Raw genomic sequence first — 56,666 nt, 5'->3', positions numbered from 1 at the left:
GGCGCTCGGCGACTCGGCCGGGCTGAAGACCGCCAACGCCGACGGCAACGTCATCGGCCTCGCCCGGCTGCTGTTCAAGGACTACGTGTTCGCGTTCGAGGCGACCAGCGCCCTGCTGATCACCGCGGCGCTCGGCGCGATGGTGCTCGCGCACCGCGAGCGGACCGAGCCGAAGAAGACGCAGCGCGACCTGTCCAAGGGACGGTTCCTGTCCGGCGACCACCCCGGCCCGCTGCCCGGCCCCGGCACCTACGCCCGGCACAACGCCGTCGACATGCCGGCGCTGCTGCCGGACGGGACGCCCTCGGAGCTGTCGGTCAACCCGGTCATCGCGGCCCGTACCGACACCGTCGAGCGGCACACCGACCTGTACGGCAGATCCGAGGAGGAGGCCGCCGGCCAGGACGTGGCCGCGGTGCGGGCCGTGACCGAGGAGTCGCAGGACGCGGGCGCCGAGTCGCGCGTCGTCAAGGCCGGGTCGCCGGTCGCGGGCGGGGACGCCGGCGGCGGGACGTCCGGCAACGAACGTGAAGGCGAGGCTGGTCAATGAGTCCGGGGCACTACCTGGCGCTCTCGGCGATCCTGTTCACCATCGGTGCCCTCGGCGTGCTCGTGCGCCGCAACGCCATCGTGGTGTTCATGTGCGTCGAGCTGATGCTGAACGCCACGAACCTGGCGTTCGTGTCGTTCTCCCGCATGCACGGCGAGCTCGACGGGCAGATCATCGCGTTCTTCGTGATGGTGGTGGCCGCGGCGGAGGTCGTGGTGGGCCTGGCGATCATCATGACCATCTTCCGGACCCGCAGGTCCTCGTCGGTGGACGACGCGAACCTGCTGAAGTACTGAGAGGCCGAGGATGAAAGCGGAAGGCATCCAGGCCGCGTCCTGGCTTCTCATCGCGCTCCCGCTCGCGGGCGCCGCGATCCTCCTGCTCGGGGGGAGGCGCACCGACAGGTGGGGCCACCTGCTCGGCGTCACGATGTCGGTCGCGTCGTTCGCGGTCGGCTGCGCGATGTTCGTCCAGATGCTCGGGTACGACGCCGAGGAGCGGCGCCGCACCCTGCACCTGTGGGACTTCATCGACGTCGGCACGTTCAAGGTCGGGATGGACCTGCTGGTGGACCCGCTGTCCATCAGCTTCGTCCTGCTGATCACCGGGGTGGGCTCGCTCATCCACGTCTACTCGATCGGCTACATGGCCGACGACCCGGACCGGCGCCGGTTCTTCGCGTACCTGAACCTGTTCGTCGCGGCGATGCTGCTGCTGGTGCTCGGCAACAACTTCCTGGTCCTGTTCCTCGGCTGGGAGGGCGTGGGTCTCGCGTCCTACCTGCTGATCGGGTTCTGGCAGTACAAGCCGACCGCCGCGACCGCCGCGAAGAAGGCGTTCGTCGTCAACCGCGTCGGTGACCTCGGCCTGATCCTCGCGATCGCGCTGATGTTCTCCACCTTCGGGACAATCGGCTTCGACCAGATCCTCGGCACCGGCGCCGAGCACGTGGGCCTCGCGTCGAAGCTCAGCACCGGCACCGCCACCGCGATCGGGCTCCTGCTCCTGCTCGGCGCCTGCGGCAAGTCCGCGCAGCTCCCGCTCCAGTCCTGGCTCCTCGACGCGATGGAGGGCCCGACCCCGGTGTCGGCGCTCATCCACGCGGCGACGATGGTGACCGCGGGCGTCTACCTGATCGTCCGGGCCGCGCCGATCTTCGAGATGTCCGACAACGCGCAGCTCGCGGTGACGATCGTCGGTGCGGCGACGCTGCTCGCCGGTGCGATCATCGGGTGCGGGAAGGACGACATCAAGAAGGCCCTCGCGGGCTCGACGATGTCGCAGATCGGCTACATGCACCTCGCCGCGGGGCTCGGCAAGCCCGGCTACGTCTTCGCCATCGCGCACCTCATCGCGCACGGCTTCTTCAAGGCGGGCCTGTTCCTCGGCGCCGGGTCGGTCATGCACGGCATGAAGGACGACGTGAACATGCGCCACTACGGCGCGCTCCGCACGATGATGATCGTCACCTACGCGACGTTCGGGCTCGGATACCTCGCCATCATCGGCTTCCCGGGCCTGTCCGGCTGGTTCACCAAGGACGGCATCATCGAGGCCGCGTTCGACAAGGGCGGCACGTCCGGGGCGATCCTCGGCTCGTGCGCGCTGATCGGCGCGGGCATCACCGCCTACTACATGTCGCGGGTGATGTTCATGACGTTCTTCGGTGAGAAGCGCTGGGAGGAGGACGTCCACCCGCACGAGTCGCCGAAGGTGATGACCCTCCCGCTGATCGTGCTGGCGTTCGGCTCCGTCTTCGCCGGTGGGTTCCTGATCCTCGGCGGGTTCGCCGACTTCCTGGAGCCGGTCGTCGGGGCGCCCGAGCACGAGCACGAGTTCCAGCCGCTCACCGGGCCGAGCATCGCCACGTTCGTGCTGATGGTGATCGGCGCCGGTATCGCCTGGCGGCAGTACGGCAGCCGGAAGGTGCCGCGCGAGGCGCCCGCCGGCTCGTTCGTCACCGTCGCCGCCCGCAAGGACCTCTACGGGGACGCGCTGAACGAGTCGCTGCTGATGCGGCCCGGCCAGTGGCTGACCCGGCTCGCGGTGTGGTTCGACGGACGGGGCGTCGACGGCGCCGTCAACGGCCTCGCCGCGGGAGTCGGTGGCAGCTCCGGCCGGGTCCGGCGGCTGCAGACCGGCTTCGCACGCTCCTACGCCCTTTCGATGTTCTTCGGTGCGGCGCTCGTCGTGGCGGCGCTCCTGGTGGTGAACGTGACATGAGTGACTTTCCCTGGCTGAGCGTCCTCATCGCGCTGCCGCTGGTCGGCGCGTTCCTCGTGGCGGTGCTGCCGCGCGAGCGGGAGACGCTGGTCAAGCAGGTCGCGCTCGGCGCGTCCGTGGTCGTCGCGGTGCTGACGCTGGTGATGGCCGCGCGGTTCGACGCGGACGGCGCCCGGTTCCAGTTCACCGAGAAGTACTGGTGGATCAAGGCGTTCGGGGTCCACTGGGCGCTCGGCGTCGACGGCGTCGCGCTGGTGCTGATCGTGCTGTCGGTGATCCTCGTCCCGCTGGTCATCCTGGCGTCGTGGAACGAGGCCGACCGTTCGGGCGGCGTGGACGTGCCGGCCAAACGGTCGGTGAAGACGTACATGGCGCTGCTGCTGTCGCTGGAAGCGGCGATGATCGGCGTGTTCGCGGCGACCGACGTGTTCGTGTTCTACGTCTTCTTCGAGGCGATGCTGATCCCGGTGTACTTCATCATCGGGTACTACGGCGGCGCGCAGCGCTCCTACGCCGCGGTGAAGTTCCTGCTGTACTCGCTGTTCGGCGGGTTGCTGATGCTCGTCGCGGTGATCTGGCTGTACCCGCTGTCGAGCAAGTCCGTCGCCGACGGCGGGCTCGGGCACGGCACGTTCATGTTCGACGAGCTGTCGAGGATGAACATCGACCCGACCACCGCCAAGTGGCTGTTCCTCGGCTTCTTCATCGCCTTCGCGATCAAGGCGCCGATGGTGCCCGTCCACACCTGGCTGCCGGACGCGGCGCAGCAGTCGCCGCCGGGCGCGCTCGTCCTGATCGTCGGCGTCCTGGACAAGGTCGGCACGTACGGGATGCTGCGGTTCTGCCTGGAGCTGTTCCCCGGCGCCGCCAAGTGGGCGACCCCGGTCGTGCTCGGGTTCGCGGTGCTGAGCATCATCTACGGCGCCGTCCTCGCGATCGGGCAGGTGGACCTCAAGCGCCTGATCGCCTACACCTCGGTGTCGCACTTCGGGTTCATCGTGCTCGGTATCTTCGCGATGACCTCGCAGGGCCAGTCCGGCGCGACGCTCTACATGGTCAACCACGGGTTCTCCACCGGTGCGCTGTTCCTCGTCGTCGGATTCATGATCGTCCGGCGGCGGTCGGCGCGGATCGGCGACTACGGCGGCGTCCAGAAGGTCGCGCCCGTCCTCGCCGGGACGTTCCTCGTCGCGGGCCTGTCCGGGCTGTCGCTGCCCGGCCTGTCCACGTTCGTGTCGGAGTTCCTCGTCATCGTCGGGACGTTCAGCCGCTACCGGTGGGCCGCCGTGCTCGCCGTCAGCGGCGTCGTCCTCGCTGCCATCTACATCCTGTGGATGTACCAGCGGACCATGGGCGGGCCGAAGGCCCCGGCCGTCGAGGGCATGCGGGACCTCACCGCACGCGAGAAGTGGGCGGTCGCCCCCATCATCGCGATCATCGTGGCGATGGGCCTGTTCCCGCAGCCGGTGCTGCACGTCATCAACCCATCGGTGAAGCACACGCTGGCCCGGATCGACCGGCACGATCCCGCGCCGAAGATCACCGGCAATGTGGCCGAGAACGGAGCCCGCCCATGAGCCGCAGCAGTCAGGTGAGCGCCGTCCTCGCGCAGGGGGGTGACATCCAGGCGCCGCACATCGAGTACGACCAGATCGGCCCGCTGCTGCTGGTCCTCGGCGTCGCCGTCCTCGCCGTGCTGGTCGAGGCGTTCGTCGGCCGCACCTGGCGGTACTACGTGCAGGTGCCGCTGGCGTTCCTCGGCCTGGCGGGCGCGTTCGCGTGGACGATCGTCCTCGGCTGGCGGGACGAGCCGCACCACGTCGCCGCCGAAGGCGCGCTGGGCGTCGACGGACCCACCCTGTTCCTCCAGGGGACCATCCTGATCCTCGCGCTGGTCAGCCTCCTGCTGATCGCCGAGCGGGGGAACGGCCGCGGCGGCATCGTCGGCGGCCACTTCGCCGCCCAGGCGTCCGCGCTGCCGGGCAGCGAGGCCGAGCAGCGCAGCAGCGCCGCGGGGCTCACCCAGACCGAGGTCTTCCCGCTGATGCTGTTCGCGGTCGGCGGGATGCTGATGTTCCCGGCCTCCAACGACCTGCTCACCATGTTCGTGGCGCTGGAGGTCATGTCGCTGCCGCTGTACCTGCTGTGCGGCATGGCCCGCCGCCGGCGCCTGCTGTCGCAGGAGGCCGCGGTCAAGTACTTCCTGCTCGGCGCGTTCTCCTCCGCGTTCTTCCTGTACGGGGCGGCGCTGCTGTACGGGTACGCCGGGTCGGTGAAGCTCGCCGACATCTCCGTCCAGATCGGCAAGGACGCCGGCAGCGAGACGCTCCTGCTCGCCGGCGTCGCGCTGCTGTCGGTCGGCCTGCTGTTCAAGCTCGGCGCGGTGCCGTTCCACATGTGGAAGCCGGACGTCTACCAGGGCGCCCCGACCCCGATCACGGCGCTGATGGCGTCCTGCACCCTCGTCGCCGCGTTCGGCGCGATCCTGCGTGTCTACTACGTCGCGTTCGAGACGCTGAAGTGGGACTGGGAACCGATCATGTGGGGTGTGGCGATCATCACCATGGTGATCGGCGCGGTCATCGCGATCACGCAGACCGACCTCAAGCGGATGCTGGCCTACTCCTCGATCGCGCACGCGGGCTTCCTGCTCACCGGCGTCGTCGCCACGTCCAAGGACGGCCTGTCCGGGACGCTGTTCTACCTCGCGGCCTACGGCTTCACCACGATCGGCGCGTTCGCGGTGATCACGATGGTGCGGGACGCGGGCGGCGAGGCGGCGCACCTGTCCCGCTGGGCCGGGCTCGGCAAGCGCTCCCCGGTGGTCGCCGGCACCTTCGCCTTCTTCCTGCTGGCCTTCGCCGGAATCCCGCTGACCAGCGGCTTCACCGGCAAGTTCGCGGTGTTCAAGGCGGCGGTCGAGGCGGACGCCACCCCACTGGTGATCGTCGGCGTGATCTCCTCCGCGATCGCCGCGTTCTTCTACGTCCGGGTGATCGTCGTGATGTTCTTCAGCGAGCCGGAGGCGGACGGGCCCACCGTCGTCGCGGGGCCGGCGACCGCGGCAGCCGTCGCGCTCGGGTTGACGGCTACTGTGGTACTCGGTGTGCTCCCCCAGCCGATCCTGGACCTCGCGGGGCACGCAACGACACAGATGTTCGTCCGGTAGGGAGTCATGGGTGAGCAACGCCTTCGCTGAGGAGCCCGGTCCGTTCCGGGGAGCGTGGGGGGTCGCCCCCCCACAGGAGAGCGGCCTGTTCGGTCTTCACCTCGACGCGACCCTCGCAGCCGACGCCAAGGAGCGCCTCGCCGCCGTCGAGGCGCTTCTCCTGGAGTCCGTCCACGGCGAGGACCCGCTGCTCACCGAGGCGTCGAAGCACCTGGTCGTCGCGGGCGGCAAGCGATTCCGCCCGATGCTGGTGCTGCTCGCCTCCCACTTCGGCGACCCCGCCGCGGCCGGCGTCGTCCCGGCCGCGGTGGTGGTCGAGCTGACCCACCTCGGGACGCTCTACCACGACGATGTGATGGACGAGGCGACCGTCCGCCGCGGCCAGGAGTCGGCCAACTCCCGCTGGACCAACACCGTCGCCATCCTCACCGGCGACTACCTGTTCGCCCGCGCCTCGGACCTGCTCGCCGACCTCGGTCCCGACGCCGTCCGCATCCAGGCCCGCGCGTTCGCCCGCCTCGTCCGCGGCCAGATCCAGGAGACGGTCGGCCCCGCCGAGGGCAGCGACGACCTCAAGCACTACCTGCGGGTCCTCGCCGACAAGACCGGCTCACTGATCGCCGTCTCCGGCCAGTTCGGCGCCCTGCTGTCCGGCGCGCCCGCGCAGGTCGTCGACACGATCACCTCCGCCTGCGAGAAGATCGGCATCGCGTTCCAGCTGTCGGACGACATCCTCGACATCGACTCCGAGGCCGAGCAGTCCGGCAAGACCCCCGGGACCGACCTGCGCGAGGGCATCCGCACGCTCCCCATGCACCACGTCCTCGCCGGCGCCGGTTCCGGCCCCGACGACGCGCGCCTTCGCGAGCTGCTCGTCCAGGACCTCTCCGACGACGCCCTGCACGCCGAGGCCCTCGCCCTCCTGCGCGCCCACCCCGCCATGGCCCGGGCCCGCGCCGACCTGCGCCAGTGGGCCGAAGGCGCCCGAGCCGAACTGCTCACCCTCCCCGACATCCCCGCGCGCTCGGCCTTCACCGGCCTCTGCGACTACGTGGTGTCAAGGACGGGTTGAGAAAGCGAACGTTCGTCAGGGGGGTGTGTGCGTCCAAGCGCACACACCCCCCTGACGCGTTTACGCCTTGAGGGGTTCCTGGGTCAGGCCGCGGGCTTTCATGGCGTGCAGGACGAGGTCGATGAGGACCTGCTTGCACGAGTCCATGCTGCGCGCGTCGCAGAGCATGACCGGAACCTTGGGACCGAGGTTGAGGGCGAGCTGGATCTCGTCCAGGTCGTATTGGCGGGCACCCTCGAAACAGTTGACGGCCACGATGAACGGGGTGTCGCGGCGCTCGAAGTAGTCGACCGACGGGAAGCAGTCGGACAGCCGGCGGGTGTCGGCGAGGACGACCGCGCCGAGGGAGCCGAGGGCCACCTCGTCCCACATGAACCAGAAGCGCTCCTGCCCGGGGGTACCGAACAGGTACAGGACGTACTCGTCGCGCATCGTGATGCGGCCGAAGTCCATCGCGACGGTCGTCGTCTTCTTGCGCTCGACCCCCGAGACGTCGTCGACGCCGATGCTCTCGTCGGTGAGGAGTTCCTCGGTGCGCAGGGGTTGCGTCTCGGAGACCGTGCCGACCATGGTGGTCTTGCCGACACCGAAACCGCCCGCGATCACGATCTTGACCGCGGTGGGGAGCCGGCGGGCGCGCACGTCATGCCTAGAGGGCCCGGAGACCATCGATCACCGCCTTGTAGAGCCTGATGTCGTGCATGTCCGCCTCTGGTTCGGGTTCCTGCATCGAGACGAACCCCTTGTCGAGCAGGTCGCCCAGCAACACCCGTACGGTCGCGACGGGAAGGTCGAGATGGCCGGTGAGCTCGGCCACCGACAGGACGGACTGGCACAGCCGGAGGATCGCCAGATGCTCGGGGCCGAGCCCGATCGCGCCCTCGGGTTCGGGCCCGTCCGCCACCACGAGCGTGATGAGGTCGAACTTGCCGCGGGTCGGCTCGATCCGTCCGCTCGTCATCACGTAGGGCCGCACCATCGGCCCGGCCTGCTCGTCGAGCCACCGGTGGTCCGGGGCGGGCGGGCGCGGTACCGGTTCCTCCGGCCAGTGCTCCTGCGGGGGGTCCTCGGGGGGGATCATCAGGTCCGTCCCTCCGCGGCGGCCTCCGTGCGGGACGGGGATGTCAGGTGGTGCCCCATCGCGGTGACGAGCATGGCCATCTCGTAGGCGATCAGGCCCACATCGGCGTCCTCCCCGGCCAGCACCGCCAGGCAGGCGCCCTTCCCGGCGACCGTCACCAGCATGAACGCCGACTGCATCTCGACGATCGTCTGCCGGACCGGACCGCCGCCAAAACGCGTCCCGGCGCCCTTGGCCAGGCTCTGGATGCCGGCCGCCACCGCCGCCAGGTGCTCGCCGTCGTCCTGCGTCACACCCTTCGAGGACGCCATCAAGAGCCCGTCCGCCGATAGCACGACCGCGCTGCGGGCGTGCGGCAGCCGATGGACCAGATCGTCCAGCAACCAGCCCAGATCGGATGAAGGACCCGCCTTCTGCATCACTGGTCTTCCTCGCCTTCCGCTGCTTGATCGCCGATGACCTCAGCCGCGTCGGTGCGGCCACGCCGAGAGCCGCGCTGGTACGAGCCCATGATCCGCTTGATCTCCTCGGGCGGACGGCCGGGGTCGTCGTCCTCGTCCGGTTGCTCGGCGACGACGGGCTCGTCGGTGCGCAGGGGCTCGGCGAGATTCGCCTGCGGCACCCGGACGGGCAGGCCGGACGGGGTGGTGGAGATCTCGGGCACGGGTGACTGGTCCTCCGGCTCGGTGATTTCGGGATGCCCCCCGTCCAACGCCCCGACCGCCGGTATTTCGCCGGTGTCAGCCGGTTCGACCAGCCGGTGCTTGCCGGTCGTCCTCGATTGGTCGCGCGGGGCGGAGTCGTCGTGGGAGCGCCTCCCGCGTTCGGGGTCATCGTCCTGCCGGTCGGGCAGGAAGGTCTCATCGCCATCGTCATCTCCCCGGCCGGACGGCTCGGGCGCGGGCGGCGGCACGGCCACCAGCGCCGGCCCCGACGGCTGGGCGGTCATCGTGAGCGTCCCGGTCGCGTGGCCCGCGCCGCCGCCGACCGCCGCCGGCTGCCGCACCTCTAGCCCGTTCCGCGTGGTGGCACCCGCGCCGACGGGCACCGGCCCCTCCTCGACCACGAACTCCTTGGGGATGACCACGACCGCGGTGGTGCCGCCGTAGGCGGACCGCTTCAGCGACACCTGGAGCCCGTACCGCTCGGCGAGCTTGCTGACCACGTAGAGGCCGAGCTGCACCGAGCTCTGCAGGTTGAACTCCGGCGGGTCCGCGATCCGCTCGTTGATCTCGGTGAGCTTCTCCTCGGTCATGCCGAGCCCGCGGTCCTCGATGTCGATGGCGAACCCGCTCGCGACGAGGTGACCGCTGACCTGCACCACGGTGTCGGGCGGCGAGAACGACACCGCGTTCTCGATCAGCTCGGCCAGCAGGTGCGTGACGTCGCCGACCGCCCGTCCGGCCAGCTCGTACTGTCCCAGCGGCAGGACGGCGACCCGGGTGTAGTCCTCGACCTCGCCGACCGCGGCGCGGATGACGTCGACCATCGGCACCGCGTTGCGCCATCCACGGGCGGGCAGCGAACCGGAGAGCACGATCAGGTTCTCCGCGTTGCGCCGCATACGGGTCGCGAGGTGGTCGAGCCGGAACAGCTCCTCCAGGTCCTTGACCTCGATGTCGCGGCGGCGCTCCATGGTGTCGAGCATGGTGAGCTGCCGGTGCACGAGCGTCTGCGTCCGCCGCGCCAGGCTCAGCAGGACGTCCCGGATGCCGCGGCGCAGCTCGGCCTGCTCGACGGCGGTGCGGATCGCGGTCTCCTGGACGGCGTTGAACGCCCGTCCCACCTGCCCGATCTCGTCGCGGCCGAACTCCAGCGGCGGCGCCTCCACCGAGACGTCCACATCCTCCCCATGCCCGAGCCGATCGACGACCCCCGGCAACCGCTGTTCGGCCAGCTCCCACGCCGCCTGCCGCAATCGTTCCAATTGCCGCACAAGCGCCCGCGCTGTCGTGATCGACAGGATGACGGACGCCACGACCGCGAGGAGGCCCAGCCCGCCGGCCAGCGCCAGCCGGACGACCACACCGATCGCGACCGGTGTGGCGCGTTCGAGGAGACCGTCGCCACTGTCGAGTACGAGCCGCTCGTGCCCCGCGATGACCGGCTGAGCTGCCGACCTCCATTCATCCGCCGTGATGGGGGCCTTGATCGTGGTACGCGACCGCTGGATCACCCGGTCTTCGAGGAAACGGAGCCGGGTGGAGGCGGCGCCGGCGCGGAACCTCTCGTAGGCGTTGCGGTCCGCGTCCGGCAAGTCGGAGACCGCCTCGTCGAACAGGAACCGCTGCGTGCCGACGAGCTGGGTGAACTCGACGGACTCGCCGCCGTTGAAGCGTCCCGCGGTCAGCGCGCCTGCCAGCAGAGCGTCCTCCCGGGAGAGGATCTCCCTGGCTCTGGTCAGGGAGATGAGGGTGCGGCTGTCTTTCGCGAGGTCCTCGTCGTTCAGGGCGGCACTCGAACCGAAGATCCGAAATGTGGAGTCGATGATGCCGTTGAACGTCTGCGCGGCCTGGCCGCGGCTCGCTCCGGTGTCGATGGCGCGACGGGCGGCGGCGAGGCCGTCCAGCCGCGTGAGCGTCTCCTTGGTCCACTTCCAGCCGCTGTCGCTCGCCGCGTCCTTGGTGTCGTCGCTGCCCGCGAGCCGGCTGAATTTGTTCGCGACCTTGTCGGTGTGTGCTCGCTGAGTTTGCAGCGCGCTGCGTTGCTGGAGGCTGGGGCGGCCCAGGTACACCATCGTCGCCCTGCGTTCCTCCTGGAGAGCGGTGATCAGGTCGGAGCCGGGCCGGCCGGTTTGCGCGTCGAGAGTGCTGACCGTGAGCAGGTCGAGGCCTTCGCGGAGGGTCACCCACGCGGCGAATCCCCAGAGTGCTACGAGCGACAGCAGTAGCGCCGTGACCTTGGCCCGCACGCGCGAATTGCGCAAGCGCATTTTACCTGCCCAAGAAAATAGAAAGCCGCCCAGGCGTCCCCGGGGGCCGGGGATCAAAAGGCCCGGCTCGGCGGGGGCCTGCCAGGCCGAAACAGGCCAGTGTTCCGAGCCAGGCAGAACTTTAGCAACGGTGCCATATCGCCTCAAGGTGAAAGCCGACAACAGGTGTGATGTCCCAGTTTTGGCAACTATGAGGCTTTTGGTGGCAGAGAGGAATCGGTGGTACAGCCGGTCAGGCCGTGCGCCGACCGAGATGTAGCGCAGCGAGGATTCCGGCCTCTACCACTGCCTTTGGCAGGTAGAGGTCCTTGTCATGCCACAGCGCCGGACGCTCCGTGTTCGGGGCGGCGCGAAGAAGATGATCATAGCCATCCGCGACCGCTCGTTCGATCGCGGGATCGTACCGTGGCCGGACCAGCAACAGGATCTGTAGCGCGTAAGCCGTCTCCTCGGCGGTGCCTTCCCACAGGCCCCACGAGCCGTCTGGTCGCTGGGTCGCCAGCACCCAGCCAATCGCCCTGGTCACGGCGGTCCTGGCGTCGCCGACCCCGAAGTCGGAGAGCGCTAGTGCGCAACATGCCGTCGCGTAATAGGGCGATGCGTGCCACCGATCGCGCCAGCCGCCATCGCTGTGCTGTTGCTCGCACAGCCACGATGAGAGCTTTCTCACAATCCCAGAAAAGCGCTGAACAGAGCCGTCTCGATGAGTGGACGCCTGCCGTCCCGTGTCCTTGAGGTATTGGCCGAATGCGTCGAGGACATGCGCGTTGACACTGGTCGAATGACCGTCCTCGCCGGGCCAGGTGCAGAAATGCGTTTCCGTCTCGTATCGCAACAGGACATCGGGCGTTCGCTTGACGCCGAGCAAGGCCAGTGAGTAAAGCGAGACCGCGGTCGTGTCCGCGTCGGCCGGAAGGCCGGAAGCGGCGGCGATCCCCTCCGCGCCGATGCCCGACACGAGGTTCGCCGTCAACTCAGGGGGGATGCTCGGGGACAGGCCGGCCCGCAGCAGGATGCCGATCACCCACGAGCGCTCGAACATCGTGATCGGGACTCCGCAGGGCACCAGGTCGTCATTCCCGCGCGCGACCGCCTCCAGGAACCGGCGCGCCGGGCTGTCGGGATCGTGATGCCCGCTCTCGCCGAGCCACGCGGCTGTGGCCGCCGGAGAGGCACCGACCGTGCCCGTCGAGGTGAGCGGCACACCGACCGCGTGGGACGCGGCGTGACCCGCTACCTCAAGCGCGTGGAAGAGCTTCTCAGGAAGAGGTGTCCTCGTCTCCAGGGCACACAGCACGGATTTCAGTCGCTTGCGGTCGAAAGCGGCTGGTAGAGGCGCTACCGCCCGATGGGGCCAGTGCCGGACACCGGGTGGGGGCGACAGCCGCAGGGCGCGCAGTCGATCGTCGATCGAGTCGGTCAGCGAGGCGGCGATGATGTCCACGGCGGGCATGTCCGGGAGGTTCGCCTCATCGAGGCCAGGCAACAACCGGGACAGCATCCGCAGTGCTCGGTCGGCGGCTCGCGCCAGGACCGGGTGATCGGTCCCGTTCGGCGGGCGCCGCAGGTCGGCGAGAAGCGCGTCGGTAGCGCTCAGCGTCGGGACGAGCGCGTACCCGCCCGGACCGCCCCACCCGCCGTCGGGGCGCTGGGTGCCGAGGAGGTACTTCACCCGCCTGGCGTGTCCCATCAGCCAGGGCGAGAGGGCGACGAGCCGCGCGGTTTCGTAGACCGACGGTGAGACCTGCCCCCAGGGCTCGCGGGTGAGGCTCCTGACCAGTTCGTCGGCCGAGGCGTCGGGACGAGCGGACGAGGAGGCGCCGACCCCCGGGTGATCGAATCTCACAGTGAGCCCCAGTAGTCGGTGGTCCCGTAGAAGCCGGTGCTGTAGCCGATCTGCCGTTCCAGATAGACGGCTTCGGCAGGGCACGTCACGCGTAGCGGACGCAGCATCTCGTGGCATTCGTCGACCAGGACGGCGATACGGGCGGTCACGGCGGCACGATCCACTCCGAGCATGAGGGCGTTCAGATCGCCCCAGGTGAGGTCGCGCTCGTATGACGCGAGATCGTTGAGCAGGCGCAGGACACGCTGCACCTGCTCGCTTACCTTCCATAGGTCCTCGAGGTGCCTGAGGGCGGCCGGTTCACAAGTGAAGATCCAGTGAGCGATGTTGACGAGTGAAGATCCGAAGTTGTCGGCGTTGGCCAGGTATCGCTCGAAGGTGAGCTCGGGCGTGACGCCGTCCTGTTCGCGGCGGGCATGAGCGGCCTTCCATTCCCACTCCTGCGCCACGGCGGCCAGGTAGCGCCGCACCTGGTCTCGCCACATCCCCCAGTGGCTGTCGCAACTCGCTACGGCGGCGAGGTCGGTCTGAATGTCGGCGAGGCAGCGCGCCAGTTCGAGAACCACTGTGGAGGTGCCGTTCTGCACGGGGTCTGCGATCTCGCCGGGGGGCCGCGGCCGCACGACGGCCATGCATTCACGGACGACGGCCTCGACCTCGTCGTAGGTCTTGGCGGTGTAGTCCACGACCCAATCGGCGGCGAAGACCCACAGCGAAGCGCGCGTGGCGACGCGCAGCCGCTCTGAGGTCTCCCCAGGGACCCCGAACGCGTTCGCCAGCGCGACCGAGCTGAAGAGACGGGCGTCGAAGGGTCGGCTTGGAAAGAGTGCGGGATACGCCGCCGCCCACTCCTGCAGGTCGCGCTGGCAATCCACGGCCAAAGCGGCGGTCAGACCCGCCTGAGTTGCCCTCTGAAGTTCCCCATCTGCCTCCGCTCCTGTGGTCACCGCGGACCTACGGGCTCAAGAACGATCTCGACCCGCTCGCGGGGGATCAAGGTGAGCCGCACCTGGGGCTCGATCGGGTTCTTGCTCTGGATGACCGGACGGAACCGCTGCAGCAGGATCGCCGTGATCAGCTGAGCCTCGACGGTGAAGAAGAGGTTCCCCACGCAGTGGTGGGCGCCGGCCCCGAATGCCATGTAGGCGAACCTGTGACGCTTCTTCGACCGGGCGACCGAGAAACGGTCGGGATCGAAGACTTCCGGATGCGGCCAGACGTCGTCGAGTCGATGGGTGAGGTAGGGGCTGATGAGTACGGTGCTGCCGCCCTTGATCCGGACGCCGTCGATGACATCTTCGGCGACGGAGGTGCGCGGAACGATCCAGCCGACGGAGTACACGCGCAGGAGTTCTTGGATGACCATCTTGGTGTAGCGGAGCCCCTGCAGGCGGTCGCGATCCGGCCGGGCCCGTCCGAACACGGTGTCGATCTCGGCGTAGAGCCGGCTAGCCACCTCCGGATGCGCGTTCAATACCACCCACAGCCATGTGAGGGCGGTCGCGGTCGTCTCCGTCCCCGCCGTGAACATCGCCACCACGCCGTCGCGGACCTGCTGGTCGTCCAGACCGCGACCCTGCTCGTCCCGCGTTTCGATCAGCATCGAGACGATGTCTCGTTCCGCCACCTCCCCTCGCCGTGCCTCACGGACCAGCGGAAGGATGACCTCGTCCACGGCCCGGACCGAACGCTGGAACGCCCGGTCGCCGGGGAGTGGGACGGAGAGGGGAACGAACGGCAGCAACATCCGGAAGCCGATCGACCTTGTAGCGGTCCTGATCGCGGAGCCCAGATGGTCCGCTTCGGAGAGTGAGATCCTGTTGCCGAAGAAGACGCGAATGATGGCGCGCTGGACGATGCGGGTCATCTCGGCGAGGGCGTCCATAGGCTGCCCCGGATTAATGCGGGCTTCGAGGAGATCAACGCCCTCGGTGATCGTCCGCACCATCTCATCGAAGACTGAGGCGATATTGGGTCCCGACAGGAGCCTTTGGAAGATTCCCCGGTTGAGGGCCCATTCCGGGCCTTCGGCGGCGATCCCGCCGACCAGCCGAGTGAGCGGCTTCCACATCATGCCCTCGCGAGGGTAGTTCGCTGCATGGTCGCGCAGGACGTGCTGGACATGCGAGGGACGGGTCACGAGGTAGGGGCGGGTGACGCCCAGGTTCACCCTGCTGATCTCCCCGTTCGAGGCTCGCCCGATCTCTTCGAACGCCCGGAGGGGATCTCGCAGAAGTCCAGGGAACCCAACGGAGAATGGAATTATTCCGGGTTTCCTGACTGGCTCGGTGAGGTCGACGGTCATGACTACCTGCCCTCATGGGAAGTTGTCCGCATTCCAGAGGATTCGCCGGGGGCGACGATCGGGTCGCCACGCCTTTCATGATCAGGTCGGAGTGAGGTGATAGAAGCAACAGGGGTTGAGGACAGGCACTTGGTTCGATTGGGATGTTCTGGGTGATTCGATGGAAGTATCACATGATCAATAAAGGGGATCAAGGGTACAGAGAGTGGCAAATGTGACGTTTTGCGCGCGTTCTCCATCACTGACAAGTGATGAGTCAGGTAAGTCGAATGATCTCTGACAAACGGCGCGGATGCGCCCCACTGTCGCGGACGGACCTATCTGGCGGCGCGGCAGATGGAATTTGCCGGACATGACACCCTGTTATCGAATATATGTTCGAATTTCTTGGATGACGCTCGTCTGTAGGTAGTGGACCGACAAAAGACGCACTGCGCTCACCGGATACCGCCGGTTTCGGGTAGCCCTTCGCCATCACCGCACCGGCTCGCAGCGTCCTACAGATCGTCCGCGCGGGTGAGGTCGGTGGGGAGGATGGCGGGCCAGGCGAGGCCGTTGGAGACCTTGAATCTGCTGGTCACCTTGCGGGCGCCGCAGCGGGCCTGGATGGTGTACATGTCCGGCTTGGCCTCGCGCCTGACGGTCGCTGTGCCGCGCCCGTCGCCGTCCAGAGGAACCCGCTTGGTGAACGCCGCGGAGACCGCCTCACGCGGGTGGGGGCAGCCGGGAACGGTCAATTCCACCCGCTGGCCGGGACGTGCCGCACCCGGCTCCACCGTGATCTTTCCGCGCCCGGTCGCCGTCGCCTGTCCCGCCGCCGGTGCCGCGAGCCCCGCCGTGACGAGTGCGGTTCCCAACACGGTGACGCTGAGCAGGCGCAACAGTGGCTCCTAGGCCGGGGGGAAGTGGCTTCCGGCACTCTAGTGCTTCTCGGGCCCTTGCTCCAGGGCTAGTGGACGGCCTCGGGCACCGGTTCCAGGGTCGGCCGTGCCCGCCGTGCGGCGCGCAGCCCGTCCCATGTCAGCGTGATGAGCGCGAGCCATACCAGGAGGAACCCCACCCAGCGGCTCGCGGGCATCTGCTCGTCCTGGATCAGCAGGCCGATGAGGAACTGCAGGAGGGGCGTCATGTACTGGAGCACACCGATCATGCTCAGGGGCAACCGGATCGCGGCCGAGTTGAAGAGCATCAGCGGCACCGCCGTCACGAGCCCCGCGGCGGCCACGAGCGCCGCATGCCCGATGCCGTGATGGCCGAAGGCCGCGTCCCTGCGCATCTGCAGGCCCACCGCGACCGCGAGCGCGGGCAGGAACATCACGGCCGTCTCGATGCTCAGGCTCTCCGCCGAAGGCGTGTTCGCGAACTTCTTGAGCAGCCCATAGGTCCCGAACGAGCAGGCCAGGACCAGCGCGATCCAGGGCAGCCGCCCATAGTCGATGGTCAGCACCACGACCGCCGCCGCGCCCAGCCCCACCGCGGCCCACTGCCAGAACCGGAGTCGCTCCCGGAAGATGATCACACCGAACACCACGCTGATCAGGGGGTTGATGAAGTACCCCAGCGCCCCCTCGATGGTGTGCCCGCTGTTGACCGCGTAGATGAAGGTGCCCCAGTTGATGGTGATCATCACCGCGGCCAGCGCCAGCAGCCCGGCCTGCCGGCCCGTGACCGCCCGGAGCCGGCTCCAGTTCCGCCCGGCCGCGAGCACCGCGGCCACCGCGACCAGCGACCACATGATCCGGTGGACCAGGATCTCCACCGCGCCCGCCGGCTTGAGCAGTGGCCAGTAGAGCGGGAACAACCCCCACAGACCGTACGCTCCAACCCCATACAGCACACCACGCTTCACAACCGGCACCCTAGCAGGCTGTAATCACCCAAAATCATTCACACTCATGACGCCGCTAGCGAGCTAACCTGAATCCATGTTCGGCTTTGCGAAGACCCACATGGTCGCCCCGGAGAAGGCCCTCCCCGGACGGGAGGAGCCCATCCCGGTACCGCCCCGCCACGAGATCCTGGACGCCCCTCTCGCCCCGCCCTTCCCCGACGGCACCGAGATCGCCGAGTTCGCGCTCGGCTGCTTCTGGGGCGCCGAACGCAAGTTCTGGGAGGTCCCGGGCGTCGTCTCCACGTCCGTCGGCTACGAGGGCGGCTACACCCCGAACCCCACCTACGAAGAAGTATGCAGCGGCCTCACCGGCCACACGGAGACCGTCCGCGTCGTCTATGACCCGTCCAAGGTCTCCTACGAGGCCCTTCTCCGCGTCTTCTGGGAGTCGCACGACCCCACCCAGGGCATGCGCCAGGGCAACGACGTCGGCACCCAGTACCGCTCCGCGATCTTCTACCGGACCGAGGCCCAACAGCGCGCCGCCGAAGCCTCCCGGGCCGCCTACCAGCCCGTCCTCACCGCCGCCGGCCACGGCCCCATCACCACCGACCTGACCCCGGCCGCGACCTTCTACTACGCCGAGGACTACCACCAGCAGTACCTCTCAGCCAACAAGAACCCGAACGGCTACTGCGGCATAGGCGGCACGGGCCTCTCCTGCCCCGTAGGCGTCGCCCCCGCCGAGTAGCGACAACGACTGAAGTTTTGCTACTTGAGGTAGTAAACTGCGGGCATGGCTGCGGAGGAGAAGGAGTTCGGGCTGGGTGAAGGCCCGGCGGTGAAGGCAAGCGTCTCATTGAGAGCAGGAAACATCCGTGCTGTCCGCGAACGGGTGGGAACCCGCGGCTTCTCCGCCTACGTCGACGCCGCCGTTGAGCGTCAGATAGAGCGGGACCTGCTCGAAGAGGCAATACAGGCCAATGAGAACGCCTCGGGGCCGATCCCGCTGGCGCTTCGCGACGAGGCCGCAGATCTCTTCCGTGCGGTCAAGGCGGCACCCGAGTTGCAGGAGGGCGCCGAGTGGGCCGGACACGAAGCAGGCTGAGTGCGGGAACGCTCGTCCTCGACTGCGAGGGTCTGGTCAAGTGGTGCGGGGCCGATCAACGCGTCACCGCTCTGGTCCGCGAAGCCCAGGACAACGACTTCCGCGTGGTGACCAGTGCGCTCACTCCGATCGAAGCCCAGGACGTCCGGACCAAGTCGGACAGGCTCCGTTGGTACCTGTCCAGGCTCCGCATCGAACCGGTCACCGAAGAGATCAGCCTGGCAGCCGTCGACCTCCTTCGCGCTCACCGCCTTCACGGGCACAAATACGCGATCGACGCGGTCGTCGCTTCGACTGCGCTCCAGGCTCCCAAACCCGTCGTACTGTTGACCTCCGACGAGGACGACATGACGACCCTCTGCGGAAAGAGCATCAAGGTCGTAGCCGTATAACCCGACCCCCAGCCGCGACTCATGTGCGCTGACGGCTGCCACCAGCAGTACCTCCACAAGGTCCCGAACGGATTTGCGGCATCGGCGGCACTGGCCTGAGCTGCCCCGTGGGCGTCGCCAGGGCGGAGTAGGGCTGACCTGGCAGAACGGCTGGGCGTAGCCGGGCTACCCGCGCGCACGCTCAACTGGAAGGAACCTCCTAGCCAGACAGCACGAAGCCCCGACCACACGAGGTGATCGGGGCTAGCGCCGTCCGCCGGTTAGGGCATGTCGTGGTTACCGGCCTTGACGTCGCGGACGAGTGCCCGGAACGGCTCCGGGGGCAGCGCGAGCGCGGGGCCGTGGGGGTCTTTGCTGTCCCGCACGCCAATCGCGAGAGTCAGGCGTGCCAACTCGACACAGTCTGTCTGCCCGGAGTCGGCGCTACGGCTGGACTTCCTCCACTGGATCACTGTTGTGTTCCTCGATCATCTCTTGGAGTCTCTCGCGGGTCGCTTCTGCCGAGAGTGCGTGCCCGCTGGCGCGATCAAACGCGACTGTGAGTCTGCGTAGGTCGTCGGTTTCGGTCACAAGTCTCCCACGCGCGGGAGTCTCGACATACCCGACTTCTCTCTCTGGCGTGCTGGACAGGTAGAAGCTGCCTACAAGTCCAGGATGGGGGCCTGCGTCGAGCGGGACCAAGCGAAGTGTGACGTTCGGGAGCACCGCCTGCGTCAGAAGCGTTCGGTGTGGCCCTCAACGAGGTCTCTGGGCACGTGCGGTCCCTGCTGGAGGAGGCCGGATACCTCCCGGGAACGGTCACCCAGATCCGGGACGAGGCTCACCAACTCGCCTACCAGGTGCACGGGACTGGCGATGCGTGGCATTCGGACTTCGTCCGGGCGGCCCGCGCGCTCATCCAGGATGGGCCGGGCGGGCCGGACGGGTAGCCCCCCAAGTCGTCCGCGTGACTCCGCGTGACAGAGCCGCCCTAGCTCGGCGTACTCACCACGCGGACAGAAGCCCGCACATCGTCGGTCCTGTTCCGGGCCGTTCGGTGCGGGCGGCGGGCCCCGGAGCGGCCGGGGTGGCTCTCTTCTCGGGGCCCGCCCAGACGGCTCACGCCGAACGAGTCGAGACGTTCGCGCGTGAGCGGCGGGCCCCGGGGTGTTGCCCCTCCCCCCGCGGCCCGCGTCAAAGCGCCCGTGCCGAAGTGGTGGGTCCCTTCCGGGCGGGCAGGCGGGCCCCGGGCGGGGATGCGTCGCGGTGACCGCACCCTCCCGGGGCCCGTACCAAAGCTCACACGCTCGGGGCTGCAACCGGGACGAGCGTGCGAGCCCCGTCCAAGGGTCGTCCCCCCGGCGCCCCTTCGGGCGGGGAGGTTGCCCGGCGCGAGCCCCCCGTCCTTGTAGCGACTGGCGGGCGCGCTCGTCCTTGACTGCGAAGGTCTGGCCAAGTGGTGCCGGGCTGACCAACGCGTCACGGCTCTGGTCCGCGAAGCTCAGGACAACGACTTCCGCGTGATGATCAGTGCGCTCACCCCGATCGAAGCCCAGGACGTCCGGACCGAGCCGGATAGGCTTCGCTGGTATCTGTCCAGACTCCGCATCGAACCGCTCACCGAAGAAATCGGTATGGCCGCCATCGACCTTCTTCGCGCTCGCCGGCTGCACGGGCACAGGTACGCGATCGACGCGGTCGTCGCTTCCACGGCGCTCCAGGCTCCGAAGCCCGTCGTCCTCGTGACCTCCGATGAGGATGACATGACGACCCTTTGGGGGAAGTCCGTCAAGGTAGTTGCCATATGATTCGGCTGGCCCTGACCTCGGCGTACGGGCCTGTCCTGTTCCGTCGGCGTAACCCCCTCGGAATGAGGTCCGACATCGTTATCCGATGACGAGCCAGGCCCTGATGTCGAGTTCCCGGTCCCGGTGTACTTGGACGCGGTCCTCCTTGAGCGCGATCTCCCCGGGGACCGGGTCCGAGTGGCCATCGACCACCGTTCGGTCAACGACGCAGGGTATGCCGAGTTCATCGTTTCGGCTCATCAGGTCCTCCGCTGAGCCAGACCGGGCGGTACGAGACTCAGTCGCCCGGTTTGCGTAGCCCTGCCGAGCGGCAAGCACCGGGGCATGGATGCAGAGGAGAAGTAGTTCGGGTCGGGTGAAAGCCCGGCGGAGAAGGCGAGCGCCTCGCCGAGCGAACGTCCATCGGTTTCACCTGGCGTCGGTGTTAGCACGCTGTTGTATCGGCATCGGAGACGGCGCATCTCACGGACAATAGGCTGGCGGTGCCGAGGGACGGAGGCACGTGATGGCGTCGTTAGAGATCAAGCTCTGGGAATTGGGTGACTTCACCCCGGGCACCAAGAGCGCCCAAGGTCGGTGCGCGTGGGGTGGTGATTCCTGCAAGGAGAAGCCCGAGTTCACGGTGACTGACCGGGCGGGCTCGAACATGGGGGCCTGCGAGAAACATGTCGTCACCTACATACGAGATCGATTGAAGAACGGGCCATTCGGCTGACCTGGAGTTCGCCTCCGAGTAGGCGGCTGTGAAGCAGACATCGAACGTCGGCAGACCTCATCGCCCGAAAAAGCGATGGTGTGGCTCGGTCGGTGTAGAGCCGACCCTGCCTCGTCAGGCGGCACGCGGGGCGAGGGCCTCGCGTACTCGAAGATGTCTCGGTACGGGTCAAGCTTCGTGAGGACGACGCGCGCTCGCTGGGTTGTGCGGTCGCTAGTGGAGTTGGACGACAGGTCGAGGATTTGGCGCGCGGTTTGGCGGCTTACTCGGGTTTCGTTGGCGTCCACCAGGGCGACGGCGAGCCGTGGCCGCGGGCGTCCTCAATCGGCGCGGGTTCCGGTGGCGCCGCGCGGCCGTTCTTGGCGAGGACGCGGCGAGCCTCGGTGACTGCTCGTTCGGGTTCGGGGAGGGCGTGCAGGATCTTGTCGGCGCGGTAGCCGGTGACCGAGCCGTCGTCGAGGGGCAGCGCGGTGGCGTCGGCGACGTGGAACTCGCCCGTGGGCCAGCGCTCGGCGGCGACCTCGATCATGGCGGGGTCCAGGTCGACGCCGATGGCCCACACCCCGCGGGCGGCCAGTTCGCCGACGGCCCGTCCCAGAATTCGCCCTGCAAGAGGTCGGTGAGGCGCAGCGGATCGACCTTCTCGGCCATCTGGGTGACGCTGAGGGGTTTCGCTAGACCTGCGCGGACGGAGCCCGTGTAGGTGTGGTCTGTCTTGTTCAGTTGGCCGAACTCCGCCAGCAGAGTCAAAAGTTGCTCGCGCTGGGCGTCGGTCAGCTTCTCGCTGCCCGGAATCCTCTTCTTGACAGCGGCAGCGGCGTACTCGGCGATATATCCCGCCGTGTCGAAGGCGATCCGGCGGTGGGTCTGGCTTGCCTTCACTGCTTTTCCATCATGTCTCCTTTTGAGAGATGCTGACGATGGTTTTCGGGCACACGAAAGAGAACGTTCGATGGGTGCGGGGTGTCGGCAGGGGAGCTAGAGGAGCCCCTGGTCTCGTGCGTAGAGGGCGGCTTGGGTTCGGTCGCGGAGGTTCAGGCGTTGCAGGATGCGTGAGATGTGGTTCTTGACGGTCCCTTCGCTGAGGTAGAGGCGGGTGGCGATCTCCTTGTTGGTCGCACCGGCGGCGATGAGCCGCAGGACGTCGGTCTCGCGGGGGGTGAGCGCGGCGGGATCGGGGAGCGCGGTGGCGAGCCGGCGCGTGATCGTGGAGTCCAGTTGCGCGACGCCGGAGCAGGCCAGGCGGACGGCCGCGGCGAGTTCGGCGGCGGGGAGGTTCTTGAGCAGGTAGCCGGTCGCGCCCGCGCGCAGCGCCTGGACGACGTACTCGTCGTCGTCGAAGGTGGTGAGCATCACGACCTTGCAGGACGGGGCGCGACGGCGGATCTCGGCGGTGGCGGCGACGCCGTTCATGCCGGGCATGCGCACGTCCATCAGGACGACGTCGGCCGGCACCTCGGCGGACAGGGCGGCGACGGCCTCCGCGCCGTCGGCGGCGGTGCCGATGACCTCGATCCCGGGCTGGACGCTGAGGAGGGACGCGATGCCCTCACGGACGAGTTCCTGATCGTCGACGACCAAGACGCGGACGGGATTCACCAAGGCACCGTGACCGAGACGGTGGTCTGGCCGGGTGCGCTGGCGAGTTCCAGGCGGCCACCGATATTGGCTATGCGTTCGCGCATTCCGCGGAGGCCGAACCCTTCGCGGAGGTCGAACCCGCGGCCGTCGTCGGTGACGACCAGGCTCGCGCCAGTGTCCTCGTAGGACAGGTGGAGGCGGATCTGGGTCGCGTCCGAGTGGCGGCAGGCGTTCGTCAGTGCTTCCTGGGCGGTGCGATAGACGGCTGTGAGGGGCGCCAAGGGACGGCCCCTTTCCTCACCGGTCACGTCAAGGCTTATGGCGAGGCTGTCGTTGTGCAGGTGGTCGATCAGCTCGTTCAGTGCTTCGGTAAGGCGGAAGGGGCGCCGTCCAAGCGCGCGCACGGACTGGCGTACCTCGGTGAGGGCGCGGTCGGCCGACCAGCGGGCGTTGGAGAGCGCGTCCTGGGCGGAGGCGGGGTCGAGTTCGGCGAACGTTTCCGCCTTCTCCAACTGGATGCCGATCGCGGTGAGGTGGTGGCCGAGGCTGTCGTGGATCTCGCGGGCGAGGCGGTTGCGCTCCTGCGCGGCGGACAGCGCCTCGACGTCGCGCATCGTCCCCTCCAGCCGGATGCGGGCTTCGCGCTCGCGGACGGCGACGGCGGCCATGGTGATGGACAGGACGATACCGAGGGTGAACATCACGACGTCGGAGATGTACTCCGAGCGGGTCTGCCAGTCCTCGACGCGGAGGGTGAACGCGGTGATGAGGGACGCGACGCAGGCGGCGCCCAGGGCGATGGAGGTTCGGCGGCCGAAGGCGAAGTACGCGGTGAAGGGGACGAGCACGAACAGCACGCGTGCGACCCCGGAGACGTCGAGTGCGTTGACCGCGACGTAGAGCGCGATCCGGGCCGCGAGCAGGACGATCGGTGGGAGGCGCCTGTCGAGGACGTCCAGTCCCACCAGGAGCAGCAGGGTCGCGGCGAAGCCCGCCGTACGCAGTGAAGCGCCCGCCTCTATGACGGCGTAGTACACGCCGCCAAGGAGCACTGCCAGGCAGAGCAAGGGTGACACCCAGGGCACCGGGCGCGTCATCACCATGGGTGAAGGCTACGACTGCCAGGACGTCCCCGACCACGCGCTGGCATAAATGTGGCGGATGGTCATGTGCCCATCGGCCGGCACGGGTCTGGCCATCTCCCACTTATCCGCCATAGGCGGCGCTTCCTACGTTGCGTGGTGTTCCTACAGAAGGAGTTCACCATGGCGTTGCGATCCGCCGTGCTTGTCTCGGCTCTGCTCGCGTCCACTCTGAGCCCGGCCGCGGCCGTGGCCGATACGGGATGTGGGGAGCGGAGTCTGCGCGTCCCGGGCGCGGAGCGCTCCGTTGCGTTCTGCTTGGACGATCTGACCACGGCTGGGACGGTGCCTAGCGGCCACACCGATCCCACCGACTGGGCTGGGTTGGAGGCTCCGAAGACCGTCAATCCGTCGGGCGTCCCAGGGATCCAGATCGACGGCTACTTCGCTGACACGTCCGCCACCAACCCGACTCATGGGTGGAACCACGATGCCCAGTTCGTCATCCGGCTTCCACGGAAGTGGAACGGTGGGCTCGTCGTCAGTGCCCCGCCGGGTGTGCGCGAGCAGTACGCGAACGACCGCATCATCGGTGACCATGTCCTGGCCAGGGGATACGCCTTCGCGGCGACCGACAAGGGAAACACCGGTCCCGCCCCCTACAAGGACGGCCGTCGGCCGGGGGACGCGATCCAGGAGTGGCATACGCGCCTAGCGCAACTGACAGTTGCTGCCAAAAGGGTCGCGGCACAGCGGTACGGCCACGCGCCGCGCTACACCTACGCGGCGGGCCTGTCCGCCGGGGGATACATCGTCCGGGGGCAGCTCGAACGCTACCCCGGGCTCTACACCGGCGGAGTCGACTGGAACGCGCTCCTGTTCACAGCCAAGGGGCCGAACCTGCTGACCACTTTGCCGCCGGCGTTGCGCGCCTATCCCCGGTACGTGGCCGGTAAGGCGGGCGCCCATGAGGAGATGCTCGCGGCGGGGTACCCGGCCGGTTCCGAACCGTTGTGGGGCCCTCACTACAAGACCTTGTGGGACTTCCTGCAACGGATCACCCGCGAGGAACTCGACCCGTCCTACGACGGGGCGACCGAAGGCGGCACGCCGTTCTGTCCGGAGGGGACCGGTGCCGGATGCGATACCGACTACGACTACGGGTCTCGCCCCAGGTCGGTGCATGACGCCGTGCAACGGGTGTCTCTGACGGGACGGATCGCACGTCCGCTCATCAGCGTGCACGGCACTCTCGACGTGCTCGCGCCGATCAGCAAGACCGGGGACGTCTACGCCGAGATGGTGCGGAAGTCCGGCCGGGGGTCGTTGCACCGCTACTACCGGGTGACTGGCGGAACCCACACGGATGGGTTCAATGCCGCGTTCCCCACGCTGGTCCGGCCGATGCAGTCCGACTTCATCGCCGCGTTCGACCGGCTCGCCGCCTGGACGCAGCGGGGTGTCCAGCCGCCGCCGTCCTCCTGATTCTCAGAGGTCCGTGCCTTTCCGGACGAGGTGGAGGAGCCTGTCGATCTGCGGGACGTCCTTCGCGGCCAGGGCGATCCCGTTGGCCAGGGTCACGAGATCTGTTTCGTTCAGATCCGGACGTACTTCTCCGGCGTCCTGCGCGCGCGCGAGGAGAGCGGACGCGGTTTCGTGCATCGCCGTGTGCCAGTCGTCGAACAGGGCGCTGCGCTCGTCCTGGGGTATGGCGCGGGCCAAGTCCGTCTTGGTCGCGACGTGGGCGATGAACGTCCGGAGCCAGGCGAACAGTGCGTCGGCGGGCGGGTCCGTGGCGAGCAGGTCCCGCCCCTCGTTCGTCAGGGCGGTGACCTCTCCGGCGTAGACGGCGACGAGGAGGTCGCGGCGGGTGGGGAAGTGCCGGTACATGGTCGCGTTGCCGACCCCCGCCCGCCGCGCGATCTCGTCGAGTGGCGCGTCGGGCCCCCGCTCGCCGAAGACGTCGCCGGCCGCGGCCAGCAGCAGTGCGCGGTTGCGCCGCGCGTCCGCCCGGGGCATGTTCCTCCAGGTCTCCAGACGAAACGGGGAGTTCCCCGGTCAGCCTACTCGGGGGGCCGCCGGCCGTAGAGGTGAACCGGGTTGCCCCGGTTGGTGATGTCGTGGAGAGGCCGGTGGCCGATGGGCGGGGGCCGGAGACGGTACAGGGCCCCCGAATGGGAGGCCCTGTCACGGTGTCGCTGAGTCAGTGGTGTGGAGCTTCAGTACGGCAGGAGGCGGCCCGAAGGCGTCCTCAGGTCAGGCGGGCTCGGTTGACGTGGGGGCTTGGGGCGCTTGATGAGCTGCTGCCGTGCCATGGTGATCATCTCCCCCGTCCGACCGGGTGTTAACCCGTTGATCGAGCCGATGTCGCATGCACTTAGTAGGACGCGCCTACCGCACGTCAGGTTCGCCGAGCTTATGTGACAACGTCTGCCCGTTCGACCGATTTTTGGGCCCGGGACGGTGTGACCTGGCCGTACGGTCAGGACACGATGTCGCGATTTCGGAAGCGGCGAAACGCCAGGGCGAACAGGACCGCTGCGTAGGAAAGCGATATGGCGGCGCCCTTGGCCATGCCCGTCCACTGGATCTGGGGCTGGAGTGCGTCCATCCAGGAGTACATCCAGTGGGTGGGCAGGAAGTCGCGCCACGACCCGAGCGCGGTCACCGCGTCCAGGATGTTGCTGACGATGACCAGGCCGACGGCGCCGCCGACCGCGCCGAGCGGAGAGTCGGTGGTGACTGACAGCAGGAACGCCAGCGCCGCGACGACGAACTGGGCGACGAGGGAGTAGCCGATGATGATCGCCATCCGGCCGAGCGCCGTGCCCACCGGGACGGTCCCGCCGGTCGGCAGCTCGACGTCGCCCCAGCCGAACCCGACGATCCCCGCGACCAGCGCCATCAGCGGGAGGCTGACGACGGCCACCACCGCGTAGGACAGCGAGACGATCAGCTTCTGGCGGAGCAGGCGGGCGCGGGGGACGGGCGCGGCGAGCAGGTAGCGCAGGGACGACCAGCCGGCCTCGCTCGCGACGGTGTCGCCGCAGAACAGGGCGACGGCGACGACCAGCAGGAAACCGGTCGAGACGAACAGGGCGAAGAGGGCGAAGTTCAGCGCGCTCGCGGTGGCGACGTCGACCAGGCTCGGGATCCCGTCCGGCCCCGGATCGCCGCCGATCTTGAACGCCCCGACCAGCACCCACGGCAGGACGAGCAGGATCCCGAACGCGACGAGGGTGCGGCGGCGCCGGAACTGGCGGACGGCCTCCACTCGCAACGGCAGTGTCCGCCGCACGTGGTAACCCGGCGATCCCCCAGCGCCGTCCGGCGACGCGGAGCCGGGCCCGTGGCCGGCCCCGGAGGCGGTCGTGGTCACGGCTTCTCCTGTGCTTTCTCCCGTGGTCATGGGGCCTCACCGATGATCTCCAGGAACGCGTCCTCCAGCCGGCGCCCGGAGCCGGTGATCTCGGCGACGGGTCCGGCCGCGACGCGGCGCCCGCCCGCCATCACGACCGCGTGCGTGCAGGTCTGCTCGACCTCGGCGAGCAGATGGCTGGAGACGATGACGGTCCGCCCGGCCGCCGCGTACCGGACGAGCACCTCGCGCATCTCGCGGATCTGCGGCGGGTCGAGGCCGTTGGTCGGCTCGTCCAGGACGAGGAGGTCCGGCAGGCCGAGCATCGCCTGCGCTATGGCGAGGCGTTGCCGCATGCCCTGCGAGTACGTCCGGACGGCGCGATCGAGCGCGCTGCCCAACCCGGCGATCCGCAGCGCCTCGTCCATGTGGGCCTCGTCCTGTGGACGGCCGGTCGCGCGCCAGTAGAGGTCCAGGTTGTCGCGACCGGACAGGTGCGGCAGAAACCCCGGCCCCTCGACGAAGGAACCGAGACGGGACAGGACGGGGGCCCCGGGCGTGACGCGGTGCCCGAAGATGCGGATCTCGCCCGAGTCGGGGTGGATGAGGCCCATCAGCATCCGGAGCGTGGTCGTCTTTCCCGCGCCGTTAGGCCCGAGCAGGCCGAGTACTTGCCCCTTCTCCACCCGGAACGACAGGTCGGCGACAGCGAGGTGGCCGTTCTTGTACGCCTTGGTGAGCCCGGTGATCTCCAGCGGGACGTCCACCAGGGTGGGCCGCGAGGCGCGTGCCCGGCGTCCGCGGACGAGGATTCCGGCGGCGACCACGAGCGCGGCGAGCGGCAGGCCCCAGACCCAGCCGGGGATCGGGGCGGGCTGCGTGGCCAGCGAGGGGACGGTCGGGACGGTCAGCCCAGACAGCACGGCCACCTTGTACGAGGCGGGTTCGGGTGGCGTCGCGAAGCCCATGTCGGTGGTGGCGAGGACGAGCCGGAGCCGGTGGCCGCGGTCGAAGCGGTAGTCCATCGCCGGGAGCGTCACGGTCGCCTCGCCGCCGCTCCCGCCGGTCACGTTCACCCGCAGGGGCGCGGCGATCCGGCGGGCGGGGGCGGCCTGGCCGTCCGGTGCGACGTCGTAGAGCTTGGCGAACAGCGCGACGTCCTTGCCTCCCGATGCGCCGTTGCCTCCCGATGCGCCACCCGTCCCGGACACCTTGATCCGGACGGTGGCGGCGCCGGTCAGCCGCAGCGGGTGCTTCAGCGGCCGGGTGTCGAAGCGGGCGGACTGACCGGGCATGTCGACCGGCAGCCCGCCGCCGAGCGCGCCGGCGCCCAGGTCACCGAGGCCGCCGAGCGCGCCGAGGCCGGGCAGCGCGGAGATGGACGCGGGGGAGCCGCCCGCGGGGTTGAAGATCGTCTGCTCGTGCCCGTCCAGGGGGAGGGTCTGCGGACCGGCGGCGAGCCCCGGGTACGCGCGGGTCGTCGCCTCCTCCACCACGACCTCCTGGGTGGAGGAGTCGATCCCGCCCGCGCGCGTCACCGCGAAGCCGTTCCTGGTCTCGTTCCCGGAGGGGGCGTCGTGCTTGAGCCGGGTGCCGAAGAAGTCGCGCAGCAGCCCCCGGACGCGGTCGGTCTCGGGGTCGCCGCCATCGTGGCCGCCCTGGTACCAGACCACCGAGACCGGCGCGCCGTTGCGGGCGATGGCGCGGGCGTTGGCGTCGGCCTGGTCGAGCGGGAACAACGAGTCGGCCTGCCCCTGGACGAGCAGCGCCGGCACCTTGATCCGGTCGGCGACCGACGCGGGGCTCGACCTGCGTAGCGTCGCGATCGCGTCCGGCGTGGGACGGCCGGACTCGGCGACCTTCTGGTACATCGCGCACAATGACGGCAGGAATCGTCCGCAGGCGGAGTTGCCGGCGCCGTCGGTGAAGAACAGGCCGGCCCACAGCTTCTTGAAGACGCCCGTCTCGGCGCCCCCGCCGGTGGAGTTGGGGAACAGCGCGCCGGCGAGGTCGTTCCAGGTGATCTGCGGCGCGATGGCGTCCACGCGCCCGTCGTAGGCGGCGGTCATCAGGGCGATCGCGCCGCCGTACGACTCGCCCGCCATGCCGAGCCGGGGGTCGCCCGGCCCGTCGAGCTGGACTTCGGGACGCTTGGCCAGCCAGTCGATGAGCTGCCGGGTGTCCTTCACCTCGTAGTCGGGGGAGTTCAGGGCGATCTCGCCGGTGGAGCGGCCGAACCCGCGTGCCGACCACGCCAGCACCGCGTAACCTTCCCGGGCCAGCGCGCGCGCCTCGCTCGCAACGCCGTACTTGTCGCCGCCGAAGCCGTGGCCCAGCAGTATGGCCGGACCCTTCGCACGGCCCACCGGCGCGTAGAACGTCGTGTCGAGGGTGACGCGCTGGTCGTCCTTCGGCCCGTCCACGACGGCGATGCGCTGGTCGGACGTCCGGACGTGCGGCGCGCCGTCCGCGCCGATCCCCCATGCAGCGCCGCCGCCCACCAGCGCGACCGCCGCGCCCGCGGCCGTCCAGCGCGCGGCTCGGCTCGTCCTGCCCCACCGTGCGCGGACCGCGCCCCCCACCCTCATGCGCAGCAGCCTATGCGCGGTGCGGCGCGGGCCGCTCCGCCCCGGTGCCGATCCCCGCTGCGCCCTGTGCCGTACGCGGCGTCTCGCCGTTACATCTCGCGGTGTACGGCCGTCGCCGTCACGCCCGGCCCCGCCGCGGGGGCGAGGGCGGCGGTGAACATCAGCGTGAGGCGGTCGGTGAGCTCGGCGGGGTCGGCGGCGCGCAGGTCGTTCAGGCCGAGCAGCCGCCGGACGGGACCGCCGCCCATGATGATCGTGGACGCGAGGAGGGCGCGGGCACGGGCGTCGGGGCCGTCGAGCTGGGCGACGAGCGGCTCGACGATGACGTCCTCCAGGTACCGCAGCAGGATCTGCTTGACCTCGGGGTGGCCAGCGGACCGGTCGATCATCCGGGTCATCGCGCTGACCGGCCGCCGGTCGATCTGCCGGACGAAGTGCTCGGCGAGCCGCCGGGGCAGCCCGTCCGGATCACCGGCGATGACGCCGCGCAGTGCGGACTCGCCCTCCAGGACCTCGCCGAACAGCGCCGCTTTGGAACCGAAGTACCGGTTGACCAGCGCCATGTTCGCGTCGGCCGCCGCGGCGATCATGCGGACGGTGACGCCCGCGTAGCCGTGCTCGCCGAACAGGTCGCGGGCGGCGTCCAGGATGCGCCGCCGGGTCGCCTCCCGGTCGCGCTTGGGCCGCACCGTCTCGCCGGCCTGCACCGTCATCGCAGTCCCATCCCCGATCCCCCGGTCGCTGAACGCTGTCCAGTATCCCCCGATTTGCAAGTAAACAAGCGTCTACATAACATACATGCAAAACACAGGTAATTAGGTGCTTTGGGGGGCAGGGTGGCGCAAGCGAGCGCGGCGGCGGAGCGACCGCACTACACGCACCGCCAGATCCTGGAGATCCTCTCCGGGCTGATGATGGCGATGCTGACCGCGATGATCTCGACCTCCGTCGTCAGCACCGCGCTGCCGACGATCGTCGGCGACCTCGGCGGCCAGGATCAGCTCTCGTGGGTCGCCAGCGCGTCGCTGCTCACCATGACCGCCTCGACGCCCCTGTGGGGAAAGCTGTCGGACATCTTCGGCCGCAAGCTGACGTTCCAGAGCGCCCTGCTGCTGTTCGTCGTGGCGTCCATCGCCGCCGGGCTCTCCCAGAACATCGGCCAGCTGATCGCCGCGCGCGGCGCCCAGGGCCTTGGCGTCGGCGGCCTGTCCGCGCTGGCCCAGGTGATCCTCGGCGATGTGGTCGAGCCCCGCCAGCGCGGCCGCTACTCCGGCTACATGGGCGCGGTCTTCGGCGTCGCCACCGTCGCGGGCCCGCTACTCGGCGGGTTCATCGTGGACGCCGACGGACTCGGCTGGCGCTGGTGCTTCTACGTCTGCATCCCGCTCGCCCTGGTCGCGTTCCTGGTCATCCAGAAGGTGCTCAAGCTGCCGAAGGTCCGCCGCGACACCCGGATCGACGTGTTCGGCGCGTTCACGATCACCGGCAGCGCCACCGCCGTGATGCTGCTGCTGTCCATGGGGGGCCAGCAGTTCGCCTGGAACTCGCGCTGGACCTACGTCCTGCTCGGCGTCACCGGCGTGCTGCTCGTGCTCGCGGTCGTCGCAGAGCGCATCGCCAGGGACCCGATCCTGCCGCCCCGGCTGTTCCGCAACCGGACCTTCGTGCTGGCCGGGTTCACCTCGGTCTGCATCGGCATCGCGATGTTCGGCGGCATGATCTACATGCCGCAGTACCTACAGATCGTCAAGGGGATGAGCCCGACCACCTCGGGGCTGATGACGCTCCCGCTGGTCATCGGCATGCTCGTCACCTCCACCGGCTCCGGCCAACTCGTCACGAGGACGGGCCGCTACAAGCTCTTCCCGGTGCTCGGCCTCGTCTTCGTCGGCGCGTCGATGCTCCTGCTGTCGCAGCTGCACGTCGGCTCGTCCAAGCTGCTCATCGGCGCGGACCTCGCCGTCCTCGGCATCGGGCTCGGCCTGACGCTGCAGATCCTGATCCTGGCCGCGCAGAACGCCGCGGCACCCGCCGACCTGGCCTCCACCACGGCCGGCGTCTCGTTCTTCCGTAACCTCGGCGGCGCGATGGGCGTGGCCGCGTTCGGCGCGATCCTCACCAACCGGCTCGGGGACGAGCTGGCCACGGGGCTGCGCGCGGCGCACATCGCGCCCCCGCCCGGCGGCGGCGAACTCGGCTCGCCCGACCAGATCCAGGCACTGCCCGAACCGTTCAAGCACATCGTGCTGACCGCGTTCACCAAGGCGCTGGAGAGCGTCTTCACGGTCGGCATCCCGGTCGCGGTGCTGGGCTTCCTCGCCGCCCTGGCGCTCAAGGAACTCCCGCTGCGCGGCTCCTCCGGACGCGCCTCGCAGGCGGGCGATGCCGCACCCCTGGCCGACACCCCGGTCGCGGGCGACGCCCTGGCCGCGGACGGCGTCGCCGCCGCGGACGGCGTCCCGTCCGCCGGCAGCGTCCCGTCCTCCGACGCAGGGGTGGTGGGCCGGCACGCACGCGGCTACGATCAGCAGCCCGCCACCGGGCAGGAGCTGGTCTCCATCGCCGCGGGCGCCCCTTCCGACGAGGTGGTCAGTGCGATGAACGAGATGGCGCGGAACGGCACACCGCCCAACGCAACACCACCCAACGGCACGTCCCCGGCCGGGCACCCCGAACAGCCTGGACAGCCCGGTCACCTGAGATATCCCGGGCATCCCGCACCCGGTATGGAGCGGTCCGAAACGGCGGACCCGGCGGCCGCACAGGCGCGCCTCCTCGGCCGGCGGAACGCCACAGGTGGTCGCGGCGGCGTCCCCGTACGGGGCGTCGTGCGGTCCGGGACCGGCGACCCCGTCCCGTCCGCGGCGCTGACCCTGATCGGGGCGGACGGGCACCAGCTCGGCCGCGCCCTCACCCAGGCGGACGGACGCTACATCCTGCCCACACCCGGCCCCGGCACGTACGTGCTGATCGCCGCGACCGGTGAGCACGAACCGCAGGCGGCGACGCTGGTCGTCGGCGAGCGCCCGGTGGACTTCGATCTCCTGCTGGCGGGCAACGGCGGTCTCGGTGGAACGGTCCGCAGCGCGGACGGAACCCCGATCGCGAACGCGATGGTCGTCGTGACCGATGTGCGCGGCGAGGTCGTCGGCACCGGCCGCACGGACACGGCCGGGCACTACGCGTTCAAGGACGTGATGTCCGGCGGCTACACCCTCGCCGTCAGCGCCGCCGCGCACCGCCCGGTCGCGCTGCCCGTCGAGGTGACGGGCGGCGGCCAGAACCGCCTGGACGTCGAGATGCCGCCCGGCTCGCGCGTCCGCGGCACCGTCCGCAACGAGACCGGCCACCCGGTCGCCGAGGCCCGGGTGACCCTCGTGGACGCGGCCGGCAACGTCATCGCGATGGTGATCACCGGGCCGGACGGGGAGTACGCCTTCACCGACCTTCCCGGCGGCCAGTACACGGTCATCGCCTCCGGCTACCCGCCGGTCGCCACCGGCCTGTCCCTCGCCGGCGGCGGCGAGGACGGCTACGACCTCAAACTCGGCTACCCCGACGAGTGAGGGCCCCGAGTGACCGAAGCAAGCGACGGATGCAGAGAGCACGAACCTGGAGTGCGGGTCGTTCATGGATGACAGTCACGGTCTGCGCGCATCGGTGCGGACGAAGGACGGCTGGGCCGTCCGGCACGCCGTCGTCACGGTCACGGACCTGGCGGGACGGCAGGTCGCGCGGGAGGGGACCGGGGAGGACGGCGTGCTCGCCGCCGGTCCCCTCCCCGCGGGGACGTACACGGTGATCGTGACGGCGGCGGGCTACCAGCCGTCGGCGTCCACGCTCATCGTGCACGGCTCCGGCGCGGCGGACCTCGGGACACTGGTGCTGGCCCGGGCGGGCGGCGCCGACCTCCCGCCGCCCGGCCCGTGGACGATCGACCCGGCGCACTCCACCGTCGGCGCCGTCGCCCAGCATCTCGGGCTGTCGAGCGTCCGGGGCCGGTTCGGGATGTTCGAGGGACGGATCGACATCGCCGAGCCGGTGGAGGCGTCGCGGGTCCGCGCCCGGATCGAGGCCGCGTCCATCGACACCGGGAACAAGCTCCGCGACGATCATCTGCGGTCGGCGGACTTCATGAACGTCGACGTCCATCCCGTCATCGAGTACGAGGGCGACGGGCTGACCGCCGCGGGCCCGGACCGCTGGACGGTCCACGGACGCCTCACCCTCAACGGCGTCACCCGGCCCGTCGACCTGGACATGACCTTCCTCGGCAGTGGCGGCGACCCGTGGGGCGGCGTGCGGGCGGCGTTCCGCGCCACGGCCGAGCTGCGCCGCGCCGAGTTCGGCATCCGCTACAACGAGGTGCTGGAGGCGGGCATCGCGATGGTCGGCGAGAGCCTCCGCGTAGAACTGGACATCCAGGTCGTCCAGGGTGCAGAACTCCCGCAGGTCTGAGCCACCCCCGGCCGCGGCCGGCCGGGGTCAGCGGCCCTTGAGCTCGCGGACGAGGCGGTCGGCGGCGGCGCGGGTCGGCGGGCCGGTCACGACGACCTTGCCGTCCAGGATCGCCATGTCCACCCGCGGCAGCGTGACCAGCCGCTCACGCACGACGAAGGCCAGATCGCGGCCCACCGTCGCGCGGGTGAGATCGGCGAACGCCCGGCGATCGACCGGGCGCAACGTGACCGCCACGTCGTAGCCGGTGCCCTTCGACCGCTGGACGCGCAGGTCGGCCACCTTGTGGATCGCGATGCCCTGGGAGAGCCGGTAGCAGGTCGGGCCGGTGCTCGCCTGCCCGGTGATGCCCGGGGTCCCGGCCGGGCACTGCCCCGGCGCGGACTGCAGGACGGGGTAGACGTGCAGCGGCGCCGCCAGCGTCACCGGCTGCGTCCGCCGCGACGCCGCGACGAGCCCGCCGGTCACCGCGACGGCCGCGATCAGCAGCCCCAGCGTCATCACCATGATGAGCAGCGACGACCGGTGCTCGGCGGCGGCCCGGGCGGGCCGGGGGGCCTGCCGTACCCGCTGCGCGGCACGGCTGCGCTTGGCCTCGGCCTGCGCGCGCTGCCGCTGGGCGGCCCGTTCGCGGCGCCGCCGCGCCGCGTCCGCATCCGATCCGGAGCCGCCGGCGCGGGGGGCGGCCGGAAGCGGCTGCGTCCCGGCGTCCGCAACGGGGGCGCCCCCGGCGGGCAGCGTGGCGCTGGAGGCGGACGGCCGATCCGGTGCGAGTGCCGGTTCGCGCGCTTGCGCGGGTGCCGGTGACTGTGCGGGCGCCGCGGGCTGTGCCGGGGCCGCGGGCTGTGCCGGCGCAGGCCGGCCCTGGGGGATCGTCGGTTGCGCGGGCGCGACGAGCTGCGTTGCGGGCTGGGGGGCGGTGGGTGCGGGCGACGGGCCGCCCGGGGACGGGGCGGAGCGCCGGTCCCTCGAACGATCCTTGCTACGGCGCGGAACGACCCGCATCGTCACCTCCCCGACTGCGTAATCTCCTCAGTCTTTCAGGACGACCGAGCGCGGCGCATCGTGCCATGGCCCAACATGGCGGTACGGCCGCGACGGTGCCCGTCCCGTGATAGACGGTGCCCCGTTCGCACGCTTTCAATGCGCGAGAAGGGCCCGCCCCTGGCTGGGAACCTGGGGGCGGGCCTGCGACGTCATGCCCTGCGAAGTGGCCTCGACCACCTCGCGGGCTCGGCGGCTGCCCGATCCCTGCCCGGCCCCGGGCAGGGATCGCGGGAGGCCCTGCTAGTCGATGCGCCAGGTGTCGCCACTGCCAAGAAGGGCTGCCAGATCGCCCTCGCCCTGCGCCTGGACGGCCTCGTCGACCTGCTCGCGCATCAGCTCGTCGTAGGACGGACGGTCCACGTCGCGGAAGACGCCGATCGGGGTGTGCTCGAACGTCGGGGAGTCCAGCCGCGACAGCGCGAACGCCTGCGACGGGTCCGGATTGTGGGCGTCGTGCACGGCGATCTCGGACGGGTCCACGTCCGCCACGTTCACGACCTCGAACGAGCCCGACCGGTTGCGGCGCAGCGCCTTGGTCCGCTCGGCGCCGAACAGGATGGGTTCGCCGTGCTCCAGCCGGACGGTGACGTCGTCGCGGACGGCGGGGTCCTTCAGCGGGTCGAACGCGCCGTCGTTGAAGATGTTGCAGTTCTGGTAGATCTCCACCAGCGCGGTACCGCGGTGCTGCGCCGCCGCCCGCAGCACCGACTGGAGGTGCTTGCGGTCGGAGTCGATCGTGCGGGCGACGAAGGTGCCCTCCGCGCCGATCGCGAGCGACAGCGGGTTGAACGGGGCGTCGAGCGAGCCCATCGGCGTCGACTTGGTGATCTTGCCGAGCTCGGAGGTCGGCGAGTACTGGCCCTTGGTCAGCCCGTAGATCCGGTTGTTGAACAGCAGGATCTTCAGGTTGACGTTGCGGCGCAGCGCGTGGATCAGGTGGTTGCCGCCGATGGACAGCGCGTCCCCGTCCCCGGTGACGACCCACACCGACAGGTCGGGACGCGACGTCGCCAGACCCGTGGCGATGGCCGGTGCGCGGCCGTGGATCGAGTGGAACCCGTAGGTGTTCATGTAGTACGGGAACCGGGACGAGCAGCCGATGCCGGACACGAACGTGATGTTCTCCCGGCGCAGGCCCAGTTCGGGCAGGAAGGACTGGACGGCCGCGAGGATCGCGTAGTCACCGCAGCCGGGGCACCAGCGCACCTCCTGGTCGGTCTTGAAGTCCTTCATCTTCTGCGGCTCGTCCGCCTTCGGGACGAGGGAGAGCAGCGACCGGCCCGCCGGCCCGCTGGAGCCGTTCACGCCGTTGCCGCCCACTCCGTTGTCACTCACTGTCGATCACATCCTGGATGACGCCCTGCAGTTCCTCGGCCTTGAAAGGCAGGCCGCGGACCTGGTTGTAGCCGATCACATCGACGAGGAACCGGCCGCGCAGCAGCAGCGCGAGCTGGCCGAGGTTGATCTCCGGCACCACGACCTTGTCGTAGGACCGCAGCACCTCGGGAAGGTTGGCGGGGAACGGGTTGAGGTGGCGCAGGTGGGCCTGCGCGACGTGCTGCCCCTTCCCGCGGACGCGGCGGACGGCGGCGGAGATCGCCCCGAACGTCCCGCCCCACCCGAGTACCAGCACCCTCGCCTCGCCGGACGGGTCGTCCACGGCGAGCGGCGCGATGTCGTTCGCGATGCCGTCGATCTTGGCCTGGCGGAGCCGGACCATGCGGTCGTGGTTGGACGGGTCGTAGGAGATGTTGCCGGACCCGTCGGCCTTCTCCAGGCCGCCGATCCGGTGCTCCAGCCCAGCCGTCCCGGGGATCGCCCACGGCCGGGCAAGGGTCTCCGGGTCGCGCTTGAAAGGCTGGAAGTCCTCCTGGTTCGCGGCGGCGAAGTTCGGCTCGATCTTCGGCAGCGACGCCACGTCCGGCAGCCGCCACGGCTCGGAGCCGTTGGCGAGGTAGCCGTCCGACAGCAGGATGACCGGGGTGCGGTACTTCACCGCGATCCGGGCGGCCTCGATCGCGGCGTCGAAGCAGTCGGACGGCGACTGCGGCGCGACCACCGGGACCGGCGCCTCGCCGTTGCGGCCGTGCATGGCCTGGAGCAGGTCCGCCTGCTCGGTCTTCGTCGGCAGGCCGGTGGACGGCCCGGCGCGCTGCACATCGATGATCAACAGAGGCAGTTCGGTCGCGACACCGAGGCCGATCGTCTCGCTCTTCAGCGCGATGCCGGGCCCGGACGTCGTCGTGACGCCGAGGGACCCACCGAACGAGGCGCCGAGCGCCGCGCCGACCGCGGCGATCTCGTCCTCCGCCTGGAACGTTCTGACCCCGAACTTCTTGTGCTTGGACAACTCGTGCAGGATGTCGGACGCCGGAGTGATCGGGTATGAGCCCAGGTAGATCGACAGTCCGCTCTGCTCACCGGCCGCGACCAGCCCGTACGCCAGTGCCACGTTCCCGGTGATGTTGCGGTACAGGCCGGGGGCGTGCTCGGCGGGCTTGATCTCGTACTGCACCGAGAACGCCTCGGTGGTCTCGCCGTAGCTCCACCCCGCCTGGAACGCGGCGATGTTGGCCTTCATGATGTCGGGCTTGCGGCCGAACTTCTTCTCCAGGAACGAGATCGTCCCCTCGGTGGGCCGGTGGTACAGCCACGACAGCAGCCCGAGGGCGAACATGTTCTTGGCGCGCTCGGCGTCCTTCTTGGAGATCTCAAAACCGGTGAGGGCCGTCACCGTCATCGAGGTGAGCGGCAGCGCGTGCACCCGGTACTCGGCGAGCGAGCCGTCCTCGACCGGGTCGGCCGCGTAGCCGACCTTCGCGAGGTTGCGCTTGCTGAACTCGTCGGTGTTGACGATCAGATCCGCCCCGCGGGGGAGGTCCCCGAGGTTGGCCTTGAGGGCGGCGGGATTCATCGCGACCAGGACGTTGGGCGCGTCGCCCGGCGTCAGGATGTCGTGGTCGGCGAAGTGCAGCTGGAAACTGGACACGCCGGGGAGGGTCCCGGCGGGGGCACGGATCTCGGCCGGGAAGTTCGGCAGCGTCGACAAGTCGTTGCCGAACGCCGCCGTCTCCTGGGTGAAGCGGTCGCCGGTCAACTGCATGCCGTCACCGGAGTCACCGGCGAAGCGGATGATGACCCGGTCGAGTTGCTGGACCTGTTTGGTCACAGAGGAAGACCTCCTCGACGCGTAGGGTCCGTCCCGGGGGAGGCACCCGGGATCGTGACGCTACTTAGGCTTACCTTCATGGTATGTCCGGGATGGAATGCTCTTCTCGGGGGACGGGGGGGATACCGGATGAGGTGCGGCGCTCACTCGCGCCCGCTCTCCGGCCCGTCGATGGCCACCGGTCGTAGAGGAATCGACCGGAAAGTACCACTCCGCCCGTCATGTGACGTCCCGCTTCCAGGAAGGTCGGCCCCGTAACACAAGAGGTATCACTGCGGCCTGAAGTTCATCTGAATCCCCTGGATTCGGGCAGGTCCTATCCGGTGGTACGACCTGGACGGGCCCCCGGGTTCACCGCGAACACAGGCAGCTGGCCTGGCGGCGGAGGTCGACGTGGAGCCGACGCACGAGCCGCGCAGGACTGGTCGAGGAGCCGAGGCTCCCGGGCACGGAGGTCACGCCCTGAAGTGTAGACAGTGTGGATTCTCGATCACGGGCCAGGGTGCTCGCCTTCGGCCTGCGTGCCCGCTTGGCCGGGGGGCCGGGCCGCGGGAGGCTTGGTCTTGCGGCGTTCGCGGTCGACCATGGCCAGCAGGTCGGGGACCGCGGTCACCGCCACCGCCTCCCCGATCACTCGCGCCTGCGCCTCGTACGGGTGCGGGCCGGGCTTTTCCAGGGCGGCCTTCATCCACGTGCGCCAGGCCCGTCCGGTGACCGTGCACCGCAGCACCAGGGCCCGGCTGGCCGGGACATCGCCCGAACCGGCGCAGGAGCCGAGCGGCCGGCCCTTCGAGACGACCGCGGCGTAGAGGGCGGCGCGGGCGCCGTCCGGCACCGTGGTGTCCGGGGCCGAGAGCGTGGCCGGCACGCTCACCGTGCAGCCGTTGGTGTTCTGGTCGCAGTTGACGAAGCTCAGCTTCCCCGGCGCGAAGCGCAGCGCGGGGTCGGCCGCTCCGCCGAGCTTGGCGACGCGGGGGCGCAGCTCGGCGAACACCGGTGCCGCGTCCGGCAGGGGGGTGACCGTGAACCGGGGATCGCCGCGCCCGGCCGTCCACACGCCCAGCAGCCGGTAGGGCACCGTCGCCGTGATCAGGTAGTCCGCGCCCGGCGTCTTGATCCTGTAGGCGCGGGTGCCGTTCACATCCTCGACGGGGGGTTTCGCCGGCGCCTTCGCCAGCCGCCCGGCGATCGCCTTCGGTGCCAGCAGGGTCGGAACGTCGAAACCGGGCACCGTGGCAGGGGCCTTGGACCAGCGTCCGGCGAAGTTGTCCGGGCGGGCGCCCTCTCCGGCGTAGTCCCGCCAGAACGCCAGCCCGGCCTTGATGTAGGTGACGCCGTCCACGGCGATGACATCCGCCTTCAGCTGGCCCGCCGTGAGCGTTCCGCTCGCCATCCCGGTGCGCGTGACCCGCAGGCGCGCCTGGACGGGCTTGCCCGCCACGGTCAGCGTCCCGTCGTAGCGGAGGCCGGGCGCCGCGGTGAGCTGCTGTCCCGCCTCCAGCGACCAGGTCGATGGCGCCGCGACGGTCGGCCTCGGCGCCTTCTTCTCCGATCCGCCGTCCCCGACGACCGTCATCGCGCCCACGGCGACCAGGGCCGCCGCGGCTACGGCCGCACCCGCGATGATCATTGCGCGCTTCCGCCGGACCGCACTCCTCCTGGCGAGGCCGCCCGGAGGGAGGGGGCCACCGGGGGCGGGACCTCCCTGGAAGGGGACGCCCGGCGGCGGCGTGCCGGCGGCGAACCCGTCCGGGACGGTCGTCCCCGCGACACCGGGCGAGGCCGGCGGAGGGAACACGGGAATGTCGCTGATCGTCGCCGCCGGGGACACGGGCTCGTCCGAAACCGGGGAGGGCTCGGAGGCGACGGGCTTCTCGGGTGGGGGGCCGCCCGCCGCCGGCCTGCCGGCCAGGGCGCCGCCCGCGACGAGCTTGTCGGCGGGGGGCCCACCGGAGGGGCGGGAGGCCGTGGGGGACGGCTCGTCCTGTTCAACGCTCACTCGGGGCTCACTCTGCTCGATTCCGGGCCCGGTGTGGCCCACTCGTGTCAGGCACAGAGGGTGGTTGCCGGGGGCTCGGAGGGAGCGCCCACCCAGAGCATAAGGGTGCCCGACGATGGGTCCCGCCGGGGCGGGGACGGCGCATCGCCGGGCACCGGGTGACGGAGGGTTCAGCGCGCCGGGCGCCTCACCAGCCGCTTCATTCGCTGTCGAGACCGCTCTGCAGTGCCGACACCTCGCTCGCGGTGGCGCCGATCACCTTGTACTCGGCGTGCTTGTAGAAGGTGCCGCCGGTCGACTTGGCCCAGCTCGACCAGGAGCTGCTCGTGACCCGGCAGCTCGCCCACTGCGGGGTGGTGCTGCTGATCGTGATCCTGGCCGTGCAGTTGCCGAGGTCGCGGCCGGTCAGCGTGCCGGCGGTGAGCCGGAACCGCACGTCGATCGTCACCGGCGTCTGCGCCCCGTACGGCGGTCGGATCTTGGCCTCGACGGTGCAGCCGGAGTTGCCGTTGCAGCCGCCCTTCTTCCACTCGTCGACCGTCGGGCGGGCCGAGCCGTCGAAGGAGTCCTTCAGCTCGCCCATGCTGGTGCGCATGTCCGAGATGATGGACGCCGCCTGGCCGGAGCTCTTCGGGGTGACGTCGAGGGACAGCCGCGGCGTGGTGGCTTCGTAGCGCAGCAGTTCCGCGTCGTCGGCGTCGGTGATGTAGAGCGTGGAGGAGAAGGTGCTGAACTTCAGCGCCTTCTTCCCCTGCCAGGTCGTCTTGATCGGCTTCACCTTCGCGGTGGCGGCCGCGCGCAGCTTGGTCGCCAGCGCCAGGGGCGTCAGCTCCTGCTTGAAGTCGATGTCGAGCTTGTCGGCGCTGAGCCGGCCCCACTGCTCGCCGGTGCCGAGGTAGTAGGGGGTCTCGGTGCCGGAGATCTGCCGCCGCCAGTAGGCCGAGTCGGCCTTGACGAACACCTTGCCGTCCGCGGCGAGCAGGGTCACGTTGTCGCTGTTCCAGGTGACGGGCCCCGTCACGCGGCCGCCCTTGGTGACGTTCAGCTCGCCCTGCAACGTCTCGGCGCCACCACCGAAGCTGCCCTTGAGACCGACGGCGCGCGCGGCGGCCACCGTGTCGGCCGCGGCCCGCAGCTTCTCCTCGGGCTTCTTGCCACCGCCGGACGCCAGCACGAACACCACGACGCCGATGAGGACGATGACGACCAGACCACCGCCGAGGAGCGCCGCGATCAGCGCGCCGCCGCCGCCCCGCTTGGGCGGTGGCCCCATCATCCCGCCCGGAGGGGGCGGGTAGAAGCCGGGCGGTGTGGTCTGCCCGCCGAAGCCCCCTGGAGGAGGGGCTGTTCCGCCTGGTCCTCCCGGCATCGCGGGACCGCCGGGACCCGGTGGGCCGCCGGGGCCCGCGGGCGGTGGCGGGGGCGGCCACGAGGCACCGCCCGGGGGTTCCCAGCCCGGGGGAGGCGGAGGGTTGCTCATCCGTTCACGTCCTTCCAGGTCAACTGACCCCATGCTTAACCCAGTGTGCAGCAAAACAATGACATTGTGATCCTCCGAGGTGGAGGTACGACGTCACACTCCCGCATACGGCGTTCAGGGATACTGGTTGGACGCTGGAACGGAGGTCCTGGTGCCGAACTATTTCGACTCCTATGTCGCCGTGGTCGCCCTGATGCTGGTCGGAGGCGGGATCGTCGGCGGTGGCCTGACCGCGAACCGGCTGCTGCGCCCGCACCGTCCCACGGCCGAGAAGCTGCTCACCTATGAGTGCGGCGTGGACCCGGTCGGCGAAGGATGGGCGCATTCATACGTCCGTTACTACGTCTTCGCCTACTTGTACGTGGTGTTCGCCGTGGACGCCGTGTTCCTCTTCCCCTGGGCGACGGTCTTCTCCGCGCCCGGCTATGGCGCGACCACGCTCGGCGAGATGTTCGTCTTCCTGGCCTTCCTGGCGGCCGGGCTGATCTACGCGGCCAAGAAAGGCGTCCTGTCCTGGGTCTGAGCGGGTGCCAATTGCGGCCCGTCCGCAGGTCCGCTCCCGGGCCGCTCTTTGATCAGGGGCCCTGGCGGGATCGGCGACGGCTGCGACAATGCCCTGTGTGAGTACTATCGATCTCCCGCCGCCCAGCGTCGGACCGCTCTCGCGGCTGGCGCCGAAGCCGATCAAGTTCGTGCTGAACTGGGGTCGCCGGTACTCGCTGTGGGTGTTCAACTTCGGCCTCGCCTGCTGCGCGATCGAGTTCATCGCCACGTCGATGAGCCGGCACGACTTCATCCGGCTCGGCGTCATCCCGTTCGCGCCGGGCCCGCGGCAGGCCGACCTGATGGTCGTCTCGGGAACCGTCAGCGACAAGATGGCGCCCGCCGTGCGCCGCCTCTACGAGCAGATGCCCGAGCCCAAGTACGTCATCTCGTTCGGTGCCTGCTCCAACTGCGGAGGCCCGTACTGGGACTCCTACTGCGTGACCAAGGGCGTCGACCAGATCATTCCGGTGGACGTGTACGTGCCGGGCTGCCCGCCGCGCCCGGAGGCACTGCTGCACGGGATCGTCCACCTCCAGGAGAAGATCGCGGCCGAGTCGCTCGGCGACCGGTACACCGGCGGTGAGTCGATGTCCCCGCCGCCTCCGCCGCGTCCGCTTTCGGCCACGGTCTTGCGCCGTCCGATCCAGCCTGATCCCGGCGGATCGACGAGCGAGCTCCCGCCCGTCCTGGAGAACGAGGCGACCGCCATGCACGAGGCGACCGCCATGCAAGAAACGACCGCCATGCAAGAGACGAACACCGTGCAGGAGACGACCACCGTGCAGGAGGACGGGGCCGCCGATGTGACGCGCCCCATCCCGCCGGTGGCCGACGAGACGCCCCCACCCGAGGGCGCGACGCCTGCGCAGGAGGAGGGCGCCGACGCTCCCCGGCCCGGCTCCTCGCCGCCCGAACGGAGGCGACCCTCCACGCCAGAGGACGCCGGTCCGCCCCGCGACCACGACCCGTCGATCATCCCCGGCCTCGCCGACGACGGGAACGACGAGATCGGACGCCACCGATGAACGCGACCCCCGCCCCCGCGCCCGACCCGGTGGCCCTCGCGGCGGCCTGGACGGAGCGGTTCGGCGACGAGATCACGACCGAGGAGACGTTCGGCGGGCTCGCCGTGGGGGTGCCGTCCGACCACTGGCTGGCGGCGCTCACCTTCGCGCGGGACGAGCTGGACTGCACCTTCTTCGACTGGCTGACCGGCGTCGACGAGCTGGAGGAGGGCTTCGCCGTCGTCGTGCACGTGTACTCGCCGGCGCGGCGCCACCACCACCTCGTCCGCACGCGCGTCCCGCGCGCCGACCCGGTGCTGCCGACCGCGACGGGCGTCTACCGCGGTGCCGCGTGGCACGAGCGGGAGACCTTCGAGATGTTCGGGGTGGTCTTCGAGGGCCACCCGCACCTCGTCCCGCTGCTGTTGCCGGACGGTTTCGAAGGCAATCCGCTGCGCAAGGACTTCGTGCTCGCCGCCCGTGTCGCCAAGGCGTGGCCGGGCGCCAAGGAGCCCGGCGAGTCCGGGCACGGTGCGCCGAGCCGCCGCCGCGTCCGCCCACCCGGCGTTCCGGAGGACTGGGGGCCGAATGCTTGAGATCGTCGTCAAGCTGGCGCTGGTCGCGGCGGCGTTCGCGCTGCTGCCGCTGCTGGTGGGGCAGGCCGAGCACAAGGTGATGGCGCACATGCAGGGCCGCCTCGGCCCGATGTACGCGGGCGGTTTTCACGGCTGGGCGCAGCTCGTCGCGGACGGGGTGAAGTTCGCGCAGAAGGAGGACGTCGTCCCGCGGGCGGCGGACCGGTGGGTGTTCAAGCTGGCCCCCGGCGTGGCGCTCGTCCCGTACCTGCTCGTCCTGATCGTGGTGCCGGTGGGCCCGGACGGGCAGGTGGCGCTGGACCTCGGCCTCGGGCTGTTCTTCGCGCTCGCGGTGATGGGCATCGGCGTGATCGGCGCGATCATGGCGGGCTGGGCGAGCGCGAACAAGTACTCGCTGCTCGGCGGGATGCGGGTCGCGGCGCAGCTGATGTCGTACGAGCTGCCGATGGTGTTCGCGGCGTCCTCGGTGGCGATGGCGGCGGGCACGCTGTCGCTGACCGGGATCGTGGACGAGTGGCGCTGGTACTGGCTGCCGTGGCAGGCGATCGGCGCCGTCGTGTTCTTCGTCGCGGGGCTGGCCGAGCTGCGCCGCCCGCCGTTCGACATGCCGGTGGCCGACTCGGAGATCATCTTCGGCCCGTACACCGAGTACGGGGGGCTGCGGTTCGCGCTGTTCCTGCTCGCCGAGTACGCCGGGATCGTGGTGCTGTGCGGCTTGACGACCGTCCTGTTCCTGGGGGGCTGGAAAGGCCCGTTCCTGGACGCCGAGCTGGGCTGGCTCTGGACGCTGATCAAGGTGGGGGTGCTGGCGTTCCTCGTCATCTGGCTGCGGGTGAGCTACCCGCGGATGCGCGAGGACCAGCTCCAGAAGCTCGCCTGGGCGTACCTGGTGCCGCTGTCGCTGGGGCAGCTCGCGCTGACGGGCGTCCTGAAGGTCGCCCTCGGCTGAGCGGGCGGCGCGCGGCCGCGGACGGCGCTCAGCCGAGCGCGGTGCGACGGCCTGCGCTACGGCAGGAAGATCGAGTACTCGGAGAGTTGCGGGAGGATGTCGGGCGGCAGGTCGGCGTCGACCGCCATCTCCTCGGCGGAGACGAAGGCGCCCTGCGCGTCCCGCCGCCGGATGACGCGCTCGGCCAGCTCGGCGTCCATGCCGGGCAGGGCGGCGATGATCTCCTGTGGGGCGTGGTTGACGTCCACGAGGCCGCCGTCGTCGTAGGTGCGGGGGACGTCGGGGCGGCCGATCCGCAGTTCGTGGGCCAGCGCCGGGTCCTCGGCGGCGAGCGCGCGGGCCTCCTCGCGCAGCGTCCGGCGGTACTTGGCGACCTCGATGGCGTGCTGGTTGAGCCGGCTGCGCGGGATCTCGCGCGGGAAGACCGACGAGCGGACGGCGAACGCGTGCGCGGTGCCCGTGAGCCACAGCATGACCGTCAGCATCGAGCCCAGGAGGACGAGGACCGCGCTGTCGGACGAGGTGAGGGCCAGGACGCCGGCGAGGGCGAGGCCGTAGCCGGCGGCGGTGGCGCCGAAGTTCGCCGAGCCGCGCCGGATGGCGGCGTACAGGAACGAGAAGGGCGTCCCGAAGCCGAACGTCAGGAACGGGACGAAAGCCCACAGGATCCCCTGTGGTCCTTCGCTGCCGGGTACCGGGACGGGCCGCGGCGACGGCGGCAGGGGGAAGGTGGGGCGCCAGCCGGGTGCTCCGTAGGGACGGCCAGGCGGATACGGATGGACATGCGGTTCCTGGGACGGATGCCCATAAATCGGGCGGTTGGGTGCGGGGTGCTCGTGTGACGGACGATCCTGAGGGGCGCGGCCGCGCGGCGGGGGTGGCTGCGGCGGGCGGCCATGGGAGGGACGGGGCTGGTCACGGCCTGATTCGGGGCCATAGGGCTCGTCCGCGTGATGGCTCACATGCCCTCCTCGCCCGCAGGCCGACCAAAGCACGGGACCAGAGGCCCCATGTGTGGTTCGACGAACGCGGCACCCAGCGCGTTCCCCAGCGGCGCTTCGTACGCAATCATGGGGCGCGTGGGACGGCTACCAGGAGGCGGGCTGGCCAAAGGGCTGGCCGTCACGTTGCGCACGATGACGCGGCGCTCCATCACGCGTCAGTACCCGGAGGTGCAGCCCGATCTGCCACCGCGCAGCCGGGGGGTCATCGCGCTGTTCGAAGAGAACTGCACGGTCTGCATGCTCTGCGCGCGCGAGTGCCCGGACTGGTGCATCTATATCGATTCCCACAAGGAGACGCTCCCGGCCGAAGGCGGCGGGCGCGCGCGCACCCGGAACATCCTCGACCGCTTCGCGATCGACTTCGCGCTGTGCATGTACTGCGGGATCTGCATCGAGGTGTGCCCGTTCGACGCGCTGTTCTGGTCGCCCGAGTTCGAATACGCCGAGTACGACATCGCCGAGCTGACCCATGAGAAGGAACGGCTGCGGGAGTGGATGTGGACGGTCCCGCCCCCGCAGGCCCATGACCCGTCCGCCGAGCCGCCCAAGGAACTGGGCGCCGCGGAGAAGGCGTCCGCCCGCAACGCGCGGCGTCCCGCGAGCCCGCCGGGCCCCGCGCCGGAGGCGGACGCGTGAGCGGGCAGGAGGTCGTCTTCGCGCTGCTCGGCGTGGTCATGGTCGGGTCCGGGATCATGGTGGTGACGACGCGGAACCTGGTGCACGCGGCGCTGTGGCTGGTGCTGTCGCTCGGTGGGCTGGCGGGCGGCTACCTGGTGCTCACGGCGGAGTTCGTGGCCTGGGTGCAGGTGCTCATCTACGTCGGGGCGGTGGTCGTCCTGCTGCTGTTCGGGATCATGCTGACCCGGGCACCGATCGGGGAGTCGGCCGACCTGGACTCCGGCAACCGGTGGGCGGCGGCGTCGGTCGCGGCCGCCACGGCCGCGGTACTGGTCACGGTGATGGCGATGGGCTTCCGGGATGAGCGCATGCCGCTGAAGGCGGGCTCCGGCTCGGCCGACGAACTGGGTGCCAGCGTGTTCCGGACGTGGGTCCTGCCGTTCGAGGTGCTCTCGGTGCTGCTCCTCGCCTCCCTCGTCGGCGCGATCGTCCTGTCGCGCTCGGACATACGCGCTCGTCCCGAATCGGGCGCGCGCGCGGACGAGGAGGACGGCGTCTGATGCATCTCGCCTATCCGACGATCGTCGCGTCGCTGCTGTTCTCCGTGGGCGTGTACGGCGTCCTCGCGCGCCGCAACGCCATCCTCGTCCTGATGTCGGTCGAGCTGATGCTGAACGCGGTGAACCTCAACCTCGTCACGTTCGACATCTGGTTGCGCGACCGGCTGCACGGCGGGCAGGTCCTGACGCTGTTCACGATCGTGATCGCGGCGGCGGAGGTCGGGCTCGGCCTGGCGATCGTGCTGCTGGTGTTCCGCAACCGCCAGATGATCGACATCGACCGGCTCCGTGCCCTGTCCGAGGACGGCACGGAGGAGACCACCGGGCAGGAACCGGCAGAGCCTGCGGGACCGGCGGGACCGGCCGGGAAACAGCACGAGGAGGCGGCGCCGTGATCTGGCTCGCCTCGCTGACCGTCCTGCTGCCGTTCCTCGCGGCGTTCGCCGGGATGCTGCTCGGCCCACGGCTGACGCGCCTGCTCGGCGGGCGCCCGCGCGAGGGCTCGGGCTCGGTTCCGCCGCTGCGCAACGGGCCCGCGCTCATCGCCTGCGTGCCCATCGCGGCGTCGCTCGCCTTCGCCGCGATCATCGCGTTCACCGTCTGGCGCGACCCCGGCGAGCGGACGGGCACGCTCACGACGATCGACACCGGATCCGTGCCGATCCGGGTCGCCCTCCAGGTGGACGGCCTGTCCGCGGTCGTCGCGCTGATGGTCTGCTGCGTGGCGCTGGCGGTGCAGGTCTACTCGATCACCTACCTCGGCGGGGACCGCCGCTACTCCTCCTACGCCGCGTTCATCTCCATGTTCACCGCCGCGATGCTGCTGGTGGTCTTCGCCGGCGACCTGATCGTCCTGTACGCCGGCTGGGAGGTCATGGGCGTCTGCTCGTACTTCCTGATCGGGCACCACTGGGAGGACCGGGCCAACTCACGGGCGGCGATCAAGGCGTTCCTCGTGACGCGCCTGGGCGATGTGGGTTTCCTCATCGGAATCCTTGTGCTCGGCGTAGGCGCGGGCACGTTCTCCCTCGACGGCGTCCTGGCCAAGGCCGACCAACTACCGCACACGACAGTGACGGTGGCCGCGCTGCTGCTGCTCGCCGGTGTCGCGGGCAAGAGCGCACAGTTCCCGCTCCACACCTGGCTTCCGGACGCGATGGCGGGCCCCACCCCCATCAGCGCCCTCATCCACGCGGCCACGATGGTCGCCGCCGGCGTGTACGTCGTCGCCCGGCTGTACGCGGTGTTCGTCGCCGCGCCGGCCGCGCTGACCGTCCTCGGCGTCGTCGCGGTGATCTCCATGGCCGGGTCGGCGCTCGCGGCCCTCGCCCAGGACGACCTCAAACGCGTCCTGGCGTACTCGACGATCAGCCAGCTCGGTGTGATGGCGGCGGGACTCGCGGTCGGCGGCGACACCGCCGCGATCTTCCACCTGCTCACGCACGGCGCGTTCAAGGCGCTGCTGTTCCTGTCCGCCGGATGCGTGATCGTGGTGGCGGGCTCCAACATGCTCGCGCACTACGGGGGCCTGCGGCGCGGCATGCCGGTCACCTTCTGGTCGATGACGGTGGGGTTGGCCGCACTCGTGGGCATCCCCCCGTTCAGCGGCTGGTTCAGCAAGGACTCCGTCATCGAGGCCGCCCAGCACTCCGCCCTCCACGGCGGCGACCACTCCGCTGTGGATCTGCCCGCCGGAGTCGCATGGCTGGTCTACCTCGGGCTGCTGCTGACCGTCGGGCTCACGGCGGCGTACGCCACGCGCGCCTGGCTGATGACGTTCTTCGGGGAGCCGCGCGGGTCGTACGAGATCCGGGAGGCCCCGAGGATCATGTCGTGGACGGTCGCGGCGCTCGCCGTCCCGGCCGCGACCCTCGGCTTCTTCGGGCTCGGTGCGGACGAACTGCGCCCGCATGTCGGATCGGCGCTGCTGGGGCTCCTCCTGGCGGCGCTCGGAGCGGGAGCCGCGTATGTGGTCTGGAACCGTGACCCCGCCCAGGACCCGGCCCACGCGCTGGGGCGACTCCTCCCGGTCTTCGCACGGGCCTTCTACGTGGACGATCTGTACGCGGCGGTGGTCGTCCGGCCGGTCCTGGCACTGGCGCGGTACGTCGTGGACATCGACTCGCGCGGCATCGACGCGACGGTCGTCGGGAGCGCCCGGGGCGCGCGGCGGCTCGGCGAGATCCTGCGCGTCCCGCAGAACGGCAACGCGCAGACCTATCTCACCGGCCTGCTCGCGGGCGTCGTCGTCATCGTGGCCGGGGTGGTGATCCTCCGATGATCTTCCTGTTGATGATGGCGATCCCGCTCTTCGGGGCGCTGGCGATGCTCGTCCCGGCGAACCGGTTCCTGCGCACGGACCTCGCCGTCCGGTTCTTCGGGACGGCGGTGTCCGGCGCGACGCTGCTGGTCGCGGTGTCGGCGATGACCGCCTTCGACTTCGACGACACGTCCGGGATGCAGCTGGAGGTGAACTGGTCGTGGGCGCCCGCGATCGGGCTCCGCTTCCATCTGGGCGTGGACGGGATCTCGCTGCCGCTGGTCGTGCTGACGGCGCTACTGACGTTCCTCTGCTTCCTCTACACGCTCCGGCACCCGCCGAAGGGCGGGCGGATCCGGCTGCTCACCGCGCTGCTGCTCGTCCTGGAAATCGGGCTGCTCGGCACGTTCGTCGCCCTCGACCTCGTGCTGTTCTTCGTGTTCTTCGAGGTCGTCCTGATCCCCATGTACGTGGTGATCATGATGTGGGGCGGCACGGCGCGCCGTGCCGCCGCCGACAAGTTCATCCTCTACACGCTGCTCGGCTCGGGGCTCCTGCTCGCCGGGATGCTGCTCATCGCGGTGAAGGCCGGCACGCTCGACATGACCGTGCTCGCCGCGCGGCACGGCGACGGGCTCTCCCACGGCGTCCAGATCACCGCGTTCGCCCTGATGGGGCTCGGGTTCGCGGTCAAGGCGCCGATGTGGCCGCTGCACACCTGGCTGCCGGACGCGCACACCGAGGCGCCGACCGTCGGGTCGGTGCTGCTCGCCGGCGTCCTGCTGAAGATGGGCACCTACGGGCTCGTCCGCGTCGCGCTGCCGCTCGCACCGCACGGCGCGCAGGTGTGGGCGCCCTGGCTCGGGCTCCTCGCCGTGATCGGCATCGTGTACGGCGCGCTCGCCTGCCTGGCCCAGCGCGACCTCAAACGCATGATCGCCTACTCGTCCGTGGGGCACATGGGGTTCGTGCTGCTCGGCATCGCCACCCTCACCCCCGTCGGGATCAACGCCGCGCTGTTCGGCAACGTCGCGCACGGCCTCATCACCAGCCTGCTGTTCTTCCTGGCCGGAGCGGTCAAGGAACGCTGGGGGACCTCCGATCTGAACGAGCTCGGCGGCGGGCTGCTCGGCACCTCCCCGCGGCTCGCCTCGATCCTGACGTTCGCCTCCGTCGCGTCCCTCGGGCTGCCGGGGCTCGCCGGGTTCTGGGGCGAGATGCTCGCACTGCTCGGCGCGTACCGTCCGCACGCCGACCTGCCCCGGGAGACGTTCGTGACGTTCATGGCCGTCGCCGCGCTCGGCGCGGTGCTGACCGCCGCGTACTTCCTGCGGATGCTCGCCAAGCTCACCCACGGCCCGTCCGACGGCCTCACCGCCTCGCGCGGCGAGATCGCCGGGCGTGCCGTGTCCGTGCAGGAGTACGCCGCCTGGGTGCCGCTGATCGCGCTGACGCTGCTCGTCGGGCTGTGGCCGAAGACCCTGCTGGACGTGACGACCGGACCCGTCCGCGCGCTGTTCGGAGGCGGCTGATGATCCAGGGCATCGACTACGCGGCGATAGCGCCGCCGCTGATCCTCGCCGTCGCCGCGATCGGGCTGCTGCTCGCCGACGCCTTCGACGTGCCGCGCCGCGTCCTCGGCCTGGTCAGCGGCGGGTCCCTCGCGGTCGCGTTGCTCGCCGTCCTCGCCCTCGCCGCCGGCGACCGGCGTGCCACCTTCTGCCTGCCGGACGGACTGCGCGCCGGCGGCCCCCGCTCCTGCTCCTACGTCGCCGACGACTTCACCCTGCTGTTCCAGGGCATCGTCCTCGCCGCCGCCGTGGTCGTCGTCCTGCTGTCCCTCCAGGAGATCACCGACTCGGAGATCCCGGTGGGGGAGTACCACTTCCTGCTGCTCGCCGCCGTGGTCGGCGCGCTGTCCCTCGTCGCCGCCCGCGACCTTGTCCTGCTCGTCGTCGCGCTGGAGACGCTGTCGCTGCCGGTGTTCGCGCTCGCCGGGCTCCGCCGCTACGACGGGCGCGCCTCCGAGGCGGCGCTGAAGCTGTTCCTCGTCTCCGTCGTCTCCGCCGCGATCATGCTGTTCGGCATCAGCCTGGTGTACGGCGCGACCGGCGCCATGCACCTGGACCGGATCGCCCCCGCCCTGGAGCGACTGCCCGCCGACCTCGACCCGGTCGCCGCCGTCGGCGTCGTCCTCGTCCTCGCCGGGTTCGCGTTCAAGGTCGCCGCCGTCCCGTTCCACTTCTGGGCCCCGGACGTCTACCAGGGCGCGCCGCTGCCGGTCGCCGCGTTCCTGTCCGTGGTCTCCAAGGCCGCCGGATTCGCCGGGCTCGCGATCGTGCTGGCCCTCGGCTTCCCCGCGTACGCGCACGTGTGGGGGCCGCTGGTCGCCGTCCTCGCCGCGATCACGATGACGCTCGGCAACCTCCTCGCGCTCCGGCAGCGCACCGCCATCCGCCTCCTCGCCTGGTCGTCGGTCGCCCAGTCGGGGTACATGCTCGCGCCCCTGTCGGTCGGCACCCACCGCCTGCCCGAAGCCGTCGCCGCCACCACCGCCTACGTCGCGCTCTACGCCGTCATGAACCTCGGCGCGTTCGCCGTCGTGATCGGTTTCCGCCGGCGCACCGGCGAGCGCCGCACGCCCTTCGACACCCTGGACGACTTCCGCGGCCTCGCCCGCACCAGCCCCGCCGTCGCCGCCGCCCTCGCGTTCTTCCTGATCTGCCTCGCCGGCCTGCCGCCCGGCGTCATGGGCCTGTTCGCCAAGGTCGTCGTGTTCCGCGCGACCGTCGCCGGCGGCGTCACCTGGCTGGCCGTCGTGATGGCCGTCAACACCGTCATCGGCCTCTACTACTACCTGGCCTGGGCCGCGCGGCTGTTCGCCGCCCCGGCCGGGCTCGGCGCCGGTGCCGGTGCCGGTGCCGTCGCCGGCTACGACGCCGCGCCGGGGCTGCCCGTCCGCGCCGCCATCACCGCGACCGTCGCCGGGGCCGCCGTCCTGTCGGTGGCGCCCCAGATCGTCCTGCAAACGGTCACCCAGGTCACCTGACCGCCACGTCGGCGAAGCCTCCGCAGTGGAAACGTTCCAATCCGCGCGAGGCCCTTTCGGCCACCGGAACCGGGAACGTTTAGGCAGGTCAAACCGTTGATGTTCATGGCCGGAAGTCGACGGGGAGGCACACGAAAGTGCAGTTCAACGGCGTCAAGACCGCGGCACTGATCGCTGCGCTGTCGGCATTGATGCTCGCGATCGGCTGGGCCTTCGGCGGTACCGCCGGCCTCGCGATCGCCCTGGTCATCGCACTCGGCACCAACGGCATCGCCTTCGCGTTCAGCGACCGGATCGCGCTGCGTTCGATGCGCGCCCACCCGGTCGGCGAGGTCGAGGCGCCGGTGCTCTACCGGCTCGTCCGCGAGCTGTCGACGTCCGCGCGTCAGCCCATGCCGCGCCTCTACGTCTCCGAGACCCGCCAGCCCAACGCCTTCGCCACCGGACGCAACCCGCGCAACGCCGCCGTCTGCTGCACCCGCGGCATCCTGCAGACGCTGGACGAGCGGGAGCTGCGCGCCGTCCTCGGCCACGAACTCTCCCACGTCTACAACCGCGACATCCTCATCTCCTCCGTCGCCGCCGCCATCGCCACCGTGATCACCTACCTGTCGCACCTGGCGATCTTCCTGCCGATCGGCCGCGCCGAGGACGACGACGGCCCCGGCATCCTCGGCGCCCTCATGATGCTCGTCCTCGGGCCGGTCGCCGCCGCCGTCGTCCAGATGGCCATCAGCCGCACCCGCGAGTACGCCGCGGACGCCGCCGGCGCCCGGCTCACCGGCGACCCCCTCGCCCTCGCCGCCGCCCTCCGCAAGATCGACGCGGGCACCCGGGCGATGCCGCTGCCCCAGGACCCCGAACTCGCCACCACCAGCGCCCTGATGATCGCCAACCCGTTCTCGGGCGCCGGCATCGGCCGGCTGTTCTCCACACACCCCTCCACGGCCGACCGCATCGCCCGCCTGGAACGCATGGCGGGCCCCCGCTAGGGCCGCCCGGCGCCGGCGGTCAGGGAGCGGTCAGGATCAGCGGGCCGTCCTCGGTGATCGCGATCGAATGCTCGAAATGCGCCGCCCGCGACCCGTCCGCCGTGGCGACGGACCACCCGTCCTCCAGGTAACGCGTCCCGTCCCGCCCGCCCTCGGTGACCAGCGGCTCGATCGCGATCGTCAGCCCGGCCCGCAACCGCATCCCGCGCCCGGCCCGGCCCGTGTTCGGGACCGCCGGATCCTCGTGCATCTCCGTCCCGATCCCATGCCCCCCGGACCCGTCGGCGATCCCGTACCCGGCTTCCCGCGCCGTCCGCTCCACCGCCGCCGCGACGTCGCCCAGCCGGTTCCCGGGCACCGCCGCACCGATGGCGTTCTCCAGCGCCGCCCGCGTCGTCTCGATCAACCGCAGGCCCGCCGCGTCGGCCGTCCCGACCATGAACGACACCGCCGCGTCCCCGCAGTAACCGCCGATCTGCGCACCGCAGTCGAGCGAGACGAGATCCCCGTCCGTCAGCGTCCGCCCGTCCGGGATGCCGTGCACCACCACCTCGTTCACCGAGACGCAGATGTTCCCCGGATACGGCCCGGGCGCCCAACCAGGCTTGTAGTGCAGGAACGGCGACGTCGCCCCGCACTCCTTCAAGATCCGTGCGGCCACGGCGTCCAGCTCGGCCAGCGGCACACCGGGCTCCGCCGCGTCCCGTACGTCCGCCAGGAGGCGGGCCACGATCCGTCCCGCCTCGCGCATGCGCTCCCACTCCCGTGGGCTTCGGTAGGTCACCATGGAGAATATTATAATACCAGTATTAGAATGCCCCCATGGTTCGTACACCGCTCACCGACGAGCAGCGAGACCGGGGCCGTGCCCTAGGCCAGATCCTCCGCGCCGCCCGCGGCCCCCGCAGCGCCGCCGACGTCGCTCGCGAGGCCGGCATCTCCCTCGACACCCTCAGGAAGATCGAGCGCGGGGCCATCGCCGTCCCCGCGTTCTACACCGTCGCCTCCCTGGCGCAGGCCCTTGACCTGGACCTCACGACCCTCGCCCGCTCGCTGGACGCCTTCGACGACCCCGCTCCCGAATTGGCCGGATGATTTCCGAACCATTTCGCCAACCCCCGCGTCATAACAGTTACGAGCGCGCCGACCACTTCTGCGGGGGAAGAAGTCGGCGCGCTCGCTACATTCCCGGCCACGCGAGCACGCGCCTGAAGCCCAGACCGAGCCCGAGCGCCACCCCGACGAGGACACCGCTCGTCCAGACGGGCCCGAGTTCGGCGAGACCGGTGTCCAGCGTGGTGGCGGCGATGAGCGGCCCCGCGGCGGCCCCGACGTTCAGCGCCGCGGTCGCATACGAGCCGGCCATGGTCGGCGCTCCCGCGGCCTCGTACAGGACGCGAGCGATGAGCGTGCTCCCGAGCGCGAACGAGAGCGCCCCCTGAACGAAGGCCAGAACGAGCAAAGCACCCGGGCTACCGGCAGACACGCCCAGGGCGACCCAGCCGAGGAACAACAGCGGGCCCCCGGTTGCAACGACGAGACCAGGGCGCTGATCCGACAACCGCCCGGCAACGGTGACGCCGACGAAGGATCCGAGCCCGAACAGCACCAACACCACGGATACCGACAGCGTCCCCAACCCCGCCACATCGGTCACGACAGGCGCGAGAAAGGTGAAGCTGCCGAACGTCGCCGCGTTCACCAGCGCACCCAACAGCATCACCAGCCCCAGGCGCGGCCGCCGAAGCTGGGCGAGTTCGGCCCGTAGGTCAGACCGTCCCGTACGTACGGAGCCAGCCCTCAGCACACCGAAAGCCGAGGGCAGGCACAGGACGGCCACCGCCCAGAAGGTGGCGCGCCAGCCGAACCACGCCCCCAGCAGAGCGCCACCGGGAACCCCCGCGATAGTGGCGATGGTCGTGCCGGACAGCAGCACGGCCAGGGCGCGCCCCTTCCGGCCCGGCGGAACCAGCCCCGCAGCGGTCGTGAGCGCGACAGCCAAGAACCCAGCGTTCGCCAACGCCGCGACGACCCGCGTCACGCACAGAACAGCGAAGCTCCCGGTGACGGCGCCGAGCACATGCGCCGCGAGGAACAGGCAGACGAACCCGAACAGGCTGACTCGCGGCGGCCAACCGCGGGCCGCCCCCGCCATCAGCGGCGCCCCGGCGACCATCCCGATCGCGAACGCCGAAGTGAGCAGACCCGCCGTCCCGACGGAAACCCCGTGATCCAGGGCGATGTCCGGCAGCAGGCCGGCGAGCATGAACTCCGAGGTGCCCATGGCGAAGACCGCCACGGCCAGCAGGTAGAGAGAAAGAGGCATCGAGTGACCCCGAGGTGAGAAGAGACCGGAAAAACGTCTCGTCACCGCGGCCAGCGACCCGAACATCCCGCCATCGGCGGAACAGGGCTACGACCTCACTGGTTCAAGGGGCTGACGGGGTGACCGAAAGCCCCACCCTGGACGCCTCTGGGCTCGACATAGCCGACACGCTACCCCAATCGCCCCCACCCGCCGGAAACGTCCGGAGGTCAAGGCGAAGAAGGAGACATCACCACCACCAAGGACATGCGGATCAACCCGCTCTGCTTCGAGCTCACCCACGACGACGGCATGCAGCGAAAGGCGGCCGAGGGCATCCCGCAGGCCGGATGGCCCACCACCACAACCGCCCCGAGCAGCACACGTCCCCGGCCAAGCGGTGACGATCTCCTCCGCAGTCGCTGCGCTGATCGTTCGCCCGCCTCCGCGAGGTCACCGCACGCGATCCCGGGCCGGTGCCGCGTGCGGTGGTGGCCGGGTGCAGACGCAGGTGAGAGCGCCGGCACCCGGCACTACTACCGGTAGTTCACGAACTGGAGCGCCACGTCCAGGTCCTTGCCCTTCAGCAGGTTGATGACCTGCTGGAGGTCGTCCTTCTTCTTCGAGCTGACCCTCAGCTCGTCCCCCTGGATCTGGGCCTTGATCCCCTTCGGCCCCTCATCCCGGATGATCTTGCCGATCTTCTTGGCGTCCTCCTGGGCGATGCCCTCCTTGAGGCCGACGTTCAGCTTGTACACCTTCCCCGACAGCTTCGGCTCCCCGGGGTCGATCGCCTTCAGCGAGATGCTTCGCTTGACGAGCTTGTCCTTCAGCACGTCCAGCACGGCGTTCGCCCGCTCCTCGGTGTTCGCCTGGATCTCGATGGTCTCCCCGGACCACTTGATCCCCGCGTCCACGTTCCGGAAGTCGAACCTGTTCGCGACCTCCTTGGCGGCCTGATTCAGCGCGTTGTCGACCTCCTGCCGATCGAGCTTCGAGACGATGTCAAA

Annotated in this window: 56 protein-coding genes and 1 pseudogene (1 of these 57 running past the window's edge); 27 read left to right on the top strand and 30 right to left on the bottom strand. The window is 70.1% G+C overall.

Annotated elements, in window-relative coordinates:
* The 6 genes from AMA02S_RS33515 to AMA02S_RS33490 form a co-directional block, all read left to right on the top strand.
* Positions 1–550 carry the 3' portion of an NADH-quinone oxidoreductase subunit J gene (locus tag AMA02S_RS33515; protein WP_067467191.1) on the top strand. It extends 395 nt beyond the left edge of the window, so only the last 550 of its 945 coding nucleotides appear in the window; its start codon lies beyond the left edge, outside the window; the stop codon is at positions 548–550.
* A complete protein-coding gene (gene nuoK / locus AMA02S_RS33510; protein WP_067466785.1) occupies positions 547–846 on the top strand; it encodes an NADH-quinone oxidoreductase subunit NuoK in 300 nt (99 codons plus the stop codon). The genes AMA02S_RS33515 and nuoK (AMA02S_RS33510) overlap by 4 nt, the downstream gene beginning before the upstream one ends.
* 10 nt (positions 847–856) lie before the next feature.
* Entirely contained in the window at positions 857–2,773 is a 1,917-nt protein-coding gene (nuoL, locus tag AMA02S_RS33505; RefSeq protein WP_067466782.1) for an NADH-quinone oxidoreductase subunit L, read from the top strand.
* Entirely contained in the window at positions 2,770–4,350 is a 1,581-nt protein-coding gene (locus tag AMA02S_RS33500) for an NADH-quinone oxidoreductase subunit M (protein ID WP_067466779.1), read from the top strand. The genes nuoL and AMA02S_RS33500 overlap by 4 nt, the downstream gene beginning before the upstream one ends.
* The gene (gene nuoN, locus AMA02S_RS33495) at positions 4,347–5,942 is read left to right on the top strand and encodes an NADH-quinone oxidoreductase subunit NuoN (protein ID WP_067466776.1); all 1,596 of its coding nucleotides are present in this window, start codon (positions 4,347–4,349) and stop codon (positions 5,940–5,942) included. The genes AMA02S_RS33500 and nuoN overlap by 4 nt, the downstream gene beginning before the upstream one ends.
* 85 nt (positions 5,943–6,027) lie before the next feature.
* The gene (locus AMA02S_RS33490; RefSeq protein WP_067467187.1) at positions 6,028–7,014 is read left to right on the top strand and encodes a polyprenyl synthetase family protein; all 987 of its coding nucleotides are present in this window, start codon (positions 6,028–6,030) and stop codon (positions 7,012–7,014) included.
* A 60-nt stretch (positions 7,015–7,074) separates the two neighbouring features.
* Here AMA02S_RS33490 and AMA02S_RS33485 read toward each other — a convergent pair whose 3' ends face one another.
* From AMA02S_RS33485 to rarD, 9 genes are all read right to left on the bottom strand, one after another.
* Complete coding sequence (locus AMA02S_RS33485; RefSeq protein WP_067466773.1) at positions 7,075–7,683, bottom strand: GTP-binding protein; 609 nt, start codon at positions 7,681–7,683, stop codon at positions 7,075–7,077.
* Positions 7,664–8,095, bottom strand: coding sequence for a DUF742 domain-containing protein (locus AMA02S_RS33480; RefSeq protein ID WP_084265880.1), 432 nt, complete (start codon positions 8,093–8,095; stop codon positions 7,664–7,666). Before AMA02S_RS33480 ends, AMA02S_RS33485 begins: the two co-directional genes overlap by 20 nt.
* Positions 8,095–8,514, bottom strand: a complete 420-nt coding sequence (locus AMA02S_RS33475; RefSeq protein WP_157431016.1) for a roadblock/LC7 domain-containing protein — start codon at positions 8,512–8,514, stop codon at positions 8,095–8,097. The genes AMA02S_RS33480 and AMA02S_RS33475 overlap by 1 nt, the downstream gene beginning before the upstream one ends.
* Positions 8,514–11,027 (bottom strand): sensor histidine kinase, encoded by a 2,514-nt coding sequence (locus AMA02S_RS33470; RefSeq protein WP_067466766.1) that lies wholly within the window; start codon positions 11,025–11,027, stop codon positions 8,514–8,516. The genes AMA02S_RS33475 and AMA02S_RS33470 overlap by 1 nt, the downstream gene beginning before the upstream one ends.
* Positions 11,028–11,259: 232 nt before the next feature.
* Positions 11,260–12,699 carry a prenyltransferase/squalene oxidase repeat-containing protein gene (locus tag AMA02S_RS33465; RefSeq protein WP_169806944.1) on the bottom strand — a complete coding sequence of 480 codons (1,440 nt, stop codon included), beginning with the start codon at positions 12,697–12,699 and terminating at the stop codon, positions 11,260–11,262.
* Positions 12,700–12,869: 170 nt separating this feature from the next.
* Positions 12,870–13,748, bottom strand: a complete 879-nt coding sequence (locus AMA02S_RS44425; RefSeq protein WP_245667940.1) for a terpene synthase family protein — start codon at positions 13,746–13,748, stop codon at positions 12,870–12,872.
* A gap of 68 nt (positions 13,749–13,816) precedes the next feature.
* Complete coding sequence (locus AMA02S_RS33455) at positions 13,817–15,178, bottom strand: cytochrome P450 (RefSeq protein ID WP_084265877.1); 1,362 nt, start codon at positions 15,176–15,178, stop codon at positions 13,817–13,819.
* A 497-nt stretch (positions 15,179–15,675) separates the two neighbouring features.
* The gene (locus tag AMA02S_RS33450) at positions 15,676–16,059 is read right to left on the bottom strand and encodes a hypothetical protein (RefSeq protein WP_067466763.1); all 384 of its coding nucleotides are present in this window, start codon (positions 16,057–16,059) and stop codon (positions 15,676–15,678) included.
* Positions 16,060–16,127: 68 nt separating this feature from the next.
* Positions 16,128–17,036, bottom strand: coding sequence for an EamA family transporter RarD (gene rarD / locus AMA02S_RS33445; protein ID WP_067466761.1), 909 nt, complete (start codon positions 17,034–17,036; stop codon positions 16,128–16,130).
* A 67-nt stretch (positions 17,037–17,103) separates the two neighbouring features.
* On the opposite strand from rarD, the gene msrA reads away from it, so the two are divergent.
* From msrA to AMA02S_RS45320, 4 genes and pseudogenes are all read left to right on the top strand, one after another.
* The gene (gene msrA, locus AMA02S_RS33440) at positions 17,104–17,760 is read left to right on the top strand and encodes a peptide-methionine (S)-S-oxide reductase MsrA (protein ID WP_067466758.1); all 657 of its coding nucleotides are present in this window, start codon (positions 17,104–17,106) and stop codon (positions 17,758–17,760) included.
* 45 nt (positions 17,761–17,805) lie between these two features.
* Entirely contained in the window at positions 17,806–18,117 is a 312-nt protein-coding gene (locus AMA02S_RS33435; protein ID WP_067466755.1) for a hypothetical protein, read from the top strand.
* Positions 18,093–18,509, top strand: coding sequence for a PIN domain-containing protein (locus tag AMA02S_RS33430; protein WP_067466752.1), 417 nt, complete (start codon positions 18,093–18,095; stop codon positions 18,507–18,509). The genes AMA02S_RS33435 and AMA02S_RS33430 overlap by 25 nt, the downstream gene beginning before the upstream one ends.
* A 27-nt stretch (positions 18,510–18,536) precedes the next feature.
* Positions 18,537–18,640, top strand: a pseudogene (locus AMA02S_RS45320) (peptide-methionine (S)-S-oxide reductase MsrA); the annotation flags it as partial.
* A 129-nt stretch (positions 18,641–18,769) separates the two neighbouring features.
* Here AMA02S_RS45320 and AMA02S_RS33425 read toward each other — a convergent pair.
* Complete coding sequence (locus AMA02S_RS33425; protein ID WP_067466749.1) at positions 18,770–18,961, bottom strand: DUF397 domain-containing protein; 192 nt, start codon at positions 18,959–18,961, stop codon at positions 18,770–18,772.
* Positions 18,933–19,226 carry a Scr1 family TA system antitoxin-like transcriptional regulator gene (locus AMA02S_RS45195; RefSeq protein WP_369688425.1) on the bottom strand — a complete coding sequence of 98 codons (294 nt, stop codon included), beginning with the start codon at positions 19,224–19,226 and terminating at the stop codon, positions 18,933–18,935. The genes AMA02S_RS33425 and AMA02S_RS45195 overlap by 29 nt, the downstream gene beginning before the upstream one ends.
* A gap of 11 nt (positions 19,227–19,237) precedes the next feature.
* Between AMA02S_RS45195 and AMA02S_RS33420 the strand changes: the two genes are divergently transcribed.
* Together AMA02S_RS33420 and AMA02S_RS33415 are read left to right on the top strand one after the other, a co-directional pair.
* Positions 19,238–19,438, top strand: a complete 201-nt coding sequence (locus tag AMA02S_RS33420; protein WP_067466746.1) for a hypothetical protein — start codon at positions 19,238–19,240, stop codon at positions 19,436–19,438.
* A 570-nt stretch (positions 19,439–20,008) separates the two neighbouring features.
* Complete coding sequence (locus AMA02S_RS33415; RefSeq protein WP_245667939.1) at positions 20,009–20,296, top strand: PIN domain-containing protein; 288 nt, start codon at positions 20,009–20,011, stop codon at positions 20,294–20,296.
* A 78-nt stretch (positions 20,297–20,374) separates the two neighbouring features.
* Here the strand turns inward: AMA02S_RS33415 and AMA02S_RS42415 are convergent, their stop codons facing one another.
* The 5 genes from AMA02S_RS42415 to AMA02S_RS33395 all read right to left on the bottom strand — a co-directional run bounded on the left by AMA02S_RS42415 (position 20,375) and on the right by AMA02S_RS33395 (position 23,695).
* Positions 20,375–20,536, bottom strand: a complete 162-nt coding sequence (locus tag AMA02S_RS42415; protein WP_157431001.1) for a hypothetical protein — start codon at positions 20,534–20,536, stop codon at positions 20,375–20,377.
* A gap of 737 nt (positions 20,537–21,273) precedes the next feature.
* Positions 21,274–21,573 (bottom strand): methyltransferase domain-containing protein, encoded by a 300-nt coding sequence (locus AMA02S_RS33410; protein WP_218005206.1) that lies wholly within the window; start codon positions 21,571–21,573, stop codon positions 21,274–21,276.
* A complete protein-coding gene (locus AMA02S_RS33405) occupies positions 21,537–21,893 on the bottom strand; it encodes a hypothetical protein (RefSeq protein WP_067466740.1) in 357 nt (118 codons plus the stop codon). The genes AMA02S_RS33410 and AMA02S_RS33405 overlap by 37 nt, the downstream gene beginning before the upstream one ends.
* Positions 21,894–21,989: 96 nt before the next feature.
* The gene (locus AMA02S_RS33400; RefSeq protein WP_067466737.1) at positions 21,990–22,610 is read right to left on the bottom strand and encodes a response regulator; all 621 of its coding nucleotides are present in this window, start codon (positions 22,608–22,610) and stop codon (positions 21,990–21,992) included.
* Positions 22,607–23,695, bottom strand: coding sequence for a sensor histidine kinase (locus AMA02S_RS33395; RefSeq protein ID WP_218005205.1), 1,089 nt, complete (start codon positions 23,693–23,695; stop codon positions 22,607–22,609). The genes AMA02S_RS33400 and AMA02S_RS33395 overlap by 4 nt, the downstream gene beginning before the upstream one ends.
* Positions 23,696–23,857: 162 nt before the next feature.
* On the opposite strand from AMA02S_RS33395, the gene AMA02S_RS33390 reads away from it, so the two are divergent.
* A complete protein-coding gene (locus AMA02S_RS33390) occupies positions 23,858–25,159 on the top strand; it encodes a tannase/feruloyl esterase family alpha/beta hydrolase (RefSeq protein ID WP_157431000.1) in 1,302 nt (433 codons plus the stop codon).
* 3 nt (positions 25,160–25,162) lie between these two features.
* Here AMA02S_RS33390 and AMA02S_RS33385 read toward each other — a convergent pair whose 3' ends face one another.
* The 4 genes from AMA02S_RS33385 to AMA02S_RS33370 form a co-directional block, all read right to left on the bottom strand.
* A complete protein-coding gene (locus AMA02S_RS33385; protein ID WP_067466734.1) occupies positions 25,163–25,693 on the bottom strand; it encodes a TetR/AcrR family transcriptional regulator in 531 nt (176 codons plus the stop codon).
* A 463-nt stretch (positions 25,694–26,156) separates the two neighbouring features.
* Positions 26,157–27,053, bottom strand: a complete 897-nt coding sequence (locus AMA02S_RS33380) for an ABC transporter permease (RefSeq protein WP_245667938.1) — start codon at positions 27,051–27,053, stop codon at positions 26,157–26,159.
* 26 nt (positions 27,054–27,079) lie between these two features.
* Positions 27,080–29,620, bottom strand: a complete 2,541-nt coding sequence (locus tag AMA02S_RS33375; protein WP_067466731.1) for an alpha/beta fold hydrolase — start codon at positions 29,618–29,620, stop codon at positions 27,080–27,082.
* An 89-nt stretch (positions 29,621–29,709) separates the two neighbouring features.
* On the bottom strand, positions 29,710–30,333 hold the full coding sequence (locus AMA02S_RS33370) for a TetR/AcrR family transcriptional regulator (protein ID WP_067466728.1): 624 nt from the start codon (positions 30,331–30,333) through the stop codon (positions 29,710–29,712).
* Positions 30,334–30,456: 123 nt separating this feature from the next.
* Here AMA02S_RS33370 and AMA02S_RS45190 point away from each other — a divergent pair, with 123 nt between their 5' ends.
* The gene (locus AMA02S_RS45190) at positions 30,457–33,186 is read left to right on the top strand and encodes an MFS transporter (protein ID WP_084265875.1); all 2,730 of its coding nucleotides are present in this window, start codon (positions 30,457–30,459) and stop codon (positions 33,184–33,186) included.
* Between the two features lie 64 nt (positions 33,187–33,250).
* A complete protein-coding gene (locus AMA02S_RS33360) occupies positions 33,251–34,078 on the top strand; it encodes a YceI family protein (protein ID WP_067466724.1) in 828 nt (275 codons plus the stop codon).
* Between the two features lie 27 nt (positions 34,079–34,105).
* Here the strand turns inward: AMA02S_RS33360 and AMA02S_RS33355 are convergent, their stop codons facing one another.
* The 6 genes from AMA02S_RS33355 to AMA02S_RS33335 form a co-directional block, all read right to left on the bottom strand.
* Positions 34,106–35,083, bottom strand: a complete 978-nt coding sequence (locus tag AMA02S_RS33355) for a SecDF P1 head subdomain-containing protein (protein ID WP_157430999.1) — start codon at positions 35,081–35,083, stop codon at positions 34,106–34,108.
* Between the two features lie 282 nt (positions 35,084–35,365).
* Complete coding sequence (locus tag AMA02S_RS33350) at positions 35,366–36,460, bottom strand: 2-oxoacid:ferredoxin oxidoreductase subunit beta (protein ID WP_439951620.1); 1,095 nt, start codon at positions 36,458–36,460, stop codon at positions 35,366–35,368.
* Positions 36,453–38,294: a 2-oxoacid:acceptor oxidoreductase subunit alpha gene (locus tag AMA02S_RS33345; RefSeq protein WP_067466718.1), complete on the bottom strand. Its 1,842-nt coding sequence runs from the start codon at positions 38,292–38,294 to the stop codon at positions 36,453–36,455. The genes AMA02S_RS33350 and AMA02S_RS33345 overlap by 8 nt, the downstream gene beginning before the upstream one ends.
* Positions 38,295–38,645: 351 nt before the next feature.
* Entirely contained in the window at positions 38,646–38,744 is a 99-nt protein-coding gene (locus AMA02S_RS45185) for a putative leader peptide (protein WP_369688424.1), read from the bottom strand.
* A 40-nt stretch (positions 38,745–38,784) separates the two neighbouring features.
* Complete coding sequence (locus AMA02S_RS33340) at positions 38,785–40,293, bottom strand: LolA-like protein (protein WP_067466715.1); 1,509 nt, start codon at positions 40,291–40,293, stop codon at positions 38,785–38,787.
* 199 nt (positions 40,294–40,492) lie between these two features.
* Positions 40,493–41,773, bottom strand: a complete 1,281-nt coding sequence (locus AMA02S_RS33335; RefSeq protein ID WP_084265874.1) for a hypothetical protein — start codon at positions 41,771–41,773, stop codon at positions 40,493–40,495.
* 193 nt (positions 41,774–41,966) lie between these two features.
* Between AMA02S_RS33335 and AMA02S_RS33330 the strand changes: the two genes are divergently transcribed.
* The 4 genes from AMA02S_RS33330 (at position 41,967) to AMA02S_RS33315 (ending at position 44,868) form a co-directional block, all read left to right on the top strand.
* Positions 41,967–42,296 carry an NADH-quinone oxidoreductase subunit A gene (locus tag AMA02S_RS33330; protein WP_084265903.1) on the top strand — a complete coding sequence of 110 codons (330 nt, stop codon included), beginning with the start codon at positions 41,967–41,969 and terminating at the stop codon, positions 42,294–42,296.
* 97 nt (positions 42,297–42,393) lie between these two features.
* On the top strand, positions 42,394–43,344 hold the full coding sequence (locus AMA02S_RS45315) for an NADH-quinone oxidoreductase subunit B (RefSeq protein ID WP_067466706.1): 951 nt from the start codon (positions 42,394–42,396) through the stop codon (positions 43,342–43,344).
* Complete coding sequence (locus AMA02S_RS33320) at positions 43,341–43,919, top strand: NADH-quinone oxidoreductase subunit C (protein WP_067466703.1); 579 nt, start codon at positions 43,341–43,343, stop codon at positions 43,917–43,919. Before AMA02S_RS45315 ends, AMA02S_RS33320 begins: the two co-directional genes overlap by 4 nt.
* A complete protein-coding gene (locus AMA02S_RS33315; protein ID WP_067466700.1) occupies positions 43,912–44,868 on the top strand; it encodes a complex I subunit 1/NuoH family protein in 957 nt (318 codons plus the stop codon). The genes AMA02S_RS33320 and AMA02S_RS33315 overlap by 8 nt, the downstream gene beginning before the upstream one ends.
* Before the next feature lie 56 nt (positions 44,869–44,924).
* Here the strand turns inward: AMA02S_RS33315 and AMA02S_RS33310 are convergent, their stop codons facing one another.
* Entirely contained in the window at positions 44,925–45,830 is a 906-nt protein-coding gene (locus tag AMA02S_RS33310) for a helix-hairpin-helix domain-containing protein (protein ID WP_067466698.1), read from the bottom strand.
* Positions 45,831–45,947: 117 nt separating this feature from the next.
* Here AMA02S_RS33310 and AMA02S_RS33305 point away from each other — a divergent pair, with 117 nt between their 5' ends.
* The 7 genes from AMA02S_RS33305 (at position 45,948) to htpX (ending at position 53,351) form a co-directional block, all read left to right on the top strand.
* Positions 45,948–46,508 (top strand): NuoI/complex I 23 kDa subunit family protein, encoded by a 561-nt coding sequence (locus AMA02S_RS33305; protein ID WP_157430998.1) that lies wholly within the window; start codon positions 45,948–45,950, stop codon positions 46,506–46,508.
* Positions 46,505–47,050, top strand: coding sequence for an NADH-quinone oxidoreductase subunit J family protein (locus tag AMA02S_RS33300; protein ID WP_067466692.1), 546 nt, complete (start codon positions 46,505–46,507; stop codon positions 47,048–47,050). Before AMA02S_RS33305 ends, AMA02S_RS33300 begins: the two co-directional genes overlap by 4 nt.
* A complete protein-coding gene (gene nuoK, locus AMA02S_RS33295) occupies positions 47,050–47,445 on the top strand; it encodes an NADH-quinone oxidoreductase subunit NuoK (RefSeq protein WP_067466689.1) in 396 nt (131 codons plus the stop codon). Before AMA02S_RS33300 ends, nuoK (AMA02S_RS33295) begins: the two co-directional genes overlap by 1 nt.
* A complete protein-coding gene (locus AMA02S_RS33290; RefSeq protein WP_067466686.1) occupies positions 47,442–49,331 on the top strand; it encodes an NADH-quinone oxidoreductase subunit 5 family protein in 1,890 nt (629 codons plus the stop codon). The genes nuoK (AMA02S_RS33295) and AMA02S_RS33290 overlap by 4 nt, the downstream gene beginning before the upstream one ends.
* On the top strand, positions 49,328–50,842 hold the full coding sequence (locus AMA02S_RS33285; RefSeq protein WP_067466683.1) for a complex I subunit 4 family protein: 1,515 nt from the start codon (positions 49,328–49,330) through the stop codon (positions 50,840–50,842). The genes AMA02S_RS33290 and AMA02S_RS33285 overlap by 4 nt, the downstream gene beginning before the upstream one ends.
* Positions 50,842–52,359, top strand: a complete 1,518-nt coding sequence (locus tag AMA02S_RS33280) for an NADH-quinone oxidoreductase subunit N (RefSeq protein WP_067466680.1) — start codon at positions 50,842–50,844, stop codon at positions 52,357–52,359. The genes AMA02S_RS33285 and AMA02S_RS33280 overlap by 1 nt, the downstream gene beginning before the upstream one ends.
* Before the next feature lie 137 nt (positions 52,360–52,496).
* Positions 52,497–53,351, top strand: a complete 855-nt coding sequence (gene htpX / locus AMA02S_RS33275; protein ID WP_084265872.1) for a zinc metalloprotease HtpX — start codon at positions 52,497–52,499, stop codon at positions 53,349–53,351.
* 19 nt (positions 53,352–53,370) lie between these two features.
* Here the strand turns inward: htpX and map are convergent, their stop codons facing one another.
* Positions 53,371–54,138: a type I methionyl aminopeptidase gene (map, locus tag AMA02S_RS33270; RefSeq protein WP_067466677.1), complete on the bottom strand. Its 768-nt coding sequence runs from the start codon at positions 54,136–54,138 to the stop codon at positions 53,371–53,373.
* Positions 54,139–54,173: 35 nt separating this feature from the next.
* Here map and AMA02S_RS33265 point away from each other — a divergent pair, with 35 nt between their 5' ends.
* Positions 54,174–54,446: a helix-turn-helix domain-containing protein gene (locus AMA02S_RS33265; protein WP_067466674.1), complete on the top strand. Its 273-nt coding sequence runs from the start codon at positions 54,174–54,176 to the stop codon at positions 54,444–54,446.
* A gap of 85 nt (positions 54,447–54,531) precedes the next feature.
* Here AMA02S_RS33265 and AMA02S_RS33260 read toward each other — a convergent pair whose 3' ends face one another.
* Together AMA02S_RS33260 and AMA02S_RS33255 are read right to left on the bottom strand one after the other, a co-directional pair.
* Positions 54,532–55,677: a Cmx/CmrA family chloramphenicol efflux MFS transporter gene (locus AMA02S_RS33260; RefSeq protein WP_067467158.1), complete on the bottom strand. Its 1,146-nt coding sequence runs from the start codon at positions 55,675–55,677 to the stop codon at positions 54,532–54,534.
* A 515-nt stretch (positions 55,678–56,192) separates the two neighbouring features.
* On the bottom strand, positions 56,193–56,666 hold a 474-nt coding region (locus AMA02S_RS33255; RefSeq protein WP_218005203.1), incomplete at its 5' end, for a YajQ family cyclic di-GMP-binding protein.

Origin of the sequence: Actinomadura macra NBRC 14102, from assembly GCF_001552215.1 — a bacterium.
GTDB classification, from domain to species: domain Bacteria; phylum Actinomycetota; class Actinomycetes; order Streptosporangiales; family Streptosporangiaceae; genus Spirillospora; species Spirillospora macra.
This window is presented reverse-complemented; position numbering and strand designations above follow the sequence as displayed.

Coding starts and splice junctions, on each gene's coding strand:
- nuoK (WP_067466785.1), top strand. CDS start 547: ATGAGTCCGGGGCACTACCTGGCGCTCTCGGCGATCCTGTTCACCATC.
- nuoL (WP_067466782.1), top strand. CDS start 857: ATGAAAGCGGAAGGCATCCAGGCCGCGTCCTGGCTTCTCATCGCGCTC.
- AMA02S_RS33500 (WP_067466779.1), top strand. CDS start 2,770: ATGAGTGACTTTCCCTGGCTGAGCGTCCTCATCGCGCTGCCGCTGGTC.
- nuoN (WP_067466776.1), top strand. CDS start 4,347: ATGAGCCGCAGCAGTCAGGTGAGCGCCGTCCTCGCGCAGGGGGGTGAC.
- AMA02S_RS33485 (WP_067466773.1), bottom strand. CDS start 7,683: ATGGTCTCCGGGCCCTCTAGGCATGACGTGCGCGCCCGCCGGCTCCCC.
- AMA02S_RS33480 (WP_084265880.1), bottom strand. CDS start 8,095: ATGATCCCCCCCGAGGACCCCCCGCAGGAGCACTGGCCGGAGGAACCG.
- AMA02S_RS33475 (WP_157431016.1), bottom strand. CDS start 8,514: ATGCAGAAGGCGGGTCCTTCATCCGATCTGGGCTGGTTGCTGGACGAT.
- AMA02S_RS33470 (WP_067466766.1), bottom strand. CDS start 11,027: ATGCGCTTGCGCAATTCGCGCGTGCGGGCCAAGGTCACGGCGCTACTG.
- AMA02S_RS33455 (WP_084265877.1), bottom strand. CDS start 15,178: ATGACCGTCGACCTCACCGAGCCAGTCAGGAAACCCGGAATAATTCCA.
- msrA (WP_067466758.1), top strand. CDS start 17,104: ATGTTCGGCTTTGCGAAGACCCACATGGTCGCCCCGGAGAAGGCCCTC.
- AMA02S_RS33435 (WP_067466755.1), top strand. CDS start 17,806: ATGGCTGCGGAGGAGAAGGAGTTCGGGCTGGGTGAAGGCCCGGCGGTG.
- AMA02S_RS42415 (WP_157431001.1), bottom strand. CDS start 20,536: ATGAGCCGAAACGATGAACTCGGCATACCCTGCGTCGTTGACCGAACG.
- AMA02S_RS33395 (WP_218005205.1), bottom strand. CDS start 23,695: ATGGTGATGACGCGCCCGGTGCCCTGGGTGTCACCCTTGCTCTGCCTG.
- AMA02S_RS33390 (WP_157431000.1), top strand. CDS start 23,858: ATGGCGTTGCGATCCGCCGTGCTTGTCTCGGCTCTGCTCGCGTCCACT.
- AMA02S_RS33385 (WP_067466734.1), bottom strand. CDS start 25,693: ATGCCCCGGGCGGACGCGCGGCGCAACCGCGCACTGCTGCTGGCCGCG.
- AMA02S_RS33375 (WP_067466731.1), bottom strand. CDS start 29,620: ATGAGGGTGGGGGGCGCGGTCCGCGCACGGTGGGGCAGGACGAGCCGA.
- AMA02S_RS33370 (WP_067466728.1), bottom strand. CDS start 30,333: ATGACGGTGCAGGCCGGCGAGACGGTGCGGCCCAAGCGCGACCGGGAG.
- AMA02S_RS33360 (WP_067466724.1), top strand. CDS start 33,251: ATGGATGACAGTCACGGTCTGCGCGCATCGGTGCGGACGAAGGACGGC.
- AMA02S_RS33355 (WP_157430999.1), bottom strand. CDS start 35,083: ATGCGGGTCGTTCCGCGCCGTAGCAAGGATCGTTCGAGGGACCGGCGC.
- AMA02S_RS33335 (WP_084265874.1), bottom strand. CDS start 41,773: ATGAGCAACCCTCCGCCTCCCCCGGGCTGGGAACCCCCGGGCGGTGCC.
- AMA02S_RS33330 (WP_084265903.1), top strand. CDS start 41,967: ATGCTGGTCGGAGGCGGGATCGTCGGCGGTGGCCTGACCGCGAACCGG.
- AMA02S_RS33320 (WP_067466703.1), top strand. CDS start 43,341: ATGAACGCGACCCCCGCCCCCGCGCCCGACCCGGTGGCCCTCGCGGCG.
- AMA02S_RS33315 (WP_067466700.1), top strand. CDS start 43,912: ATGCTTGAGATCGTCGTCAAGCTGGCGCTGGTCGCGGCGGCGTTCGCG.
- nuoK (WP_067466689.1), top strand. CDS start 47,050: ATGCATCTCGCCTATCCGACGATCGTCGCGTCGCTGCTGTTCTCCGTG.
- AMA02S_RS33285 (WP_067466683.1), top strand. CDS start 49,328: ATGATCTTCCTGTTGATGATGGCGATCCCGCTCTTCGGGGCGCTGGCG.
- AMA02S_RS33280 (WP_067466680.1), top strand. CDS start 50,842: ATGATCCAGGGCATCGACTACGCGGCGATAGCGCCGCCGCTGATCCTC.
- map (WP_067466677.1), bottom strand. CDS start 54,138: ATGGTGACCTACCGAAGCCCACGGGAGTGGGAGCGCATGCGCGAGGCG.
- AMA02S_RS33265 (WP_067466674.1), top strand. CDS start 54,174: ATGGTTCGTACACCGCTCACCGACGAGCAGCGAGACCGGGGCCGTGCC.
- AMA02S_RS33260 (WP_067467158.1), bottom strand. CDS start 55,677: ATGCCTCTTTCTCTCTACCTGCTGGCCGTGGCGGTCTTCGCCATGGGC.